Genomic DNA, 57671 nt, shown 5'->3' on the forward strand with positions numbered 1-57671 from the left:
ACCCCGGCTGGTGGACGGCCGCCCGCCGCCAGCCCCGACCTGCCCGCGACCCCGGGCGCGGGTCGGGACGTACCCGTCAACGGCCCTGCCCGGGACGTGTCACCGATCGCCCCCGAACCGGTCCGGCACGGCACTCCGCCGCCGGGCCAGGGCCTGACGGTCGATCCGCCCGTGGCACGGCCCGGTGGCGTCGGCGCGGTGACGGACGTTCCCCCGCCGACTGGCAGACCTGCCGGTACCACTCCCGATGCCACGGTGTCGGTGCCACCGCCCGGCCGCCCGGTCCAGCCGGGTGTCGAGGGGAACCCGGTGAACACGCCCGGGGGCGGCACCATCGGCGGGGCCCCGCGTCCAGGGCGTCCCGTCGAGGGAATCCCGGCCAACCAGGTGGTCGACGTCCCCACGCCCACTCCGAGACCGGCCACCCCCGAGCCGTCCACACCGGTGCCACCTGCCGGGCAGCCCGGCCCACGGGGCAACCTCGCCGCCACCGACCTGCCGGCCGACGTCAGGACCCCGGTCACCACGCGACCACCGCTGGACCGGGCACCCGTCTCCGGCGAGCCGCCGGCCGTCCGGCCGGACACCCCGGTCACGTCACCCCGACCCACCTCGACCGCGACGACCCGGCCGGACACACCCGAACAGGTTCCGGCCGACGTCGCGCCCGGCTCCCGTCCGGGCGGCACCACCGGCGACCAGCCGCCGGTCGTCGGGCAGGGCAAGCCGTCCTCGGACACCGCCCCGGTGGGCGCCTCCTCGAAGGGCGCGCCGGAACCGGGCAAGACCAACCCGGCACAGGCCAACCTCGACGCGCGGATCCGCGACCTCATCGCCGAGGGCGGCGGCGGCAAGGGGCAACCCGGGGTGTCGCAGTCCAGCCGGCCGGGCACGCTGACCGAGATGCGCGCGCTGCGCGAACGGATCCTCGCCGACAGCCCCGGCGGGCAGCCCACCGGCGGCAACGCCCTCGTCGTGCAGCGCCTGGACGACCACATCGCCGACCTGACACCGCGACGGCCCGTCGGCGGCGACGCGCAGGGCGGCGCGGGGCGGCAGTTCAGTGGTCAGCCGGGGGTCGAGACTCCGCTCAAGCAGGTCCCGGTGCCGACGAAGCCCATGTCCGGTGGTCCGCGACACACCGGGCCCGACGGCATCGACGCTCGCGCGGCCTATCCGGACCAGACGTCCGTACCCGTGGTGGGGCCGAAGGGGCCCGGCGGTCCGCGACCCGACCCGGAGGTGAAAGGTCCGGTCCCGCCACCTGCCGAGGCGCCACCCCCCAAGACCTCGGGCCGCGACCAGTACACCGGCGAGTGGGACTGGCACATCCGTCGGGACAAGTTCGGCACCGAGTTCCTGTTGTTGCAACGTGGACCGGAGCAACCGCCGGGTGTGCGTCTCGGTGGATCCAGCGGCGAGCCGCACGGCCCGGGAGGGATCGGCCGACCGCCCCGGACCGATCCGGTGGATCCACCCGACCCCGGCGCCGGGCGTCGCCTGGGCGACGGCAAGGCGGTCCGGGACGACCAGTTCGGTGTCTCGTCCAGGCCGGCCGGGAACAACCAGGTCAGCGAGTATCCCGCACAGGTCCGGGAGATCAACGGTGAGAAGTGGGTCCGTCTGCCGGACGAGGCGGTGCAGGGCCGGCCCGGTGCCGGCAACCAGCAGTCGTCGGACCGCTGGATGCGGATGCCCGACCGGGACGACCGCGTCCTGCCGGACTCCGGCGGGCGCGCCCCGGAGGGCAGTTACTACTCCTGGCAGGAGCACACCCCCGGCAAGTCCGCCGTCTCCGGACTGGACCGGGGCCGGGGGCAGATGGTCGACATCAAGAGCCGCCCCGGCTGGCAGCTCAATCCACCGGAGCCCGCACCACTCGGTGTCACCTCCCGGCCGACTCCGGGGGCGGACATGCCCGGCCCCGGAAACCGGCTCGGCGGCGGGACGACCGACCGTCTGATCAACTCGCTGAAGGACTTCGGGGGCATGTTCCGCCGGGGCGGTGACGCGCCGGCCCCACAACCGCCCTCCGTCGTCATCAAGTCGGCGGGACCGGGCGGCAACACCGGCGGCGGGGTCGCACCGGGGGGCAGGGGTACCACCCCGGACGCGCCGGCCTCCGGCGGAAGCTGGAAGGGGTACGGCGAGGGCCAGCAGCTCGGCGGTCGACCGGCCCGGCCGGACGTCGACGGCAGCCCGGTCCGGCCGGGACAACGGGGCCCGGACGGCGGCGGGACGGGACCGGGCCGAACCGGAGACGTCACCGCGCCGCCCCGGTCGACCGACACGCCGACGCCGAGGACCGACACCGGCAGCCCGCAACCGGGTCGCTCGGCCGGGGCGGAGGGCGGCGGCTCGTCGCGTACCGGTGGGTCGCAGGGCACGATGGGGATGCGGGATCCGCGCTCCGGCAGCCGTACCGAGACGGTGACCCCGGACCGGTACATCGAGCCGACGGTGGACAACCCGGCCTGGGCCACCCGTGGCGCCCGGGATGTCGGTGACACGCCCCGGGGCGTCGGGGGCGAGACCCGGGCACCAGCCGGCCAGGGTGGTCAACGTTCGCCCTCCGGTACCGAGGGCGCGCCGCCGAGCGGTGCCAAGCGTGTCCCGGACCGCATCACGACCACCGACACCCGGACGCCGGCCGGGTCGCAGCCGGGCGAGGTCTTCGGGGCGCGGTCCGGCCCGACCGCCGCGCCGGGCCCGAGGCCGGCCGGACAGCCCGTTGCGGCCCGCGACAGTCTGCACGGGCAGATGGCGGACCTCCTGGAGGGTGCGGCCAAGCGCGCAGAGGTCAAGCCCGGTGGCGGACCCAAGCCGGGTGATGACGTCAACCTGGGCACGGGGACGCGGGCGGGCGAGAGTTCCCGTACGCCGGGCGACGTCACCACGCCGCCGGGGCAGTCGCGACCGGGTGAGGCGTTCGGGCAGCGTCCGGAGTCGGGGACCCGACGGTTGGAGTCGTCGCCGGAGTCGGAGCAGGTCACGCCCGGTAAGTTGCAGAAAAACCGGCCCGTCGGTGACACGGGACGGCCGGGCGAGACCTTCGGGCAGCGTCCCGAGTCGGGCACCCGGCGGTTGGAGTCGTCGCCGGAGTCGGGATCGGCCGGGCTCGGGAAGTTGCGCAAGGACCGGCCGACGGGCGATGCGGGGCGGCCGGGCGAGGCGTTCGGGCAGCGTCCGGAGTCGGCGAACCGGCGGTTGGAGTCTCCGTCCGCTCCGGTCAAGCCCGGCACGTTGCGCAAGGACCCGCCGCCCGGTGACCCGGCACCGCGACCTGGTGAGCCGTTCGGGCAGCGCCCGGAGTCGGGCACGAAGCGTCTGGAGTCCGCTCCGGGGCCCGGAACGGGACGGACGGACGCGTCGGCAGGGTCGTCGACGCCGCGTACCGGAACGCACGAGCCGTTAACGCCGATCCGTGATGGGCAGTCTGCGCCGACGACCGGACGACCGGCCGGGCCGACACCATCCCAGGTCGCGCCGACCGAGGGCACGCCTGCCGCGACGGTGAAGCCGGAGTCGAGTCCCAGGCCCGAGCCGGGCACCAGACCTGAGTCGACGACCAGCCAGGAACCCGCAACGGCCAGTGGCAAGGCGCCCGCGCCCGGATCGGCAGCTGACCGGCGGGCGCAGGCGTGGGCGAACGCGTCGCCTGCGGAGATCGAGGTGCTGCGGGGCGGGGGCGCGGGCGCCGGGCTGCGCCCCGACCAGCGGGTGAACGTGGTGCTCAATGATCGGATCTCGGCCGAGTACGCAAAAGCGGCGCAGGACGCGTTGCGGGCCGAGCTGGCGGATCTGCGGGGCCGGGTGCGGACTCCGGGTGAGCCGATCTCGGAGTGGGTGTGGCGGGAACAGCGGATCGCGGAGATCGAGTCGAGGCTGGGCGGACGCGCTCCGGAGCCGGTGGACGTGCCGGTGCCGAAGGCGCCTGCGGGTGAGTCGCCTGCTGACCGGCGGACGCGGGCGTGGGCGAACGCGTCCCCTGCGGAGTTGACGGTGTTGCAGGGCGGGGGCGCCGGTGCCGGGCTGCGCCCCGACCAGCGGATCAACCAGGTGCTCAACGAGCGGAACTGGGCGCGGCAGGCGGCTGAGGTCGAGGCGGGTCTGCGGGCGGAGTTGGCGGACCTGCGGGCACGGGAGCAGTGGGGGCAGAACCCGTCCGAGGCGGAGCAGCGGATCCTCGATGGTGCGGGGCTGGGCGCAGGCGTGCGGCCGGATCAGCGGGTGCTGGTGGTGGAGGCGCTGCGGTCGTTCGCGCAGGGCGCCGAGACCTGGCTGGAGGGGCCGAGGGCGGCTGCGGCGGGGGCGGCGCGGACCGCCGAGTTGCGGCGGCAGGTGGAGTTGGCGCGGCAGGGCCTCAACCCGTACGGGGACGGTGGGGTCCAGGTCGTGCTGCACCGGCGTGGCAGACCGGAACTGCGGGCGCTGGAGGTCGACACGCCCGGTGCCCCCGCCACCACGCGGGTGAAGCCGGACGGGCTGGAGTGGTTGTGGCGGGATCAGCGGATCGCCGAGCTCACGTCGGCGTTGGGTGTGCGTTCCGAGGTGTCGTTGCCGAGGCCGCCTGCGGGTGAGTCCGCTGCGCAGCGCAGTACGCGGGCCTGGAAGGAGGCGTCGCCCGCCGAGTTGGAGATCCTGCGGGGTGGTGGTGCGGGGTTCGGGTTGCGGCCGGATCAGCGCGTCAACCTGGTGCTCAACGAGCGGAACTGGGCGCGGCGGGCGGCTGAGGTCGAGGCGGGTCTGCGGGCGGAGTTGGCGGATCTGCGCGGTCGGGTGCGGACGCCGGGCGAGCCGATCTCGGAGTGGGTGTGGCGGTCCCAGCGGATCGCGGAGATCAGGTCGGCGCTCGGCGAGCAACCGGTCGAGGTGTCGGTGCCCAGGTCGCCTGCGGGTGAGTCGGCTGCGGAGCGGACCGCCCGGGCGTGGGAGAACGCGACTCCCGCCGAGACCGAGATCTTGCAGGGTGGTGGTGCGGGGTTCGGGTTGCGTCCCGACCAGCGGGTGAACCTGGTGCTCAACGAGCGGGCCTGGACGCGGCCGTCCGAGCAACGGTTGCGGGCGGAGTTGGCGGACCTGCGGCGGCAGGTGCGCACGCCGGGCGAGCCGATCTCGGAGTGGGTCTGGCGCTCCCAGCGGATGTACGACATCCAGGTCGCGCTGGGTGAGCGTGCGCCGGAGCCGGCACCGGTATCCGGTGCCGGCCCCCGTCGAGTGGAGAACCCGACGCCCGCCGAGCAGGAGGTGTTGGCCGGTCGGGGTGCTGGCTTCGGGTTGCGGCCGGACCAGCGGGTGAACCTGGTGCTCAACGAGCGGGCCTGGGCGCGGCAGTCCGAGCAGCGGTTGCGGGCGGAGTTGGCGGACCTGCGGCGGCAGGTGCGCACGCCCGGTGAGCCGATCTCGGAGTGGGTGTGGCGGTCGCAGCGGATCGCCGAGATCCAGTCGACGCTGGCCGGGCGTACGCCGGAGCCGATCGTCGTACCGGTGCCGAGGCCGCCGGCGGGAACGTCGACCGCCGACCGGAGTGCGCGGGCGTGGGAGAACGCGACGCCTGCGGAGCGGGAGGTCCTGCAGGGCGGGGGTGCCGGCTTCGGGCTGCGTCCCGACCAGCGGGTCGACCTGGTGCTCAACGAGCGGGCCTGGGCACGGCAGAGCAAGGCGACCGGGGTCGAGACGCCGACGACGCTGCCGCCGGAGCTGGCCCACCTACAGGCGCGTACGCGGCGGATCACCGATCCGTCCGAAGGGGAACAGCGGATCCTCGACGGTGCGGGTCTGGGCGCGGGGTTGTCGCCGGGACATCGGGTGCTCACGGTCGAGGCGCTGCGGTCGTTCGCGCGGGGCGCCGAGACATGGATGGAGGGCCCGACGGCTGCTGCGGCCGGTGCGGCCCGCATCGCCGAGCTACGGCGGCAGGTCGAGCTGGCGAGGCAGGGCCTCAGCCCGTACGGCGACGACGGGTTCCGGGTCGTCCTGGACCAGCAGGGCCGCCCGAGCCTGCGGTCGCGCGAGACCTCTGGTACTCCCACCGGGCAGGTGGAGTGGACCGTGCCGGGGCAGGTCCGTGAGCCGGCGCCCCAGCGCCCGGAGACCGTGGTGGTCGGCGAGCACGACGCGTTGCCGCCGGTGACCGAGGAAGCGGTTCCGCCGGTGCGACCGGCCGAGAGTCCGTCGGTGATCCGCGAGCGCCCAGGCAGCGGGGAGTCGGCACCCCCGGTGCAGACGATGGAGCGTCCGCCGCTTCCGACGGTGGAGCGCCCGTCGGTGCCGGAGCGGCGGATCCTGGCGGGTCAGCGTCTCGGCGAGGGACTGTCACCGGCGCGGCGGGTGCAGACCGTCGAGGCGCTGCGATCGTTCGTGCAGCAGACGCGGACCCGCATCGACGACCTCACGGCGGCAGGCGGTCCAGCAGACCTGCGGCAGGCCACCCGGCTACGGCAGCAGGTGGAGGCGGCCGAGCAGGGCCTCAGCCCGTACGGGGATCGGGGCGTGCGGGTGGTGTCCGGCCGGGACGGCCGACCGGAACTGCTGCCCCCGCGTGAGGTACGCGGCCTGCCGCTGACCGGGGCGGAACGGAGGGTGCTTGCCGGACAGGGCGCGGGCGAGGGACTCTCGTACGACCAGCGGATCGACCTGGTGGTCGCCGAGCGCAACGCGGCCTGGCAGACCGAGCAGTTGCGGGTCGAGTTGGCGGAGCTGCGGGACCGGCAGCCGCTGCCGGACGAGCCGACGTCGGATCAGGCATGGCGGGCGCAGCACATCGCCGACCTGGAAGCCATGGTGGGCGCCTCGGCCGGTGACCGGACGGCCCCGCCGGTGCGGACGGTCGCCCCGGTACGACAGCCACCGCAGGCCGGGGTGTTGACCGAGGCCGAACAGGAGGTGCTGGCCGGGCGGGGCGAGGGCCGGGGGCTGCCGTTCGACCAGCGCATCGACCTGGTCGTCGGCGAGCGCAACTGGGCCTGGCAGACCGCGCAGGTGCAGGCGGAGTTGGCGGAGCTGCGCGCCTGGGACGCCCTGCCGGGCGGCTCGGTCTCGCAACGGATGTGGCGCGCGGACCGGATCGCCCATCTCGAAGCCGTGGTGACCGGCGAGGTCACGCACTCCCGCGACGAGCAGCCCGCGCCACCGGTGCCGGTGTCGGACGGACCCCCGTCGGTGCCGCCGGTGGTCGCCCCGTCCGCAGGAGAGCAGCGGATCCTCGACGGCGAAGGGCTCGGTGCGGGTCTGTCGCCGCTGCGGCGGCGGGACGTGGTGGAGGCACTGCGGTCGTTCGCGCAGCGCGGTCGGGCGGAGCTGGACGACCTGGTCGCCGCAGGCGCGGACGAGGCCCGGGCCGGACGGCTCCGGCAGCAGGTGGAGGCAGCCGAGCAGGGGCGCAGCCCGTACGGCGACCGTGGGGTCCGGATCGTGCTGGACCGGGACCGGCAACCGGTGCTGCTGCCCCCGCGTGAGCTGCCCGGCCCGCTGACCGAGGCCGAGTGGACGGTGCTGCGCGGCCGGGGCGAGGGCCGTGGGCTGACGTACGAGCAGCGCGTCACGCTCGTCATCCAGGAGCGGGCGGCGGCGCGGCAGGCCGAGGAGGTCCGGCAGGCCGAGGAGGTCCGGCAGCGGCGCGAGCTCGACCAGGCGTTGCGGACGTGGCAGGCCGAGCAGGAGCGGAAAGCCCGCGAGGAACAGACCGCAGTGCGCGCGGCTGCCGTCCCCGAGGGATACCAGATCCGGCACGAGCAGGCCGACACCTACCGGCTCTATCGGGGCGCGGCCCCGACGTCGGCGGAGGACGCGGGCGCACCGCTGGTGGCGGGTCGGGAGGCGTTGCGGGTCGACCGGTCGGTGACCGACATGAGGGTGGTGGGCCGGTACCTCCGTGCCCTGGACCCGGCGGTCACCCGTCGGCAGCAGGTGGAGATGCCGCGCACCGGGCGGCGGGTGACGCCGGAGAAACTGCGGTCGCTCGTGGACCGGCACCTGCCGGCGGGGGCGGTCATGGCCGTACCGGTCGGTCAGGTGACCGCCGGAACGCCGGTGCCGTTCCCCCGGCTGCCCGGCGGCGCGTCGGCGGACGACGGCTGGTATCTGGTCGACGCGGACACCACCCTGAGCGACAGGGTCCGGACCCGGCCGATGGCCGCCGGGCACACCCTGGTGGAGTACCCGAACCTGATCTGGATTCGGCCGCCCGGCGCCCCGGAGTCGGTGATCACCGGGTTCCTGGCCCGCCCCGACAACGCGAAGACGCTGGTGCTGGTCGGTGCGCCCGGGGGCAACCCACCCGGCGAGGTGTGGGACGAGCTGAGCACGTATCTGCGCGGCCTGCCGGAGCAGCGGTTGAGCCGGCTGGAGATGAAGGATCTGGTCGCCGAGCGACCCGACCGCCACCTGCCGGAGGACCGCCGGTTGGTCGAGTACCACGAGGCGGCGCGCCGGATCGGGCACAATTTCACCGGTAGGCCCACCTTGGAGGCCAAGGAGGAGCTCTGGGCGTACCTGTCGGACACGCTTAACCCGGCCGGGCCGGGACACGTGCCGGTGCCGGAATTCGATCCGACACTCAACGCCCCCGGCCGTCCTGGCACTGACAAAGGCCATGATCTGCACGGTGGCTTCGAACATCGTCGTTGGCGTCTGCTGCTCTCCGACAAGCTGGACACGTGGCAGGCCGTGGTCACCACGATGCGCCACGAGTGGGAGCACGTCGAGCAGTACTTCCTGATGGCCCGCTACCTGGCGGCCACCCACCGCACGGTGGCGGACCTGCGGCGGCACCTCGCCGTCGAGGACGACCGGGTGCTCCAGGCCGCGCTGGACGACCCGGCCGTGCCGGGCACCGACGACCACGAGTACGGCGAGCAGTTGTACCGGGGGAGGCTCGGTGCCGATCGGGGGGCGACCGAGGCGGTGGAGGCGCGTCGGCGCGAGCTGTACCGGGTGTACAAGGACACCGTGCAGCGCAAGCGGGCCAACGACGCAGACCCGGCCCGGACCCTGCGCGGTGGGGCCGAACTGGCGCTCCAGACGATCCGTGCCAACGCCGCGTACGCCGCCTCACTCGTCGAGTACGCCGCGCTGCCTCTGGAGGGCCCGGCGATCGAGCGGGAACGGCAACTGGACCGGCTGTTCGCCTGGGACACCATGCCGGACGCGGTGCCGGTCGGCGTCGCCACCGGACCTCGGCCCGGCCGTACGGCAGATCGTGCCGGCGCGGCTGGGGTCGGACCGGCACCGGACGAGTCCGCCGAGGTCACCGCCAGCCCACCCGTGCCGGCCGAAGCCGCCGTGGCGCTCGCGCCGACGGATCCGCTGCTGGACCACCGGCTTCTCGTGACCGCCGACCGCGAGCTGCACGAGGCGGTACGCGAGCTGGTCCGTGCCGACTACGGGCGGCTCTCCGGCAGGTCGGGAGAAGCCGCGCAGCAGGACGGCTGGCGGAACCTGGCGAACCTCGTCCTGCGGCACGCCGGGTTGCCCGAGCTGGGACCTGACGGCCTCCACATCGGTCAACCGGCCGAGGGACACCTGGGCGGATTCGACCGGCGGTCGTGGACGATCGGGCTCGCCGACGGCTCCGTCGAACACCTGCTCCGTACGCTGATGCACGAGCTGGTCCATGTCGAGCAGGTCACGCTCGTCGGCCGGCTGCCGGCGGGCCGCCCCGACGGCGTCGCGCTGGATTCGCTCGTCCACGACGCCCGGGTCCGTGACGAACTCTCCTCGACAGCGGTGGATGTCGGTAGCCCTGGGCACAGCATCGCCGGGCGGATGCGGCCGGAACTGGAACCGCAGGGCGAAGCTCGGGCGGCAGAGATCATCGCCGCGGTGGGTGCCGCGCAGTCCCGCATCGACGTGACGCCGACACTCCTGCACGAAGTCGACCGCCTCGGCGGGTTCAACGCCGGAGTCCGTGGCCGATTGGCGCGGGGCCACGACGGCGTGCTCCGACACTTCGCCGAGGCGATGACCCGATACCTGAACCTGCCGCTGGAGGCTCAGGCACACCTCGTGCAATTCGACTTCGACTCCGACGGTGTGGCGCGGGACTGGCGACGGGAACCGCAGGCACAGGTGCTTCCACTCCCGGGGTACGTCGTCGAGGCGATCGTGGCGGGCAGCGTCGTCCGTCCGCAGGGCGTCGTGGTGACACCGCCACCTCGGCTCGCCCATCCCGACCGTCCACAGGTGCTGATCCACCTGACCGACCTCGGCGACGCCGAGCAGGTGCTGCCCGAGCTGGCGTCGTCGCTGCCCGCCCACGCGTTGGTGGAACTGCACGGCGCGCCGGGAGGCCGGCTGTTCACCGTCGAGGAGTTGGCGGTGCTCTCCTCGGCGCTCGACGACGGCCAGCGGCTGATCGTCGCCCCGGACCTGGTGGCACCCGCCGGTGAGTTCGCCCGTCACCTGCTGCCGTTCTCCCGGACGCACGCGCCGACCCTGGCCCCGTTCGCCGCCTACTACCTGCTCCACCCGAGTTCGCGGCCACCGTTCCTGCCGATGCCCTTCCCGTACCTCATGCGGAATGTGGGCGTCGGGACCTTCGAGCTGTATCCGGGTTGGCATGTGGTCGCGGTGGGCGACCGGGCCTGGATCGGCCCGGCCGACGGGCAGCCCGACCTGACCGGCGTGCCACACGCGCGCGTGGTGATCGGCAGCCCCGGCCAGGAGACGCCGTGGGCGGTGGTCAGCGCAGGACTCTGGCTGGCCCGGATCCTGGCCGGTCAGGTCGGGGCCACCGTCGACGAGGGCTTCGTCCACGTGTTCCGACCGGCGATCGCACCCGCCGACACTCCGGCGGCCGTCACCGACGACGTGCTCCACGCGGTCGAGGACCGCGACCGTGAGCTGGTACGCCTCGCCTTCGGCGCGGAGTACGTCCCGGCATCCGGGAGAGCCGTCGGGGTCCCGCACCTCGACAGGAACCCGTTCAGGCTGGTGGAGTCCGCCGACTACGAGCTGTACTACGTGGTGGACGCCCTGCTCCACCTGGCCGGCGTCGGACCGGTCGCTCCGCTCGTGGCACCGTCGCGCGCGGTCGACGCGCTGACCGGGTTGGCGGACCGGCTGGGCCTGAGCGATCCGGCCGAACCCGATTCCGGCGCGCTCGCCGCCCGGCGTGCCCTGCTGGCAGCGGGACGACTGGCGGCCGTCGCGTACGGTCCGGGTGGCCTGACCATGCCGAGACTGCGTGCGGCGTGGCACGTGCACACGACGGCGGGAGATCCGACGCATCCTGCCGTCACCCGGGCGAGGACGCTGGTCGAGCGGGTCGTTCCCGCACGCCACGTCCAGGACCTGGACCGGGAGCTTCCGCTGCTCGTGATGCGGGTGCTGGAGCCGGTGGCGATGTCGGACGGTTCCCGGTCGGCGCTCGGCCCGTCCTACGATCGGTCGGGCGAGTGGCTGATCCGGATACTCCAAGGTACGAGGGCGACCGATGACGGGGCGGCGACCCTCTGGTGGCCCGGTGCGGACCTGAGCCACGTACCCCTCAAGGTCTGGGCGGCACTGCCCATGCTTGCCGAGATCGACGACGTCCTGGTGGTGGGTTACCAGGCAGGCCCGGACGGGCTGCCGCTGCTCGACGGCCGACCCGCCGCCGACCACCAGGTCCTCGGTGGTGCCGCCCTGCTGGCCCAGCTCGGTGACACGTTGCGTACCGAGCTGAACGGCGGTGACCCGAGCCGGCAGCGGGTCTTCCTGACGCCGCTCGTCGACGATCCGGCGGTCGAGGAGTCGCTCGACGGGCTGCGGACCGACCTCGCCGCGCTGGACAAGCGGCTGGGCTGGGGAGTGCGGCTGGCGGCGTCGGTGTCGACCGGGATGGACGAGACGGATTCGGCCGGCGGCGATCCGGACGACATGGAGATCACCGCGAGCCCGCCCGATCCGGCGGAGGAGCCGGTGCGGGTCGGGTCGTGGCCGCCCGTCCTCCTGTCGTCCCAGGCGTTCCCGCTGCTGCACGAGCAGGTGGCCATCGTGTCGCCCGAGTCGTCACCGTCCGGTTCGCGCGTGACCTCGCGGGCGGTGTCTCGGGCCGTGTCGCCGTCCGGCTCGCGGGCCGTGTCGCCGTCCGGCTCGCGGACCGTCCCCGCGTCCGTGAGCGCGACGGAGGCACCGGATGAGCCGGTCGCGCGGGCGATGGTGGCCCTGGTCGACGCGTATGCGCCGGGGCGTGCGGAGCACGACTGGGAGGTGACCGCGCCACAACCCGGCGGACCGGTGCCACGTGGCCCGCTGGCCGACCTCTTCACCGTCGAGGCGCTGTCCGGTTGGCCGGCTGGTGTGCTGCGCGCCGGGGTCGTCCTGCGTCCGGTCGGCAGCACCGGGGACCGGCGGTTCCGGTTGGTGGTCCGGGCCGAGACGGCGGGTTCCTACCGGCACCTGGAATCGGATGGGGACGTTCACCGGTACGGAGTGCCACTGCTGGTGACGGTGCGGCTGGAACACACCGGCCCGGTGCCGGTCGGGCCGCTGCTCGAGTCCGCGTCCGAGTTGCCGCAGTCGCGGGCGGTGCTGCTCGATCAACGGGTCGCGGTGACGGACGAGGTGCTGCGGCAGCCGGGAGTGCGGATCCGGCGCGGCGGCGTGGAGCAGGTGGCGGCGCTGCCCGGCGGTCCGGACGAGACACTGGAAGCGCTCAGGCTCGCAGCGCTGCGGGTGCCCGAAGGAGCCGCGCTGCCCGGGCAGGTCGTGGTGGCCGGGATCGCGGCATCGGTGCGGGTGTTGCAGGACGCGGTGGTGGCCGAGCTGACCTCGGGCCGGTGGGCGGAGAGCTGGTCGGCGCGGACCCGCGCCGGTGTGCGGTCCCGTTCGGTGCTCGCCGATCCGGTCACGTTGGACGGGCTGTCCCACGCCCTGTCCGAGCCGGGGTTGGTCGACGCGCTGCGCGGGCAGCCGGTGGCGGTGGGCCCGCTGTCGGTCGGGCTGGCGGCGTTCGACGGGGTCCGGCTGGGTCAGGTGACCCGAGCGGGTGCTCCGGAGGTACGCGTCCGGGCGGGCCTGCTGGTGCAGGTGGCGCTGCGGGAGACGGTTCGACCTCCGGCGGGTCCGGCCGGGTCGCCACCGCCTTTGGCGTTCCGCCTGGACGGGGCGGTGGAGCTGTCGATGCCGCCGGAGTTGGCGGATCAGATCCTCGATGTGCGTACGCCGCCGTACGAGGCCGAGGCGCCCCCGGCGTATCAGCGGGCCGCGGCGTCGGCGTGGGGTGTGAGCGACGAACAACAGCGGCTGCTGACCGACGTGTTGGGCGGGCCGGGAGCCTGGGACCGGCTCCTGGAGAGTCAGCCGTTCGGGTTCGACGGCCCGGCGTTCTGGCGTCTGGCGGGGCTGCTGGAGGTGATCGACGAGAGCGGTCGGGTCCGGGATCGGTCGCGGTTGGCCGGGCTGGCGCGATGGGTGCAGGTCATCGAACGGGTGCCGGACCCGTCCGAGGTCGAGGCGTTGGCCGTGGGGGCGGTGCTGACGCAGACGCGTGCGGAGTTGTCGGCGGCGGAGAACGCCCTCCAACGGGCCGGAGAGGTGCTCCGCTCGTCGGCGTACCAGCATCGGTCCCTGGAGACCGAACTGCGCGGCCTCGACCGTCGGATCGCACGGTTGTCCGCGACGGTGACCGACGGCGCGGCGGCGTCCGAGCTCGCCACCCTCCGCCGGGAGCGCGACAGGGTCACGAACGCGTTGCCGGCTGCCGTCGCGCATGAAGCCCATGCGTTGGACGAGTTGAGCTTGCGACGCGACGTCGACGCCCGGCTACGGGACGGTCTTGAACGTCTTGTCGCCGATCCGTCGGGGTCGGCACGGCTGGCGACCGTCCGGCGGGCCTGGTTCGCGATCGCCATCGAGCTCGGTGTCGAGCCGGGTGCCCTCGAAGTGATGAGCGGTGAGGTCGCTGCGGTGGCGGTCGGGCGCGGTGACGCCTCGCCGACGGAGTTCCTGGCCGACCTGCGGCAGCGGCTACGGCCGCTCGGGGTGTTCACCGACAACGACCTGGCGCTGCTGGCCGGCCTCGGTCGGCGGATGGCGCTGGGTCCGTCCGACGTACCCGCCCTCGCGTGGCTCAACGACCGGGGTGTGCCGCTCGAGTTGGTGGACGGCCTTCCGGACGAGTTGGCGAACACGACGGTCACCTGGGCCTCGAAACAGCACCTCCGGGGCGACGACCCGGCATCGGTGGCCCGGGAACTCGGTCTGGCGGGCGCACCGGCGCTGAACGGGCTCGTCGACGTGCTCCGGGACGCCGCCGTGGCGGCCCGGCCGGTGGGTCGCGCCACGCAGCCGTCCGGGGACGACGATCGTGGCCAGTGGTCGGAGTCGATGCAGGACTGGTGGTCCGCCCTGCTGATGATCCGTGACCTGGTGGACGTCGTGGTACGGCGTTCGCCGGTGCCGATCATGAACGCTGAGCAGGGTGCGGCGGTCGCAGCCGGGGTGCTCCGGCTTGCCCAGGAACTGGGCTTCCGGACGCCTCGGCACCTCCTGCGGTATGCCGTGTTGAGTGCGCGGCTAGGCTTCCCGGTCACGACGCTCTCCGCGTACCTGCCGTCGCGGCACATGCGCCTGCAGGTGTACCGGTTGCTCGGCAACCTGCCGATGGCCGAGATCGAGGAGTTCCTGACCGATCTGGTACGGCATCGGCCGGTGGACCTCCAGCAGGGCGGGAACGTCTCGGTACCGCGCCCGGTGGGAGAGCGGGAGGCAGCCGCGTGGGCCTCCCGGTTCGGTGTGTCGGCCGACGCCATCCGGACGGCGGCAGCGAGTCCCCTGGTGGACCTGCCTCGCCTGGTCGGGTTGGCCGACCAGATGGGGTTGGCGGGCGAGCAGGCGCAGTGGCTGTGGACGGTGACGTCGCAGATCGGCCGGTTGGCGGCCGACCTGCCGAGGCTCGCGTACCGGGCGGGTACGCTGCCGCAGGTCCTGCTCGAATGGAGTTGGCGGATGGACGCCGACCCACGGGACCTGATGCCGTTCCGGTCGGCGCTACGCCTGGTGGCGGCCCCGGACGCGTCGGTGACGTACGCCGACCGGCTCACCGTTCAGGAACTGGTGGCGCACCTACAGAGCACCGTCGCTCACGGGATCGAGGCGTGGTGGTGGGTCCTGTGGGTCGGCGCGCACACGCCGTCCAGCGAGGGGCCTGACGGGCTCACTCCCGGCGAACTGCTGGACCGGATCCGGGCGTACCCGACGGGGATCTTCGAGAGCCCGGGGACAGAGAACGCGTCCGACCTCACCCAGATGGTCGCGGACCTTCCCGAGGACTACACCGCCGGTATCGAGCCGCTCTCGTCCCTGCCGACCGAGCGGAACGCGGACCACTGGTTCGGCGACTGGTTCGAGGAGCGTTTCGCCGTACCCGAAGGCTCCATCACCCGCGACATGGCGAGCCGGCCGTGGCTGAACCATCTCGCGGTGCTCGACGACGCACGCAGGCTCGGGACGGAACCGAGCGAGGCCCTCGATCATGCACGGCGGACCGGTGGCGGTGATCTGACCGTGATGCGGTCGGACGAGCTACCGGACGCTTTCTCCACCCCTGCCCTGACGGACCTGACCCGCCGGTGGGACCTGCGCCTCTACCAACTCGAACCGGTGATGCACCTGCTGGACCACGGCACAGCGGCCATTCCTGCCGACGAGTTGCCGGGACGTCTGCTGGCCCAGGTCTGGGGATCGGTGGAGCGAGTCCCGGCCAGCCAGTCCGCAGCCGTCCTGCCGATTCGGGCCCTGGCGGACATGGCCCTGTCCGCCGACACCTGGCCTCCGATGACCGCCGGTGACGATCCTCGGCTGCTCCGGTGGATGACCGGTGTGACGGGCCTGGACTGGACGACGGACACCGACCCTTCGCGGGCGACCACTCTGCGGCACCTGATCGAGGCCGGATATCTGACCGCACTGGGCAACCTGGCTCGCAGGGTGGGCCTGCCGCAGCACGAACGGGCGGCGCTCGCGAGCCGGCTGCGGATCAGCCAGGAGTGGGTGACGGCGCTCAGCCTCCGGATCGGCTCGGTGCCGACGCGCATCGTCGAGCAGGCCGCCCTGCTGGGCGTGGCGGACCCCGCGCGCCTGTTCGCGCTCGCCTCCCTGCTCGGCGTCGACCCCCGCATCCTCGGCCCCGACGACGATCTCGGACGACTCAACGGCACACCCGGATCGGACCGCCTCGGTGCGGCGGGCGAGGTCGCCGCCTCGATCCGGGCCCGGCCCGACTGGCCGACCCGACGGATGCACGGCACCCTGACCGACGATCTGTTCCGGGTCGTGCAGTCGTCCGAGGTCGCACCGGCCCAGGTGGTGACGCTGCTGCGCAGGCTGCCGCAGCTCCTGAACGACGACGGTTCGTGGCTCGGTCTGCCTCGGCTGCTGAGGATCGCGGTGCGGCTGGGCGGGCGGCCTGAGCCGGTGGCGCTGTACGCCAACACGAACCGGCCGCCGTTCGTTCCCGGCCGCCCACAACCCACCGACGAGCAGGTGATCGCCGCCTACCAGGAGTGGACGGAGCGCCTGCGCGACAGGTACGGGCTCGACCCGATCGACGTGTGGCGGGTGTGGAACGGCGACGGTTCCGCGATTCTCGCGCGGGGCGACGTCGCCGAGATCCGCCTCGCGGCGATCCAGCACGCGGGCAACGACCTGGCGGGAATGACGAGCCGCCTGGCCGCGAACACCGGTCAGGACGTGTTGGATGCCATCGAGACGGTGACACGCGGATCAATCCGTGGTGCCCGGGTGCCGTTCCTGCCGGACGTCGCGGTGCCCGACGGGGTGCACATCAGGTTCAGGGTGCGCCAACTGGCGGATGGACCGCGCGCGCGGCTGGCGAGGATTCTCGACGGTGTTCCCGGTGCCGCCTTCCAGCAAGGCGGATTGAGTTGGGACCACGTCAGCTTCACGTTCGCCTCAGACGGCGGTGGCTGGGCAGACCTGACGAAGGTGCTGAGAGCCTTCGGACCGAATCCCGGCAATCGGCCGCGCCAGGTGCACGTGGACGTGCGTCACGGGTACGGAACGGACCGCGCCGCCTACCTCCGACTCGCGCACCTCTACTACTCGCACAGCGACGTCCTGACCACCGCCGGAGTGGCACCCTTCGACGACCTCGACGTCTATCGCGCGCAGTTGAGCCTTCCGCAGTTCCCGACGTACGAGCACTTCCTCGCCTACCACGGCGCTGAGCGCGGAGCGTTGTGGATCGGCGCCGCACCGCGATCCGGCGACGTCATCCGGTTCAGGACCGGGATGGACGCGCCAACCGATCCCGGCACCGTCCAGGCGCGCGTGTTGATGATCGCGGAACTCGTCCGGTCGGCCCGACGCCCGATCGAGGACGCCGCCCTCTGGGCCCGGCAGTTCGAGCTTCCCGGGGCCCGCCGTCGTGCTCGCGATGGCGGCGCCGCGCGGGAGTTGGGAGCCGATGGGCGCTGGCTGGCCTCGCTGCACGCCGATCCGGCACTACGGGCCCAGGCTGCCCTGCTGATCCTGGCCGGTAGGGACGAGCCGTACCAGTACGGGTCTTCCCGGCCGGCCGTGCCGGGGCTGGGTCCGGTGTGGTCCGATCCCGTCGTCACGTCCGCGTCCGCCGCGACGTCGGTGGCGTCGAGCCCGGCCTCGGTGGACGACGACGGCGACGTGGAGATGGACGGCAGTCCGCCCGACCCGACCGAGGCGCCGGTGGCGGTCGGATCCTCGCCGCCCGCGCTCGTACCGTCCGCAGCGTTTCCCCTGGCGTACGACCAGGAGAGCCTGACCGCACCGGATCCGGCGGTGCCGAATCCGGCGGCGGAGGCGGCGACCCGCCTGGTCCGCACGTACGTGCGGAGACTCTCGCGGAGCCGCTGGGAGGTGGTCGGTACGCCGGGCCGATCGGCCGAGCGGTTGACCGAGTTGCTCTCCACCGAGCGCCTCAAGGACCTGTCTCCCGCGCAGCTTCGAGCCGGTGTGACCATGCGGCCGAGTCGTTCCGGAGAAGGCGGGGACGAGCGGTTCCGGTTGGTCGTGCAGACCGAGCCGGCCGGTGCCTACCGGCATGTCGAGTCGGCCGACGGTGCGCACCGATACGCGTCCTCGCTGCTGGTGACGGTGCGACTGGAGCACACCGGGCCGGTGCCGGCGGGGAGCACGGGCTCCGAACCGGTCACGGATCTGCCGCAGACCCGCGCGGTGCTGCTCGACCAGCGGGTCACGGTGGCGGACGAGGTGCTGGCGCAGCCGATGCCCCGGACGGCTCCCACCGGCGTCGAGCGGGTGCCGGCGCTGCCCGATGGCCCGCAGGAGACGCTCCGCGCGCTCGGCCTACGGCCGCAGTCGGTGACCGAGCACGACGTGCGGAACGGACAGGTCCGGGTCAGCGCGATCGCCCCGACGGCGGCGCGGACGCTGCACGACGCGGTGGTCGCGGAACTGCGCTCGGGTCGTTGGGCGGTGCACCGGCCGGCGGGTGCCTCGGGTGGCGTGCGGGACCACCCGGTGCTGGCCGACCCGGCCGGGGTGGACGGGATCCATCACGCGCTCTCCGCGCCGGGACTGACCGCGCTGCTGCCCGGTGCGCTCGGCGGACCGGGCGCGGCGGCCGGTCCGCTCCGGGTCGAGCTGGCGATGTTCGGCGGGGTGCGGCTGGGCCGGTCCGGCCGAGGCGAGACCGCGCGCGAGCGGATCCGGGTCGGCCTGCTGGCGCAGGTGACTCCGGCGGGTTCGCCGGACGCGTCACCACTGGCGATCCGCCTGGACGACGCGGTGGAGCTGTCGGTGTCGCCCGACACCGCCGACCGGATCCAGCGTGACGCCCGTCCCCTGCACGAGGAGTCGCCCACCTACGAGCGGAAGTCACCGTCGGTGTCGGGGCTGAACGCCGAGCAGCAGGCCATGCTCACCGACGCGCTCGGCGGCTCCGACGCCTGGGACCACCTGCTGAGGAGTCAACCGAACGGGTTCGACGGCGCCGCGTTCCTGCGGTTGGCCGGGGCGCTGGCGGTGCTCGACGAGAACGGTCAGGTCGCCGACGCTGACCGGCTGAACCGGATGGTGCGCTGGGTGCAGCTCATCGAGCGGGTGCCGGAGCCGTCCCAGATCGAGCCGCTGGCGTTGGCGGCGGTGCTGACCCAGGCGCGCGCCGCGTTGGCGCACGCGGAGGCCGAACTGGTCCAGGCCGAGAAGACGCACTGGTCGGCGGAGTACCAGCACCGATACTGGCAGTCCAAGGCGACCGGCCTCGACCAGAAGGCGGAAGGTCTCCGGGGTCACGCGGAGGAACTGCGACGTCGGGTGCACCCACACCAGGAGTCGCTTCCCGACGCTGCGGCACCGGTCACGCGACTCGCCGACGTGCAGGCGGAACTGGCGACGGTGTCGGCGGACGTCGACAAGGTGCGCGCCGCGTTGGCCGGCGCCGCCGATGAGAGACGTCGTGCGGCGCGGGAAGTAGCCGCACTTCGCATCGAGGTCGCCGGACTCCGCCGGGAACTGGCGTCGCTGCGCGCGAACCCGTCGAGTGCGGTGCAGGTGCCCGTGGTCCGGCAGGCATGGTTCGCGCTCGCCGTCGAACTCGGCGTGGACCCGTACGCGCTCGAGGTGTTCGGTGGCGTGCTGGCCGCGACGATGGTCGGGCGGAGTGAGATCGCGGCCGGGGAACTGTCGGCCGAGCTGCGACGGCGGCTACGTCAGTACGGGGTGTACACCGACAACGACCTGATCATGTTGGCGGATGTCGGCAGGCGGCTGATCCTGGATCCGGCTGACCTACCCGTCCTGCGGTGGCTCAACGACCGGGGCGTGTCGTTGGAGTTGTTGGAGGCGTTGCCGGCCGACCTGTTGGTCACGGCCTTCAACTGGGCGTGGGAGCAGCATCATCGTGGTGATCCGGCTGCGGTGCCGGAACTCGGCCATCGCGAATCCGGTGAGCCGGACGGTTGGCCCGCTCTGCTGAGCGGTCGCCTCGGCTTCCCGATCACGTCGCTGCTGGCGGACTCGTCGTCCCGGCACCTGAAGCTGCTGCTCTACCGGATGCTCAGCGACCGACCGATGGACGACGTCAGCAGGTTCCTCGACTCGCTGACGCCGCCTCCGTCGTACCGCAGCGTGCCCCCGGTCAGCGAGGAACAGGCGGCCCGGTGGGCGGCCCGGTTCGGGGTGACCGCCGACGAGGTGCGGGTCCTGGCCGCGAACGCCTGGGCCGACCTGCCCCGCATGGTCGGTCTGGCCGAGCGGATGGCACTGGACGACGGCGAGGCGCACTGGCTGTTCGACCTGACCCGCACGATCGGCCGGGTGGCCACCGACTTGCCGAGACTGGCGTATCGGATGGGCGTGCGGCCGCAGGTCGTGCTCGAATGGAGTTGGCGGATGGCGGCCGACTCGCGGGACCTGATGCCGTTCCGGTCGGCGGTGCGTCTGCTGCCGACCACTCCGCCGCCGGTACCGGCGGAGAACCGGCTCTCCGTCGCGGAACTGGTGTCGAACCTTCGGGACAGCCTCGACACCGTGACCGACGCGCCGTGGTGGGCGTTGTGGATCGCCACGCACACCCCGTCGACCCTGGGTCCCGACGGACTGACGCCGGGAGAGCTGTACGACCTGCTGGGTGAGGAGACGCAACACGTCTTCGTGTATCCGGGGACGCTGAGCGCGGTGAACCTCCTCGACCGCATCAGGGATCCGTACCGGCCCCTTCGGGACTACGCGGAGATCAGCCCGTTGCCCGCCGAGCGGGCCGCCGACCAGTGGTTCGCCACGTGGTTCGGTGAGCAGTTCGGCGTTGGTGAGATGGTCATCCACCACGACCTGATGAGGCGGCCAGGTCTGGACCACCTCGCGGTACTCGACGAGGCCGCCAGGATGGAGGTGGAGCCGTCCAGGCCCCTCGAGTACGCCCGGTGGTCAGGCGGCGGGGACCTGGCAGCGACGCGTGCGTTCGGGTTGCCCGCCGGCGAGCCCCAGGCCGGGCTGATCGAGTTGGCCACTCAGTGGGGCGTGCACCTGCACCAACTCACACCGATCGTCCCCGTGCTGCCTCGGGAAGCCGATTTCTGGGCGCAGGGTGTCGAGCCGGTCATGACGAGCGTGCTGACCCGGATCTGGGGCGGTGCGGAGTCGATCCCGGCGGACAGCTATGAGGCGACGAACCTGCTGCTGACGTTCCTGACCGACCAGGGGATCAGGGCGGATCGCGATTGGGTGTCCAGCGCCCATTCTCTGCGGGGGCTGTGGCTCACCTGGCAGTGGGGACTGGACTCCACTGCGGAGACGGAGAGCTTGAGACTCTTCGACGAGTTGTCCTCGCAGAGTAATGGCAGTTACCTGGAACTGCTGCGAGAACTCGCGAATCGGATGAACCTGTCTAAGCTGGCGCGGACGGCATTGGCCGACCGGCTGGGGATCAGCACGGGCTGGGTGGACGCCTTCAGCCTCCGGATCGGGACGGTGCCCGACGGGGTCGTCGACCAGGCCCGCCGCCTGGGGGTGACCGATCCGGCCCGGCTGTTCGCCCTCGCCGCCATGCTCGGCGTCGACCCGAGGGTGCTCGGACCCGAAGACGGTCTCGACCGGCTGAACGAGGACTCCGGCGACGCTCGCTTCGATGTCGCGTACGACGTCGCCACGTCGATCCGGGCCCGCTCCGACTGGCCGGGGCGGTCGTCGGGCGACACGATCACCGATCGGCTGTTCCGGTTGGTGAAGCGGTCGTGGACCATCCCGTCGAACCTTCCGACCCTGCTCAACGACGACGGCAGTTGGCTCGGTGTCGACCGGTTGCTGGAGGTCGCAGAGCGGCTGCACACTGCACCGGAGTCGGTGGCTCTGTACGCGAACACCCAGCGGCCACCGGCCGTGTCGGGCGATGGGCAGCCCACGACCGAGCAGGTGGTCACGGACTACCAGGCGTGGGCGGAGTCCGTATACCAGAAGTACGCCCTCGGTCCGAAGCAGCTCTGGCGGGTCTGGAACCGGGAGGGCACGGCGTCTCTCCACCGTTACCACGTCCGCGCGATCCAGGCCGCCGCGCTGGCGTCCGCAGAGCCCACCGAGGCCACCGAACTGTTCGACCGGTTCACCGCCGGTGCCAACCCGCTCCGGGCGGTAGAGGAGCTGGCGCGGGCGCGCGTACCCGGCGCCTGGCTGGTGCCGTTCCAGCCGGAGGCACCCGAGCCGGCCGGGGTGACGATCTGGCTGTCGCTGCGGTTGTCCACCGGCGGACAGTCCCGTGAGCTGCAAGAACAGGTGGCAGAGTATCCCGGCGCCATTCTGCTGGGGAACGATCTGCTCTACGAGTTCGGCGCCGGTCGCGGCGACTGGGCTGGACTGGCCCGCCTGGTGGAGATCGTCCCTCGGCAGGTCGCCGGGGAGTCCGTGATGATCTCCGTGCGGTCCGGGTACGGCATGGACGCGGCCGCCTACCTCCGGCTGGCTCACCTCTATCACACGCAGGCCGACGTGTTGACGATTGCCGGACTGACCCCCTTCACCGACGAGAGCGCCTACGCGGCCAGAGAGTTCGACTCCTTCGAGGAGTTCCTCGGGCACCACCGCGATGGCTCACTCCTCATTCGCGCGAACTGGCGCTCCGGCGACCATGTCGCGTTCGTCCTGGCTCCCGGTCAGGTCTCGCCCGGTGTCCTGCAGGCCCGCGTGCGGATCGCGGTGGAACTCGTCCGGACCGCCCGGCAGCCGTTGTCGCCCCAGTGGTGGAGCCAGCGTTTCACCGGCCCCGGCTTCCAGGACCCGTCGCGGGCGGGCGGCCCACGCCGACTCGGGGACCGGGCACACCGACTGATCGAGCTGCTCCCCGATCCAGCGCTGCGGGTCCGAGCGGCCGGGCTCGTTCTCGGCGGCCCACAGGTCCGCCACCACGCCGAACCACAGGCATCGGGGCTGGGGCGGGTACTCGCCGATCCCACCCTCGCCCACACGTCGTTCGCGGCGCCACCGATGCCGAGCCCGGATCGCGTACGCGAGATCCTCGCCTCCGACCCGTCGACGTCCGGCCTCGACGTCGAAGCTCTGACCGCCCGGCTGAGCAACGCCACCGACGAGCGGGACGAGCGGGTCAGCTGGCAGGAGGCGGTGCTCCGCGCGGCGATCCACGGGAGGGTGGATCTCGCCGGCCTGCTGACCGGGCAGCTCTGGCCGGTTCTGGCCCGCCAGCTGATCACCGGCCGGATGGCGCTACCCGACGAGGTCGTCCGGACGGCGTACCGCTTCGTCGCCCAGACCTCGGACGCGGACTGGACGAGCCTGCTCTCCGAGCGGATGCCGCGGCCACTGTGGAACCTCACGGCGCCGAACCGGGTGGACGAGGAGGCCGCGGACGGGCGGGGCGACTGGCCCGACCTTGGTGTGCCCGGAGCGCGACCGCCCGCGCAGAGTCTGGTGCCATGGTTGCGGGGCCGTGTCTCGGTCGGCGAGGACCCGCTGCCGTACCTCGTCGAGAACGCGTTGGATGGTCTGGCGGGACCCGACACGGGCACCACGTTCGGCCTGCAGCTCGTCATCGAACAGCAGGATTCCGCAGACGCCGCGTCGCACGGTGCGTACGGTGAGATCAGCTACTACATGACCCCGGTGTGGCAGGGCCTCCGGGAAGCCGTACCCGGTGTGGGGCTGATCAGCGAGGTGGTGCACCCAGGGGGGTACCGACTCACGGCACAGGGACTGGTGGACAGCCCTGCGGTGTGGCGGGCCCTCGGTCTGTTGATCGACACGGTGCGGAATCTGACCGCCCGGGCAGAGCTGCCGCTCACCATCGACGTCGAGACCGCCGCCACGCGAAGCGGACTCTTCTCGCCCGAGGCCCTCGACCGGGCCGCCGAGACGTACTCGGAACTCCTGCAGCGGATGTCGTCCGGCCCGGACGGCGCCGCCGTCAGCACGCGGACCGACTCGGAGCGCATGTTCGAGAGCACCGGCGACGGTGTGCGCACCACATCGATGCCGCTGCACCTCGCGTTCGGGCTGGCCGGACTACAGGCCCGGCTGCGGGTCGTGCTCGCACTGGTCCGGGCGGCGGAACGCGGCGGTGCGGGGACCGACGGGGGCGTCCCGTCGCTCGGTGACGGGACCGGGCGGTTCGATCCCGACCTGGTCTGGCTCGACGACTGGCTGCTCGACCTGTCCGGCTGGACGGATCTGCACGCCCTGCTGGACACGCTGGACCTGGACCCGCCGGGAGCCGTGCAGGTCGCGACGCTGTTCCAGCTGACGTCGTGGTATCCGCCCGGCGAGGAACGAGTAGGACTACCGCGTGGGATCCGGTGGATGCCGGATGTGCCGCTGCTCACGCTCGACGAGGAACACCCGGCCGCGTTCCTCGCTGCGGTCGTGGAGAGCAACCCGGAGACCCCTGTCCGGGACATCGTGCGGGAGCGGGCTTCGCACCGACTGCCGCTGCGGTTCCGGCACGGGCTCTACGCTCGGTTCCACGCGTTCGCCGCCGCGCTCTCACCCGACGCGGACCTCGGATCCGCACGCGCCGTGCGGCGCAGGGCAGCCGCGAGAGTGTGGAACGAGCTGGACCGCAGCAACGAGCCGGTGAGCGTGTGGCACGAACGGTTCCAGGCGCAGAACCGGCTATCGGCGTGGACCTCACCCACCTCAGTCCCGGCCGTCCCCGACGCGTACGAGTCGGCCCGCTCGGTCTGGCTGGCCACTCCGGCCCGTCCGGAGGCCGCCACCGCGGAGGACGTCGCGGCGCTCCGGACCGCAGCCGGCTGGTTGGACACCGTGCCGTCCGATTCCGCCGCGCGCCTGCAGCACCACATCGGCACATGGCTGGCACGACAGGACCCGGATCGGTTCTCCGTGTCAATGCCCGAGATGCAGGTGCGGCCGGGCCGGTGGGCGCAGCACGGTCTCCTCGGTGCCGTCATCGACGCCGCCCGGTGGCAGGGTGTCCGCCTGCCGTCCGGTGTCCGCGCACCGGGGCGACTCCGCCGCCACGTGCTGGCGCAGATCGCGCAGCACGACGACCTCGTCCGCGACCTGCTCGGCGCGGGACCGACACAGCTCGCCGAGGAGGTGCCGCCCGGAGCGTTCGTCGATCTGGTGTCGAGCCTCCCGGCGGCGGCCCCGGCGCCCGAACCGACCGCGCATCGACGGAGCATCGTCGAGGAGAACGTCCGGCGCGAGCATCCGGGGATCAGCGATCAGGAGTTCGCGCACCGGGTCCAGGCCGCGCTGGACGGATGGCTACCCGAGAACCGGCGGCAACACCTGCGCGGCCGGTTGCTCCAGACGCAGGAAACGGCAGCTCAGGTGCGCCAGGCCGTGATGGCCAGCGTCGGACCGCGTCCGACGCTGGCCGCCGCGTTGCGGCGTGCCATCGACGGCCGGGCGGGCGATCTGGCGGGTTACCTGGGTTCCTGGGAATCCCGCAGTCCGACGGCGAGCCGGCACCTGGTCGTCCTCCTGGCTCGTGCACTCGACATCGACGTCGTGATCCGCAGCGGTGCGATCGCCGAGAGCACCAATCCGGGCGCGCGTCCGGTCCTGCACCTGGACCGGTCGGCCGGCACGGCGTACCGGCCGTTGTCGCCGGTCGGGACCGAAGCATCGACTCCCTCCGGGACGCCGAACCTGCCGCGGCTCGACGCCGCCGACCCCGAGCTGACCACCGAGGTGCGTGCCCGGGCCCGTGACCAGTACGCGGCGCTCGCCGGTGGCGACCCCGCGCGGTCGCAGGCGTGGACGGCGCTGACGGACCTGCTGACCGACTGGGTCGGCCTTCCTGAACTCGCCGTCGAGGTGGTGCCGGGGTTCGGCTCAGGTGTGAACTACTCACAGTGGGCGGTGCAACTCGGTCCCAGTTCGGTCGACCACGACCTCGGCGCGCTGTTCGCCGAGATTCTGCGCGCCGAGCAGCGGATGCTCGTGGAGCAGGCGTCGTACGCGGGGAGCGCGAACAGCGAGTCGTTCGTCAGCCCCTTCACCGAAGATCGTGTCCGGCGTCTCATGCGACAGACGCTCATTCCCGGCGATCGCCGCTTCGGTCCGGCGGTGCAGATGTGGTCCCCGGAGGACGAAGGGCAGCGAGCTGAGCTGCACGCCGCATTGTCGGCCGCCGATCGCTGGTTGATCGCCGAGAATGCGCTCACCGCCGGGGGCGGTCAGGTCTCGGCACGACTGCGGGGACGCCTGGTGCGTGACCGCAGCCGGGTCGAACGGTTCCACGCCGACGCCCTCGCCATGCTGCACAACCAGCCGATCGAGACGCATGTCCGGGCCCTGCAGGCCCGGCTGAGTGCCGGCGGTTCCGTCCGGGACTGGCGGGTGGGGCCCGACATCCAGGTCGACCCGGACTCGGGCGTCGAGGTGACGTGGTTCGGTGCGGCGGGCGTCCAGCTCCGACCGGCGGGCGGTGCCGTCGCGCCACAGCACCGTCTGGTGCATCCCGAGCGGCCGATCGTGCTGGTGCACGCGACCTCGATAGCCGAGGCCGCACAGATCCTCGGGCGGGTGGCCGCCGGACTACCGGCGAACGCCCTCATCGAGCTGGTCATGCCCCGTCCGGTGGACGTGACCCGGGCGATCACCCTGGCCGGTCTGCTGCACGCCGACCAGGAGCTGGCACTGCGGCCGGACCTGATCACCCGTGGGGCACGGGAAGACCACCTCGTCGGGTACTCGCGGGCACACACTCGGGCGGTCGAGCCGTTCGTCTCCTACTACACCGTGCACACCGAGCCGCAGGCCGAACCGCTGTCGGTGTCGTACCTGAGGCAGCTGCCCCACCTGGGCGGCGGTCGGTTCGCCCTCGTGCCGGGCTGGACGGTGGTTGCCGAACCGCATCGGATCTGGATCCGGCCCGACGACGTCGGCGACACCGTGCCCACCTTCGGCCACGAGTCGGTCGCCATCGGCAGTCCCGGAGCCTCCGTGCCGTGGACGGTCGTCCGGCTCGGAATCTGGTTCACCACGTGGTGGGCCGCGCAGAACGGCATGAACATCGGTGATGGTCTGTGGAAGGTGTACGGGAACGTCGCCTCGCCACCGGCGATCCGCAGGCTCCGTGACGTGATCGCCGCCGACCCGGTGGACGCGATGGTGTGGACTTCCGCCTTCACTGTCGTCGACCTCGACGGGATCGATCATCGCCTCGGCGGCGAGGACGGCTTCCTGCCGTTCCTGCTGCTCGACCAACTGATCGGCGTCGCGGGCGGCGACGGCGACACCGACCCGGACCGGGCCGTCGAACTGCTGACCGAGCTGACGCGTCGGCTCGGCCTGCACGACGGCGGTGAGGGCGACGAACCCGACCGGGTTGCCCGGATCTCTCTGCTGGGCATCGCACTCGGCGTGCACGAGGCGCACGGCATGGCGGGGCTCACGGAGGACCGTCTCAGGGCCGTGGTGGACGAGGAGCGGCTCAGTAACACCGAGACGGACCCGGACGACTCGGACGACGGCTCGATGGACGCCAGCGCGCCCGCGCCGGCCGAGGAACCGGTGTCGGTCGCCGCCCCCGGGGAGGCCCCCGGGGAGGCCCCCGGGGACGACATCGGGTGGCAGCTTGACGCCGACGGCACGTACAAGCATCCCGACAACGAAGCCGACGACCTTCCCGAAGCACTGCGCGAGAACCGGTCGTCGCCGCTCAACGAGGTGGGCTTCCTGGCGGCGCTGCGTCGCCTGGTGATCGCCCGGACTGCGCCGGAGCAGGTGCCGACGGAGAACGAGTGGGTCGACCACCTGCTGCGTCGAGCCACCCGGGACATGGAACTGGCCGATGGTCGGTTCACCCCCAGCCTGACCGAGGTATCGCAGCGTCTGATGTCCCGCGAGCCGGATTTCCGGCTGCAGTTCTTCGTGCGGGAGGCGAACGACGCCCCCGTCAGGGCGCAACCGGTGCAGGGCGACAGCGGTGACGTCTTCTACCTCTACCACGACGTAGACGGAGACTCTTTCGACATCTACTTCCTCGGTGAGGCCGCCCGCCTGATCGAGGACATCGCACGACCCGAGCCGGTGCCCGGCCTCGCGCGTCGGATCCGGCAGGCACGACTCGGCATCCCCGCCACGGTGACGCCGGGCGGACGGTACGCGTCCGACTCCGCCAGCGGCTACGACCCGACTGCGGCGACCGCGACGGCCCGGCAGTGGCGTCGCACCGTCCTCTGGCTGCGGTCGCTCGCCGTGGACGGGACACCACTGGTCGAGCAGGAGGTGATCGAGCAGATCGACCTGCTGCACGGCGAATCGCGGACCGTGATGGAGGCCGGCTGGTCCGTGCTCCGGCGGCGGATCGGCCAGGCATGGCAGTGGGCGACGCGACCCGGTGTCGAGATGCAGACCCCCGGCAACGGCCCGCGAGAGCACGCGGGCCGGCTGGCCGGTGGGCTCCACGCGGACCTGGCCACCTTCCGGGGTGAGCTGGCCGAGGCGGTCGACGCGGCCACGCAGGAGAGCCCGGAGAGCCAATCGGGGGGCCGTCGGGGGTCCGCGTTCAGCGCGGTGGGGTCGGAGCCGTTGTCGGCTGACGTGTCATCGGTCCTGGTGGCGCCGATGCGGGACACCGGCGGTTGGGACCTGCGCCCGGACGGCGGCTACCAGGCGGGGGAGGCCGCCGGACTGCCCACGGGTCTGTGGTTCGACGACTCGGACGCACGCTCCGAGCAGAGCGAGGACGACCTGCTCCGGGTGGGGCGCGAGTTGCTGGCCGCCGGGGCCCGGCCGGCACGGATGCCCACGTTGCGGGAGCTCCGGGATGCCGGGCCACCGGCCGGGTCGACGGCCCCCGAACCGGAGCGGTGGGACGAGCAGCTCTACGCGTGGCTCGGGGCGGCGGCGGCCAGCGGGGGTGGCGTGCCGTTCCGGCTGCAGGCATTCGAGCGGGATGCTTCGGGTCGCATCCTGGCGTACCCGGTGCAGGGCGAGACCGGCGACGTGGTGTTCGCATACCTGCAGGGGGAGAGGCTGTATCGGCTGCGCGGGTGGGCAGTCACCTCGACGGGCGGATATCAGGAGAACACCGCTTCGGAACTCCCGCCCGGACTGTCGGTCGTCAACGTCGGAGCGTCCGAATGGGGCAGCCAGATCCTGTACACGGTGCAGATCCTGTTGACGCAGGCGATGGGTGCGAGCCGCTCACCGGAGCCCGGCGAGATGCTGGTGAAGTTGGCGTCCTACGCGGACCAGATCTGGCCCAGGCAGGTCTTCCGGCTGCTGCGTTGGGCGGTCAAACAGTTCGCGGGTGAGACGCCGTTCCGGTTGCAGGCGTTCGAGGACGCCGAGCGAGGTGTGTACCGGGCGTACCCGATCGAGGGTGACTCCGGGCCGCTCATGTTCGTCTACCGGTCGGCGTTCGGCGAGATCCTCCCGCTGCGCATGCGGGAATGGGCGAGGTCCGGCAACGGTGGCTACGAACCGGTCCCCGGCGTTCGGGCTGTCCGTCTGCCGGACGGCCTGAACGCCGGTGCCAGCACCGGCGCTGACGCTTTTGGGCTGGCTGACGCGGTGGCCCGACTGATGACCGTGCACGGACACCCGGCGACCGGCGAGGGGCTGTGGCGGCACCTCATCGACGGGGATGCCGTACCCGCAGGCACGGGGCCGGCCCCACCCGCCGACGCCGCCCTGCTCGGGGTGATGGGGCAGGAGTTCGGCTTCCGGACGCAGGTCTTCGTGACCGACGGCGAGACCGTCACCACCGAACCGGTCCAGGGCGAACTCGGTCCGCTCTTCCACCTGGTGCGTGACTCCCACGACGGCACGTACGCCCCGCTCTGGTCCGGGCCGTCGACCCATCTGCTGCCGGCACCGACGGCGCCGCCGCACGACGACCTCTGGCCGGTGACCGACGACGGTGAGTACCAGCGGGAGGGGACTGCTCCCCGACTGCCGCAGGCGCTGTCGCCGGGCATGGGCGGGTCGTCGTCGCGGGCCGTGCTGCAGGCGATGCGGGAGTTGGTGGTGGCCACCGGTGTCCAGCGGGTGCCGACCTCGGCACGCCTGTTGCAGTTCGCCGGAGCGGTACCCGCCGGACTGGACTGGGACCAGGAGATCTTCGAGTGGCTCCAGCTCACCGTCCGTGGCCTCGGCGGCAGCGAGGCGTTCCGGTTGCAGGCCTTCGACGAGATTCAGCCGGGCCGGATCAGGTCGTACCCGGCGTGGGGCGAGTCCGGCCCGATGCTGTACCTGCTTCGCACCCACGGCGATCGGTACCACGCGCTGTGGGGCGACCGTCCGGAGCAACTCGTCGTCTCGCTCGACGCCCTCGTACGCCAGGGGCGTCCGGTGGCGGCGGCCGAGGTACGGGACCGACTGACCCGCCTGGGCCGCGCAGACCGTGGCCGGTTCACTCGTCGCTGGTCGCAGCTCAGCGACCGGATCGAGCGGGCACGGCGCAGCCTGAGCGCACGCCAGGAACTGGCCTTCGGCGGTGAGAACGAATGGGCCCGTACCGTCGGGCAGGCACTGGCACTGCTCCGGGCGGACCTGAGTCGGTTCGATGGCGAGCTGGAACGGGCGGTGGCCGACGCGGAGCTGACCTCCTGGTTCGGGTTCGGGGCAGACCTGTCCGACTGGCACCGGCAGGTGTGGGAGCTGTTGAGCAGGTTGGCCGGTGTCGACGGCGGCTTCGGGGGCTGGCTGTCGGAGACCGCGCGGGCGATCGGCCTCTACCACCAGCCGAGCACCGCGCAGTGGGGACAGGAGATGTCCCGGCTACGTCCGTGGGGTCGGCGGCCGGACGTTCCGATCTGGGCCCGGCGGCGCCTGTTCCACATCGTCGGTCTCACCGAGGAGCTGTACCCGGGACGGCTCGCCGAGGGCAGCCCGACGCAGCGTGCCGCCCTGTTGCAGCGGGTGCGGCGGCTGGTGGACGCGCTCCGCCGGGACCCGCTGTGGCGGCGGACGCCGGGTGTGCAGGATCGGGTGCGTCCGGAGTTCCTGATCGCCCTGCTGCGCGGCTGGCAGAGGTCCTCCGCCGAACGGCCGATCACGAACGACGACCTCCGTGCGCTCGTGGACGTGGTCGACGAACTCAAGCAGCCGGGGCGGTCGGTTCGGCTGCACCAGGTCCTCAACGCCTGGCAGCAACGGCACCGGGCGGCCACGGCGCAGCACGTGCCCCCCACCGCCGACGAGGCACTCGCCCTGCCCGTCCACCGGATCGCCGACCGGTGGGAGTTGCCGCACCACATGGTCGAGGGTCAGCTCCTCGGTCCGGCCGACGCGACCCTGCTTCCGGCCGAGGCCGCTCAGGTGTTGGAGCTGATCCGGACGGCGGTCGGGGGCGGCGTACCCGACCACGACCCCGGCATGGTGCGGCTGCGCTACGACCTCGAACACCGGTACCGCGACTTCCTCGTCAACGGCAACCGCTACTTCATGCGTCGCGATGGCATCCCGATCGAGCTGCACGTCGGTGCGAAGCTGGTCAACACCCTGGTCGAGGATACGACGACGGGGCCAAGCTCCCGGCGGCTGGACAGCGCCACCATGTCCGCCCGCAAACAGAAGTACCTCAAGAAGTTCCTTCGTCCGCGTACCGTCCACCTTCCGTTCTCGGCGCTGTTCGGTGCCCTGACGGCTGGTTTCGTCGCCGTGCACGTCGCGATCACCCGTAACGAGCCGGCGAGCACCATGAGCAGGTCGAAGGGGATTCTGCACACCCGGATGCTGCGCAGCGGCACCACCGCCACCGCCTTCCGCGCGGACAGCAGATGGACGGTTACCAGCAGCGCCCCCGGTGCGGAACCCGGCCAGGCGGTACGCGGTGAACCGCACAGCCGACTGATGCCGCAGTCGGTCCTGCTCGACGTGCCGGTCTACCTGACGCGTCCGACGGCGTACGCGAAGGGCAAGGCACGAGCGGTCGAACCGTCGGTGTCCGTGTCCGACTCGAGGAGGTCTACCTCCGACATCGCCGAATCGGTGATCTCCGAGTCGAGCCACCAGCAGCCGTCCCCACGGTTGCGTCAGGGGTCGTGGGGTACGGAGGCAGCAGGCGAGCAGTCGCCGACAGCTCTTTCCCGCCGCAGCTCGACCGACCTGTCCTCGTCGTCGATCGTTCGGCCGTTCAGCGGCTTGAGCCGGAGCGACCGGCCGGGATGGCGCCTCTTCCAGCGGGTGACGTTCCAGACGAGCAAACGTGAGCCGCAGGCCGTCGACCTGAAACAGCTCCGGCGTACCCCCTCCGGGCGGCTGCTCCCGCCATCGAGCGACAAGCAGCCCGTCGGGAAACCGGTGACCGTCGGTGATGTCCCGCCGACGCTCGACTTCCAGGGCGAACTCCCACGGGCGTTCGTCGTCGACGACGTCGGCGACACGACGGCGTTGACCGAGGCGATGACCTCGACGGTGGCGCAGCCCCTTGTGGTGGGCGGCTCCGCCCGTGCCTCGTTGTTCGAGTTCTCCCAGCGGAGCGACGTCGGCAACAGGATCCACGAGATGGTGGACACCTACCAGTACACCCCGGTCCTGGCCGACGACGAGACCCGCAAAGCCATCGGGGCCGAGCGGGTACGAGCGCACTTCGGCCGCGCCCGACTGCTCTCGGTCACCGAGAAGGCAGACGACGTGGCGATGCGTCACATCTTCGCCAGAGTGATCGAGGTGGCTGCCGAGACCGGGGTCATCGACGGACTGAGCGGCACGGTGGGTGCCGGCCCCGGATCGCGTTACCGGGGGCCCGGCCTGACCGTGTCCGGCGGTCTGCGCTGGTTGTTCGCCAAGTCGTTCCGACAGACCCGCGGCGGTGCCACCGGCAGCGGTGCCGTTGGCCAGAAGTTCGCCGAGACCGTCGGCCCGACGGCCCTGTACGCGGTCGAGGTCACGTTCGACGTCGAACCGATGGGTGACGAGCCGGCCGGTCAAGCGGACGTGATCCTCCTCATCCGCATGCAGGTCGAAGAGGCCCAGCGGCTGGCTGACCCGGGCCGGGTGGTCAGCCCGCAGCGAGTGACCGACCTGACGTACCGCTACCAGGGCGAGTCGACCGCACCGCAGGGCGTGGGACGCCTGCCCAGCAACGGCGACGTGGTCCAACCGCCGAAGTACCTGATGAGGGAGCACCCGACCACGATCGGCAGTTCGGTGGTGGCCGACCTGACCGGTATGCGCGAACTGCACGACCGGCTGCTCGGCGAACTCGAGTCGAGCAAGCCGGATCTGTTCCCCGGCTGGCGGACGGTGAAGCCGTCCGGCCGATCCCTGCGGGACATCGATGCGATCGTGCAGAACTACGTCACCCTAGCCGCCGGCCTGGCGCGGACCTCGTCGATCGGCGGTGGCCTGTCACCGCTGATCGGCAACGGCACGCGGATGAGCTTCCGGCAGTTCGGCGTGGTGCACTCCGACTACTACGAGCTCGTGGTCAAGGGGACGCTGAGCAACCGGCGGCACGTCGGAAGCACGAGCCTGATCAAGCCGGTGGACGTCGCGTTCCTGACCGATCTCGTGAATTTCACCCACTCCCGTGAGCAGGCGTACTCGACCGGCCCCGAGATCGCGGTGGCGGTGAAGTCGTTGCTCACCGATATCGGTGGTCGGTTCGGTGTGGTCGGAAAGGTGAGTTGGCCGCGGGTCCGATCCGGCGGGTTCGGCGCGCCGGTGTTGGCGTACCGGTGGTCGAACCGGGCGACCGGAGTGGAGGTGTTCGACTTCGACCTCGACTTCGACGCGCTCTGGTTGCATCACCAGCGCCCCGCGCGGTGGCGGCGATCGGCGCTCGTGGCGTGGGCCAACGGTGGCTGGCGGATACAGGCCAGTCCGCCGGAGCGGCTGTTGGCCGAGGATGAGCCGGCGCGGGGGACGGTGAGTCTGTGGACGCCGTCGGACATGTCCTGGCGCGTCGAGTCCGGCGTCACGCCGGCCACCGTCCCGACCGCGACACACACCGAACCGCTCGAGATCGCCGCCGCCGACGCCCGACTGGCCGTGGGCGGGGCGCGGCCGGAACTGCTGACCCGCGCCTTCCACGTCGACGCGATGGACGTGCCACCGGGGCTGTTGAGCGAACTCGCCCAACGGGCGCTGAGTGACGTCAGCCATGGTTCGCCGATCATGACCATCTCGGGAACTCCGGTGAACGTGGCGCTGACGGAGTCGTTCGAGGAGTCGGCACAGAAGGGACACTCCAGCACACTCACCGCGCCTGGCGGGTTGCAACTGGGCGGTCTGTTCGGAGACGGCAGCTACGCCGACTGGCACGCCGGAGTGGCGGCGCGGATCACGCCGGTGAACTGGCGACTGGAGCACTACATCGAGTCGCTGGTCGTCGAGGACTACTACCGGGGCACCAGCGGCGCGCACGCGTCCCGAGGCGGTGGCATCAAGTGGACGGGTGGCGTGGTGGTCGGGCCCGGCTGGACCCCCGACCACCCCGGTGGGCGGTTCGCCGGCCGTCTCTTCGGCAACTACTACTACGACCGGGAGCGGATCCGGGCCGAGCGTCGGGAGGTCACCGGCGCGCAGGAGCGCAACCGGTCGCACACCGGCCGATACCTGGTGCTGAAGGCGGACCTGGAGTACATCGCCCTCGCCACCGCCAGATGGGGCAACCTGCTCACCGAACTACCCCTCGTCGAGGACCTGCTGACGATGCTCCCCGACGGACGAGGTCCGCTGCTGCGGTCGTCGGCCTGGCAGGCGACGGTCCCCGACGGGCTGTACGTGTACGTCGCCGAGTCAGACCTTCAGGACCTGGCTCTGTTGATCGGCCCCGCGGATCCGACGACGGCGGGATTCCTGGCGGGACTGCTGCCGCCGCCGCTGGGACGGGAGCGGGCCTGGCGGGCGCCCGAGCCGATGCGGCTCGGGCAGGGCCTGACGGTCAACGTCCTGGAAGACAAGATCGACCTCGATGAGCTGAAGGCGTTGCTCCACGACCGTCTCGCCGGGCAGATCCGGGGAGTGCTGCCCGCCGATCTCGCCGACGACGTGCTCGGTGGTCTGCGGCACCTGCTGGCCGGGCTCCGCGCCGACGGCGTCAACGCCTTCCTCGACGACCTGCTCGAAGACGGGATCCCGCTGGTGCTGCGCCGGCGGGCGTACCTCGGACGGCGAGTCGTGCAGGTCTCGGTGCGGGTGCGGCAGGAGGGCGAACCCGTCTTCCGGGACCTGCGACACGACGTCAGCATCGAACACCATCACATCGCGCACATCCGGCAGGAGGAGAACGACACGACCTCCCGGCGACACCTGGGGACGCTGCAACTACTGGCCGGCGACGGCACGTCGCACGGTCCGGTCTTCGCCCTGATGCCGGGTGCGGCAGCGGGCACCGCTCGGGGCCGTTCCACACACCGCCACGAGGCGCGCCTGCTGCGCGTGCACACCACGGTGACCTCCACGGGACCGACGGTGCGATTCGCGATGAACCTCGTCCCGGAGGTCGTCATCGAGCACGCCGACGGGACCACCGAGGTCGTCTCCGGTCACCCGGTCCAGCCGCTGGTCCGAGTTCCGGAGACGATGAGCCGTCCGGCGGTCCGGGATGCCATCGAACGGGTGGACCCGTCACCGGGGATCGTGACGATCCGGTTGCTGGCATCGTGGGAGGTGGAGCCGGCTCGACTGGTCCGGTGGAAGAACGACCCGTTCGCGGTTCGCCTGCCCACCTTCTTCGGACCCGGCCAGGCATGGGGATCGAAGGTGCTGCGGCTCGCGGCGCAGCGTCTGCTCACCATGATGGTCAGTGGCCGGACCGGCCTGCCGGGCAGCGACCTGGCGGGCATGGACCGAATCGGTTCGTCCTATCAGGTGGCTGGATCCGATGCGAGCGCCACCCTGGGATCCCTCTTCACCCGAACCGTCCTGAGCAGCACCTTCTTCCAGATCAACGACGCGAGCGACCGTGACTCCGCCGGTCGCCTGCCGGATGTGGACGGAGAACAGGCCGGGCTCGCCCTGCCGACGGTCTCGGTGCTCTCGACCCTGAGCGCGGTGGAGGGCACCTGGCTGGACGTGGACGCTCGCCTCCTCGCCAACCTGCGTAACGTCCGCCTGCACTCGGTGTCCGGGGCACAGGGCGAGGCCGTCCGGATCGAGCGTCGCAAGGTGCTGCTGACCCCGGCGGGCACCGATCACCAGAGCGCGGACAGCGGGATCCAGGACGTCCTCTTCCAGACCTCGTTCGACCACCGGAACCAGCGCGACGGTGAGATCAACGAGACCGACCTGTTCGCCCTCACCGGTGTGACCGAGACGTCCAACACCGAGGACGACGCTGCCGGCGGGGAGGGTGAACCGGGCAGCTACCGCAGCGTCCGCGACATCGGGCGCACGTACGAGTACCGGGCCGACGTCGTGTACCGGATCGTCGCGACGCTCGACGGTCGGTCCGAGGGCATCGAGGTCGTCATCCCTGACGGCTTCTGGTTCCGGCTGCGGGAACGGGAGGCGTTCCCCACCGGCCTGATGACGGTGCCACTGGCCCAGGCACTGTCGCCGTATGTCGACGTGGTCGACCACGCCGCCGCCGCGTATCGCAAGGCCGCTCAGGAGTCGGAGGACGCCTGGCACCGCGTCGTCGTGGCCGGGCAGGAACTCGCGCAACGGATCGAGGCCGAGCAGCAGGCATGGCGACATCTCGTCGAGTCGTTCGCGACAACCGGTCAGAGCGGTGACTCCCCGCTGCCCGACGGTGTCGAGCAGTGGCTCCAGGAACGGACCGACGACCGCGACCGCGGGTATCTGCCGGCGGTCCGAGCGGTCCAAGGGGCCCGCGAGAGTTATCTCGACGCCCACCGGCAAGCCCTCCGGGCCAACCAGGATCTGCGCGAGGAGCAGGCACACAGCCAACGCGGCATCATCTTCTACCCGAGCGCCGCAGCCGACCTGTCGGCCGGACAGGAGGCGGTGGAGCGGGCGGACGACCGGGAGACGTTCCAGCGGGAGCAACTCCAGAAGGCCCTGGCACAGATGGCCGGGCCGGCCACCATACCGGCGCTCGCCACGGATCTGACGCACGATCATCCGGAGCTGACGCGGCTCGGTGCTGCCTGGCGCGAGGCGGCGGGCCGAGCGCGTGCGGCGGCGGGTGAGGCGAGAAAGCACCTGGCCGACTTCCCCCAGTCGCGGACGAAGACCGAGGAGGCCGCCACCTCGCTGCGGAATCTGCGTCAGTCGCTCAAGCAGCAGGTCGCCCGCCTGGTTCCGGGCAACGTGTGGGCTGCCGAGTCGGGCAGCCGGTCGGTGGACGACGGTGGCCTGCCTGCCTCGCAGACCGTCGGTGATCTGGACGGACCGGCCGCAGGGGAGTTCGCGAACGCGGGGATCGGGTTCCCCGGTGGACAGTACTGGCCGCCCGAGGTGGACGGCCCGGACATCGCCGGGGTGACGCCACTGCCGGTCATCCCAGGTGCCTTCGTGGTCGCGACGCACGGCGACGCCCGTGGCGTACGGATCCGGGGCCGGCACGTCTCGGTGGCCCATTTCGCCGAGGTCATCCGTCAGACGCCGGGGTGGCGGGGGCAGCCGCTGGCGCTGGCGGTCTGCAACTGCGCCACGAACAGCTGGTCGAGCCGATTCGCCGACAGGCTGCGGCGGATCCTGCAGGTGGACGTGTACGCCAGCGACGGTTGGGCGGAGACCGGGCATGGGTGGTTGCGGGCCCTGCACGTGGGCTTCGAACCGGACCACGAGCGAGGGCTCGACCAGCCGGCCCCGAACGGTTCCGCAAGGATCACGCTGCGGCCAGCGGCGTTCTGGCACTACCCGGCCGACGGTGGTGACCCGGTCGAGGTCGGGGCGGACCTGACCGCCGTACCGGCCACCGGAGCTCTCCCGGCACCGCCGCAGCCGTTCGACCCGGACCCCACGAGCGGGTTCCCCCTGTCCGACCCTGAGGTGCAGCGGGCCTCACACGCCCTGGCCCGGACCCATTTCGAGGCGCTGACCCGCGCCTGGCAGAGCACGGCCGTCGCGGAGGCGGCCGTCGCACCTGCCGAGCCGGCGTCGACGTCCGACACTGATGCGGTCGTGTCCTCCGCCGAGTCGGCGTTGCAGGAACTGGCCGACCACCTGGCCGTTGCCGAGCAGATGCCGTCACCCTCGGTCGAACTTCTGCCACCGACCGGCCCTACCGCCGGCTTCGACCCGGCTGCCTGGACGGTGCGGGTGATGGTGGACGAGCCGGACCGCATGCTGGTTGACCTACGGCGCGGGGCGCTGGCGGCGGCGCAGCACTTCCTGGTGTCCCGCCTGATGGCGGGAACCGGTGACTGGCAGGCCGGTCGGGAGGCCGCCGACCGGGTCGCCCTGCACGCCCGTCGGTTCCCGCTGTTCGTCGGGGACGCCCAGTCGGGACTGGCCGCGGAACTCTGGCACGATCTGCACCACCCCGAGCAGGGTGACGTGGCCCACCGCCCGGTGCGGGAGCGGCTGCACCAGGCGGCCCGCGATGCCGACGGTCGGCTGGCCGACGCGGGGAGCGTCCCCGGGTTCAGCCCGCGAGTACGCCGACGGCTGGCGGAGGCACGGGACGAGGCGTGGCGGCGGCTCGCGCACGCCGTGGAGTCGTACCGCAGCTCGCTGGCGCAGACCCAGGCGGACGCGCTCGAACTGGCCGCGTCGCAGCTCGGCTCGGCCCGGGACTGGCGCACCGACCTGCTCGGTGCCGACATCGACGCACCGACCGGCCAGTGGCTGCTGCCCCGGCCCGGCGGCCTGTACGTCGGCCCCGACATGCAGCGGCTGGGTGAGCTACCGAACCGCCCGGCACATCCGTCGCGGCTGCGCCTGGTGGTGGACGCCCGGGACGCCGGGTCGCTCCGCCGGGCACGGCGGCAGGTGCGGGCGGCGGTGCAGGCACTGCCCGGTCACCTCGCGGACCGGGTGATGGTGGAACTGCTACCGCCCGCACCGCTGGACACCGCCACCGCGATCAAGCTGGCGGACCGGCTCGGCGGCTCCGGCCGGTCCCTGCTGCTCGGCCGGGACGCGGTGACCGGTGTACCGGCCCGGTCGGAGCGGGTCCGGCCGCTTCGCGCCGGAGGTTGGGACAGCCTCGTGGCGACGGCCACCGAGTTCGAGTTCCGCCCGAGGGACGCCGCACCGCCGTCGACGCTGCGCCTCAGCCCGTCCCTGCACCTGCCGCGTCGGTCGGACGGGACCTACCGGCTCGCCGGTGAGCGCGACCACTGGCTGATCCTGGACGAGGAACTGTCGCTGGACGGCACCGTGCCCGGCCCGGCCCCGTGGGCTGCGCTGGCGCAGGCACGCCGCGTGGCGCGGGCACTGGCCGGGGGCGACGACCTCCACCCGGCGCCGCTCCGGACGCCGGACGACGTGTCCGCACCGCCGCCGATGCCCACGTCGTCCGCCGCGCCGGACACCGCCGGTCCGGACCTGCTCGGCCCGGTCGACCCGACACGCTACGTCTGGTCCGGCGGTGCCGGCGATCTCGGGTTCGCGCTGCCGGACCTGGTGTACGCGCTCGGTGACCTGGCCGGTGTCGCGTCGGACACGCCGCCGGACACGGCCCGCGAGGCATGGGGGTGGCTGGCCGAATCCGTCGGCGTCGACTCCGGCGACGCGCTGGCGCTGCTCGACGTCGGGTTCGTGGCCGCGCTCGCGTACGGCATCGGCGGCCTGACCGCGGCCCGGGTGACCGCTGTCCGGCAGCTCGTCGCCCTCGACCGCACGCTCTCCGCCGGTCCGGCGGACGCCTGGTATCGCAGCCCGGCCCAGCTCAACGCCCTGTTGCACGAGCTGTGGGGACTGTCCGACCCGGACCCGGACACACCGCTGGCCCGGGACTGGTTGGTGGTCGCCGTCGAACTGGCGCCGGGCGCCGCCGACCTCGCCGAGTTGGCTCACCGCAGGCGGCAGCTCTACGCGACGGTCGACGCCTGGATCGACTCGGCCCGTCCGCTGTTCGGCGGCCGGGTGTGGTCGGTCGGCGTGACCGGTCGCGAGGACCCGTGGCCGGACGCGGTGGTGATCGCCTACCCGGCCCACGACGACGGCCGGCCGCGCCCCCTGGATCCGGCGATCGGTGTGCCCGGTGGGGCGGGCTGGCTGACGGTCCTGCTCGACCGGGCCCGCGCCGCCGATCCCGACCTGTTCGGCGGCCCGGTGGTGGTCCGACCGGTCGGCATCGACGCCCGGTGGCTTCCGGAACTGCGTCGGCAGGCCGCCGCACTCGACCACCGGCTGTCGCAGAGCTTCCAGGTGCAGCCTCCCCGCGCCCATGCCGAGCCGATCCTGCGGTTGCGCGGCGGGCGGGGAGCCCGGGAGCTGGAGCTGCCGGTCCTCCTCAAACGCACCGACCCGGGCCGAGGGCGAGGCCGCCGGGACATCGCCCGCTCGTCGCAGGGGCTCCGGCTGGACGCCGACGGTGACGCCGGCGGCATCCTGGAGGTGGTGGAGCCGCCGCTGCTCGTGCTCGACGACGAGGTGGTCGGGGCCGACCCGGCGGCCGTACACGCCGCCACGGCCGAGGCGGTCCGACGCGCCACCCGGTCAGGCACGCTCGGCTCCCTCTTCCCGGACTACACGGTGGCACCCGAGATGCGGGACATGCCGCTCACCCCGCTGGCTGGGCAGCCGTACGTGCAACACAACTACGGCTTCCCGGTCGAGGACATGCACGAGTTCCTCGGGGACCTGGTCGACTACCACGACCAGACCAGGAACCACGCGTTCGGGAAGGCCGCCGCGCTGACCACGCAGGGCCTCGTCTTCGGTGAGTACGTCGCCACCGCGTTCAACGGCGGCGTGAAGCCGGACCTGAGCCGGCCGTCGCCCGCCACCACCCTGGCCGGTTACCTGGCGCAGGAGTACACCCGGGTGGGCGCGGTCGCGTCGGCCTACCACACCAGGGAACACCGGCCGAAGAACCTGCTGCTCTGGGCCACCCGGGAGACCTGGCGGGCCGCGCTCGCCGCGCTTCCGGCCGAGCTGCGGCGCTACCTGCACACCCACGCCGAGTGGGTGCAGGAGCAGTTCCTCACGCGATACCGGACCCACCACGCCGAACAGCTCTCGCAGGCCGGACGCGGCGCGGACCTGCTGGACGTCGAGGTGCCGGGTAAGTCGTTCACCCTGCGCCAGGTGCTTGACAACGTGGTCCGCACCAACCCCGACCGAGCGATCACGCCGGCCGAGGCGCTGAACATCCGGACCTACACCGACGAGATCGACACCAACGAGGGTCACCTGCGCCATGTCGGGCTGCGCATCGGCGAGGGACGCAATTTCGGGCTGGCGCACTCGATGTTCTCCTCGGTCCTCGAACGTGACGGCCAATGGCTGTGGCGGCGGGTTCGCCGGGGATACCAGAAGGTCGCCTTCGCGCGTACGGCGTCGGCCGCCCCGCCCACCGTCGAGCTGGCCGACCTGGTGGCGGACCTGCGACGCCAGGTGGCGTCCGGTGAACCGGCCCCGGGCGGCGCGGCCGGGCCCGGACCGGTCTGGCAGGGCGCACTCCGGCTGCTGACCGGGCTGCTGGAGCACCCGGACCGGCTCGACCTCTCGGCGGCCGGCGACGTGTTGGACCGGGTGCCGCCACAGCGGCGCATCGACCTGGCGACGGCAGTGTTGGAGAGCGTGCACCTGCGGCTCGACCCCGCGTTGCGCCGCCGGATCCAGATCGTCGACCTGCGCGCGGTCGACCTGCCCGAGCGGTCCTGGCCCAAGATCCACCAGTGGTTCCCGAAGGCGGAACTGCGTGTCGTCGACGAGCCGGTCCAGTTCCCACCGGGCTGGGCGCAGCTCAGCGACCGGTTCGCGGGGGCCAACAGCGCGCCGGTCCGGGTGCCGGTGCGCGAGGTGACCCGGCGCCTGGACGAGCTGGCCGGGGACCGACACCGGCTGACCGGGTTCGCGCGCGGTCTGGGGCTGACCGACGACCCGGCCACCGGCGCCGACGCCCGGGAGGCGCTGCACGATCTGGCGTACCTGACCGCGGCGGTCTCCGGGCCCACGTTCGACCGGGCCGACCTGGAGCGCCTCGCCGGGCTGCTGACGGCGCTGCGCCCGGAGCACCGCGTGGTGACCTGGGGTGACCTCGAAGCGGCGGTCGGCCGGCTCTCCGCCGACCAGCCGTGGACCGTGACGTTGTCCGTGCCGGACGTTCGCTGGCTGCTGAAGGTGCTGGCCGACGGCGACCGGCGGGCGGCGGACGCACTTCTGCGTGCGGCGGCGGCGCTGGCTCGCTGGGTGTACGGCCCCGAGCCGCGCGAGGGCAGCCTGGCCCGGTTGGGTCGAGCCATCGAGGTCTTCACCGGGCGGACCTTCGTCGGGGAGACCGACCTGCGGCAGGCCTTCAGCGCCGTCACCGGCGGCGACCCGGCACAGCTTCGCGGAACCAATGTCGCCCTGACGGCCACGCTCATCACCGATCTGGACAAGCGCGAACCGGTGACGGTCGACCTGCTGCGCGAGGTGCGGGCACTTGCCGCGCGGCTCTTCGACGACGAGGCCAAAGCGGCGGAGCTCGTCGGTACGGCACGGCTGGTTTCCGTGCTGCCGGACCGGCCGAGACTCGACGATCCGGCCGCGTTGATCCCACCGTTCCGACGACTGATCTTCGAGCATCTGCGGATCTCCGAGGTGGAGCCGCGACACCTGCGCTGGCTGGCCCGGACCCTCTATCACTTCCGTGACGAGGCGGTGGAGATGCTCCACATGCTGGCTCGGGACACCAGCGTCCTGTTCGGCCCGACGGCCACCGCCGACGACATGGTCGGGCTGGGACGCCTGATCGGCCTCCTGTCCGGCCCTCGCCGATGGAACCTCAGGCTGGACGACGTCTTCGATCTGGTGAGTCGCCTGGAGGCGCCGGCCGGCCGCAGGCCGCTCCAACTGGCCTACGTCGACGTTCAGGCGCTGACCCAGGTGATCCGGCAGGCTGCCGACGACGGCGCCGTGGCCGCCGTACGCGACACCCTCCGAGCCGTCTGGTCCGTCTTCGGCCCGTCGGACGATACGCAGCCGACGGCGGGGGACCTGGCGGGCCTGGTGCACCTGGTCCGGGCACTGGAGATCGGCCGACCGTCGGTGGACCGGGATGAACTTGTCACCGCCGTACGTCGGGAGATCTTCGCCGACGACCCACTCTGGACGGGCAGCGTCGCCGAGGTCAGGGCGGTGGCGCGGGCCATCCTCGCGCACGGCGGGACCGGCGCGGACGCGCGGCGGCTCCGGCGTCAGGTGTGGGCGTTCGAGCCGCCCGGCAACCCGGCCACCCAGGAACTGGTGCAGAACTGGCGGCGGACACTGCGTGACTGGCTGACGGGTCTCGCTCCGTTGGACGCCGCACCGGGCTGGTTGGCGGAACAGACCGGTCTGCGACACGGGACCAGCCTGCGTAAACGGTTCGGCCGGCTGCTCAACGACGGCCTGCCGGCGGACGGCGACGAGCAGGAGTCGTTGCTCACCCTGGGCGTGTGGGCGCGGGCGCTGTTCGGCACGCGGACCACCGTCACGCAGGTCGCCTCGGTGCGCCGACTCTCGGCCGCGCTGGCGGCGGAGGACAGGCGCCCGGTCCAGTGGGGCAACCGCTTCGACCTGGCGGTGTGGGCGCTGCGCGGTGGCGACTCCGCAACGGTCACCGACAGCGAGCTGAGGCGGCTGCTGGCGGCCGTGGAGCACGCCAAGAACACCCGAGGCGACCTGCCGGTCCGGGTGGCGGACCTGCCGGCGGCCTGGGCGGCGGTGGGCAGCGCGCCGGAGACGGCCGGGGATTCCACTGCGACATCGCGCGGCAGCCGCAAGGACCGGGTCGGTGGCCAGGTGTCCGGCGACGTGTGGGCGGTCGACGACGCGTCGCGCGCCTCGGACGACGGCGACCTGCCGGCCCCGTCCACGCCCGCACTGTACGGCGGCGTCGGCGGAGAGTTCGCTGACGCGGGAGTCGGCTTCCCCGGTGGGCGGTACTGGTCACCCGAGGCGAGCGGCCCGGGAACCGCCGTGCCGCAGTCGCTGTCGGCCATCCCCGGCGCCTTCGTGGCCGCCCTGCACGGCGACGCCCGAGGCGTACGCATCAACGGCCGGCACGTCTCGGTGGCCCGGTTCGCCGAGATCATCCGGATGACGCCGGGGTGGCGGGGACAGCCGCTGGCGCTGGCGATCTGCGACTGCGCGACGGACTCCTGGTCCACCCGCCTCGCCGACACGCTCCGCCGCATCCTGGGCGTGGACGTGTACGCCAGCGACGGCTGGGTGCAGAGCGAGCCGGGGCGGCTGCGGGCGCTGCACGTCGGGTTCGACCCGACCGGCGAGTACGCGCTGCGGCGCGACCTGGCGGCGTTCTGGCGGTACCCGGCCGACGGCGGCGATCCGGCGCGGATCGGACCCGAGCTGACCGGAGTGCCGGCCGTCGGGCAGCCGTCGGCACCGCCCCCGTCGGTCGACCCGCACCCGGCCAGCGGGTTCGCCATGGCCGCTCCCGAGGTGCAGCGGGCCTCCCACGACCTGGCCCGGACCCACTTCGACACGCTGCTGCGAGCCTGGCAGAGCACGGCCATCACGGGGGCGGGCGATGCCGCTGTCACCGCCGCCGAGGACGCGCTGCGGGAACTGGTCGTTCACCTGGCCACCGTCGAGCAGATGCCGTCGCCCTCGGTCGACCTGCTGCCGCCGGACACCGACGGCATCCTCGGCGTGGCCTTCGACCGTTCCGCCTGGACCGTGCGGGTGGTGCTGGACGAGCCGGACCGGATGCTCGTCGGACTGCGGCGGGAGGTGCTGGTCGCCGCGCAGCACTTCCTCGTGTACCGCCTGGTCGCAGGCACCGGAGACGACCGCTCCTGGCAGCAGGTCACGCAGGGGGTGACCGACGAGACCGCGCTGGACGCGGCCCGCACGAACCCGCTGCCCGTCGACGACGACCGGCACGGCCTGGCCACGGCGCTGCGGCAGGACCTGTACGACCCCGAGCACGGCGACTCGGTCCGTCGACCGGCCCGGGAGCGGTTGCACCAGGACGCCCGTGACGCCGACCGGCGACTGGCCGACGCGACGGAGACGCCCGGCTTCAGCCCCCGGACGCTGGCCTGGCTCGGTGTCGCCCGCGAGCAGACCTGGGAGCGTGCGACGACCGCCTCCGCCCTGCACCTCGCGTCGCTGGCCCAGACGCAGGTGGACGAGCTGGAGCTGACCTCGTCGGCCTTCGGCTCGGTCCGGGACTGGCGGGTGGATCTGGCCGACGTGGACCTCACCGCACCGCCCGGACGACACCTGCTGGCCCGCCCCGACGGCCTCTACGTCGGCCCCGACCGCCAGGCCCTCGGTGACCTGCCGGAACGCCCGGCGCACCCGAGCCGCCTGCGGGTGGTGGTGGACGCCCGGGCGGCTGCCGCCGCATCGGCGGTGCAGGCGGCGCTGGACGTGCTGCCCGATCACCTCAGGGCACACGCGATGGTGGAGGTGCTGCCGGCGGCACCGCTGACGACCGATCAGGCCGTGGAACTTGCCGACCAACTCGGCGGGAATCGGACGCTGCTGCTGGGGCGCGATGCGCTGGCCGAGGTGCCGGTGCGATCGGGGTGGATCCGTCCGCTGCGTGCCGGCGGGTGGGACAGCCTCGGTGCGACGGCCACCGAGTTCGAGTTCCGGCCGTTCCGCGCGGCGGCGTACTCGGTGCTGCGGCCCGGTCCGGGCCTGACGCTGCCGTCCACCCGGGGTGACGGCTACGCGCTCGTCGACCACGACGACTGGTGGCTGAGCCTCGACGACGAGCTGACCCTGCGCGCGGGACCGACGCACGAGCCCGCACCCTGGGCTGCGGTGGTGCTGGCTCGCCGGGTCAGCCGGGCCCTGACCGGGGGCGACAGCGTCCACCCGCACCCGCTGCGGGTTCCGGACGTGGTGGCCGGTCGACCGGCCTTCCCCGACCGGCTCGCACCGACAGCGGGCACCTCCGACCTGATCGATGCCCTGTTCGGGCAGGTCGACCCGGGCCGTTACCAGTGGCCCGGCGACGACGGTGGCATCGCCTTCGGCCTGCCGGACCTGGTACGCGCCATCGGTGACCAGGCGAGCACCAGGTCGACTGATCCACCTGCGGTCCGCCTGTCCTGGTCACACCTGGCCGAGGCGGTCGGTGTCGACCCGCGCCGCCCCTCGGCCCTGCTCGACGCCGGTTTCGTCGCCGCGCTCGCGTACGGCATCGGTGGGTTGAGCTGGCCCCGGCTGACCGCAGCCGGACGCCTCCTCGCCCTGGACGGACCGACCGGCGGCGTGGATCCGGCCCGTCTCACCGCCCTCGTACACCGGCTGTGGGGCCTGCCCGCACCGGCGCCGGACGAGCCGCTGGCGTTCGACTGGCTGGTGACGGCGCTGGAACTGGTCTCCGGTGCGGTCGACGCCGACGAGGTGGCGCAGCGGGTACGGCAGACGTACGCGACAATCGACGACTGGATCGGCTCGGCGCGGTCCTGGTCCGAGGGTCGAGTGTGGACGCTCGGCGGTGTCCGTGCCGAGGAGCCGTCGCCGGACGGGGTGGTGGTCGGCTACCCGGCCCGCGAGGACGGCAGGCCCCGGCAGCAGGACCCAGCGGTGGGGGTACCCGGTGGTGCGGCCTGGCTGACGGTGCTGCTCGACCGGCTGCGGGCCGCCGACCCGGACGCGTTCGACGGGCCGGTGGTGTTCCGGCCGGTCGGCCTTGGTGCCCGGTGGTTCCCGAAGCTGTGGTCCCAGGCCGGCGAGTTGGATCATCGGCTCGGGCTGCGCTTCCAGGTGCAGCCGCCGCGATCGCTGACGGCGGCTGATGACGAGGTGGAGATCGGGCCGGCGACCGGTACGGGATCGGCGTCCGCGCTCGTCCGGCACCGTGCCCTGGTCGAGCTGACGCGGCTGGCGTCGGGCACGAACGCGCTGGCCGACACGGCCCGACGGGAGACGGTCCGGCTGGGGCGCCGGACGGCGGCACAGCTCGAGACCTCCGCCGTCATCTTCGTCGCCGAGCAGAGGCCGATCGGCACGACCTTCCGGCCGGTGCCGGTGGAGGTCGACGGTAGCGTCCTGCACGGCCTCGAACCGGAGACCGGCCTGCCGGACCGGGACTACCGGTGGTCGGGCAACGGCCGCTGGAGCGTCGTCAATCGTCTGCGCGGTGGGCGAGGTGGAATGGAGTGGGAGCTCCCGACGAGGCTGAGAATCCCGGGCTACACCTCTCCTCGGTATTCCCGGGAGATCGCCACGTCCGCGGCCGGGCTGCGACTCGACACCGACGGACCACATGGCGAGCATCTGGAGGTCGTCGAGCCGGCCGGACTCGTCCTCGACGACGAGGAGGTGGGCGCAGACCCGCAGGTCGTGGATGCGGCGGTGACCGAGGCGATCCGACGTACCTGGCAACCGTCCACGCTCGGCGAGGCATTCCCCGACTACTGGGTGGATCCCGTCTTCCGACGCACAGCCCTCGTCCCGACCTATCAGGACGCCATCGAGGCCCAGCACACGTACGGTGTGCCGGTTGAAGACATGTACGCCTTCCTGGCAGACCTGATCGACTACCACCGTGCGAACGCCCGACTGCGCTTTCCCTTGGCGATCGCTCTGGCCGAGGAGGGGATCTCCTTCGGCCGGCTGGTGGCAACGGAGTTCAACGGGGGGCAACTCCCTGCTCTCGGCACGCCGTCCCTGGTGACGACATTGGCCGGCTACCTGGCTCAGGAGTACATGAGAGCGAGTGCGCTCGCCACGACGATCTTCCAGCCGCACAAGCGGATGAAGGACATGCTGCTGTGGGCAACCCGGGAGACGTGGCACAGCGCGTTCATGGCGCTGCCGTACGAGCTGCGACTGTTCCTGGAATCGAATGCGGCGTCGATCGAGCAGATGTTCGCCGATCACTTCACCGCGCACCACGGCCTTCTGCTGCAGCTGAATCGGGTGCCCGGTCGAGTGGGGGAACTGCTGGACTGGCACCTTCTCAGGATCAAGGTGACGCTGCGGCAGGTGCTGGACAACATCCTTCGGCCGGATCCGGAGCGCCTGATCGGGCTCGACGAGACGCTCGGCATTCGCACTGAGTTCTCCGAGGTCGACACCGGCGAAGGACATCTCGTGCATGTCGCGCTGCGCGTTGGGGAAGCACGCTCCATCAGCCCACAGAAGGTCTGGTTCCGCTCGCAGTTGGCCGAGGACACCGAGTGGATCCGGCGACGGGCGCGGCGCGGGTACCGGAAGGTCGTCCTCGAACGCACCACCCTGAACCTGATCAACAGAGTCGATCTCGACGCGGTGGAGGCCGACGTCAGCCTGCAGATGGGACGGCTCGACCTGCTCGCCCCGAGGGCGACTGACCTGCACAGACTGTGGACCGGTGTGCGGCGCATGGTGGGTGGTCTGCAGGATCACCCCGGCAGGCTCGATGTGTCTGCGATCGCCGACGTGCTGGAGGAGATTCCGCACGGTTACCGGCCGGTCCTGGCCTTGGGCGTGCTGGAGAGCGTGAACCTGCGACTCGACCCGGGACTACGCCGTCGGATTCATCTGGTCGACGTCAGCGGCGTCGGCCTCGACGAACCGGCCTTGCTCAAGGTCCAGCGGTGGTTCCCGAAGGCGTGGCTGCGGATCGCCGACGACCAGGTGCGGTCACCGTTGGGCTTTGCGCAGATCAGTGACCGCTTCTTCGGTGTCAACAGCGCCCCGGTGCGGGTGCCCGTACGTCGAGTCGCCGACCGGTTGAAGGAACTGGCCAGAGGTGAGTACCGCCTCCCGGCGTTGGCCGCCGAGACGAGGTTGAACAACGAACCGGGCGGTGACGCGGAGCAGGTGCTGCACGACGTCGCGTACACCACCGCGGCCTTGTTCGGCCCGGAGTTCACCAAGGACGACCTCGAAACGACGGGTGTGCTGCTCCAGGTGTTGGGGCACGACCGGCGGCCAGCCTCCTGGCCACTCATCGAGGACCAGGTCGGCCGGTTGCTCGGCCCCGAGGCACCGTCGATCCCTCTGTCCGAAGCAGATCTGATGGTGCTGCACTCACTGGTCAGGCGAGCTGACACCCGGACACGGAACAGGGCGGCGCTGCGCTACTTCGTGATGTGGGCCGACAAGGTCTTCCGACACGCCCTGAAAGCGGGCGACCTCGCCCGGCTGGACCAAGCGGTGCCGACCCTGCGCTCTCAGGGCCTGAGTGGTGAGCTGGATGCCGATCAGGGTCGGGCCCGTATCGTTGTCGATGCCGTCGCCGCGTTCGGTCGAGGGGTCGACCGGTGGGCGGCCCGGGCCCGATTCGAGCGGGTGCGCTCGCTGGCGCAGCGCATCTTCGGCACGCACTTTCGAGAGTCAGACGTGGTTGGGATGTCCCGGTTGCTGACGGTTCTGCCAGCAGATCTGTCATTAACACGCATGTCTGATGTGCAGCGAGCTGTCGAGTTTCTGCTGAGGGGTGACCTCCCGTCGCTCGGCAGGATCGAGCAGGTACACCTCCGTTCGATGATCCGCCTCCTCGTCGTTTTCCCAGGCGAGATCCTGGAAAGGATCAGGTACCTGGCCCGGGACACGGTGGAGGTGTTCGGCATCGGCGCTTCAGCGGCCGCCCTGCACTCCGTGACTCGTCTCAGTCAGGTTCTCGTCACGATCACCGGAGACCGCTGGCTGGCCGGACCCAGGCTGGCGGCCGAAGTCGCAAGGTTGGGCCCGACTGCCGGTACGGCCCTGCCGGTGGCTCGAGTCGACATGCGCGCACTGGTTAACGTAGTGCTGAGCGCCGACCGGCGCGGCGTCGATCCGGCTGCCGAGGTCGTCGATCTCGTCGCCCTGGCCCGGTCAGCGTTCGGCGGGTTGGCGCGGGCCGGCGATGTCGCTCGGCTCGCCGACCTTCGACAGGCATCTTCACCGTCCGTGCGGGAGGCGGGGCGAGTCCGGGTTCTGACGAGACCCGCCGCTGATCCTGCGCTCGTGGTGGGCGGATCGGGTCCGCCTGCCGGGATGGGCGTGGCCGCAGCTCGCACCAACATGCTGCTCCGCTCCGTCGGCGGGGGAAGCTCGAAGGTGATGCGAACGCTTTCCGATCTGGTCTACGGCACGACCCTCTCCGACGCCGAACGTGCGGCGGTAGCCCTGGTGGACCGGGTCCGTGCCATTCTCGACGGCGTGCCTGGCGAGCACGCCATGCCGGTCGAACTCGTCGTCGCTCTCGAAGCGCACAAGCTGGACGCGGGCCGGTACATCCGCACGCTGGCGTTGAGCAGGCCGGAGCACCACGAACAGCTGGCCGCGCTCGCTCGATCGCTCTTCGTCTGCCCGCCGGGGACGTTCCGGCGGCCATAACGGGGACTGTCGCGCGTCCCGTCCGGGATGCCACGGTCACGGGGAGACGATGAGGAGCCGTGGCGTGGTCACCCACCTTCCCTTGATCACCCGTCCGATGGCGGAGCTCTGCGCCGACGGACGTACGGTGTTCCTGCCCGGCGGGGCGATGGCGGTCGTAACCGACGAGATCCCCACGGCGGACGACCCGTTCCTCCAGTGGGCCGCTGCCGCTGCCCGGGTCTCCGGCCCACTGGCCACTCCGTTGTTCCCGCAGGAGGACTCGGAGCTGCTGCGTCGCATGCTGGCCCGGCAGTCGGCCGAAGACCTCGACCTGACTCCGGTGCACTGGCCGGAGTCGGCCGGGCCGGTGACCCTGCCGGCTCTGGCGGAGTGGGCCGACGACCTGCGACTTCCCGCGCAGGTGCTGCGTGCCCAGCTCGACGGCGACGGCACGACGGACGAGCCGGTGCCGTACGGGCCGCATCGCGTCGTCGACCTGGACGCCGAGGGCCGGATCACCGCCCCCGGCACCGGCGTCACGGTGCGGCTGGCGCCGATGGCACACCGCGAGCCGTCGCCCTGGGCGGACGTACCCGCCGGGGCGTTGGAGATGCTGTCCGGGAAGCCGTACCTCTCCGGGCGGATCGTCTTCTCCGCCGACGGTGTCGAGGTCGGCCTGCCGGCGGCGCTGACCAACCACCGGCACCGCGCGGCACTGCGTACCCACGGCCTGCGCTTCACCTCCGGCGACGACGCCCTCGCGGCGACCGGAGCCGAGCGGGTGGACGAGCCGACCGGGTACGTCGACCTGGCGTACCGGATGGACCAGGCCGGTGCCGGCGCACACGCCGTGGTCGTCGTGGACGGCCCGGACGGCGAGTCGATCCATCTGGCGGTGAACGACGGGGCCCGCAACCTCTCGCTGCTCGGCCCGGACGGGTCGGTGCTGCTGCCCGCCACCGAATCCGGCCGGATCCGACTCGCCCTGTACCCCGGGGAGCCGGTGAGCGTCGAGGAGCGACTGATCCAGATCGCTGCGGCTTCGACTGGTAGCTCGGCCGCGGTGTCCACCGGACCTTCCTGGGCGGAGACCACCCGCAACGAGGTCGCGCTCCACACCTGGCAGGCGGCCGACGGCACGGGCCGGGTCATGGAGATCATCGGCCCGGCGGCGGCGGTGTCCACACACGACCTGGGCGTACTGGCGGAGGCGGCCGAGTACCTCGACCAGCCGATCATCGTGCTGGCCACCGAACGGCCCGGTCGGCGTCCCGCCCCGGAGCAGGTGTCGCTGCTGAACCGGCGTCTCTTCGTGCACCTGGGTGAGTCGGTCCTGGCCGGCGGTCACGACCCGGTGCCGGTCGTCTACACCCGCGCGTCCGCGTCGCCGGAACTCACCCGGGTGCTCGACGAGTACGGCGCGCCACTGGTGTACGAGGCACCCGGGCTCTCCGCGCCGGGTGCGGGCGGAATGCCGCTGCTCAACCTGGGCAGCGCGTGGACGGCGCGGCGACCGGGTGGCTCCCCGGGCGGGGGTGGCCAGACGGCACCGCCCGTCGTGGACGCGCTCAGCGTGGACCTGATCGAGGCGGCCACCGGTCTGCGCCGGGCTCCCGCGTTCACACCGCCGACCGTCCCGGTGGTGTCGTTCCTGTCCGCCTCGCTGACCGATCCGCAGGCCATCGTGTCCGGGCTGGACCGCGCCGGCCCGGCCCTGCCCGACCAGCACTCCCAGTTGCGCGATGCGGTGCACCGGGTTCCGTCCCTCGCCGGCTACCACGCGGTGCTCAGCCTGGCCAAGCCCCTGCTCCTCGACGGCCCGGCCCGGCCCGGCGGCGCGGCGGGCACCCGTGGTGCGGTTGGTGCCGGTGGCGCGGCCGGCTCCGCAGCGCAACTCGGCGCGATGGCGCCGATGCTCGCCGACCTGGCCGGGGTGTCGTTCGACGACCGGGCCAGCCACGCGATCCTGGCCGCGATCGGCGATCTGATCGAGGGCAACCGGTCGGCCGACGAGGTGACGACCGCCATCTGGGCGTTCAAGGACGACCTGCCGCGCGGCGGTGCGGTCCGGGCGAACTGGATCCGCAAGATCAATGCGCTGGTGCCGTTGGTGGCCGAGGGCCACCGGGAACCCCTCACACAGATCCAGGAGGCGATCATGACCTGTCCCGACCCGGACAGATGAGCCCGTCCCGGCGACTGAACGGGAGGTCACCCCGGCCCGTCGTGGAGGACATGAACGAGCGGAGCGTGGCCGGATGAGCCGGGTCGCCTTCCACCGTCCGGCCCGTCACATCCTTCCGGCGCTGCCGACGGACCGGATCGTGCTGCCCGTACCCCCCGAGGTGCCGGACGCCTCGACCGGTTCGCACGCCTGGAACCTGGTCCTGCCGCTGATCAGCAGCGTCGGCATGGCCGCGTACATGGTCAGCTTCGGGCAGCCGGCGACCATCATCCTCGGCTCGGTCTTCTTCTTCTCCTCGATCGCCGCCGTCGTCTTCCTCTTCCTCGGACAGCGGCGTACCCGAGGGGTCACGGCCCGCAAACAGCGCCGCCGGTACCGCAGCCACCTGCGGCTCGTGCGGGACCAGGCGCGGCAGAGCGCCAACGCGCAACGCGCCGCCTCCGCGCTCGCCAACCCCGAACCGGCCCGGCTCTGGTCGATCGGCGTCGGCGGCCACCGCGTCTGGGAACGCCGTCGCGACGACGCCGACTTCCTCCAGGTCCGGCTCGGCCGGGGTACGGTCCGACTGACCACCCCGATCGAACTCGACGCGAAGATCGACCCGCTGACCGACTACGACTGGGAGTCGCAGGAGGCCGCCGAACGACTGGTGGAACGACTCGGCGTGGTACCCGAGCAGCCGATGGTGGTCGACATCGGCCGGGCCGGGGTGATCAGCCTGCTCGGCCCACCGCCGGCCACCGCCGAGGTCGCCCGCGCTCTGCTCTGCCAGGTCAGCGTCTTCCACGCGCCGGACGACGTGCTCGTCGCGGTGGAGGCCGGCGGGGACGACCAGTGGCAGTGGGCGAAGTGGCTGCCGCACACCATCGACCCGGAACTGCGCGGCGAGGCGGGGGAGCTGTCGCTGGTCGGGGAGAGCCCCGCCGCGCTCACCGACTACCTGGAGGCCGAACTCCGACGCCGCCTCGACCAGCAGGGCAACCGGCGCCCGACCACCGGCGGACCGACCCTGCCCCGGCTGATCCTGGTGTTCACCAGCTTCGACCCGTTCTCCGAGTGGGGGCGTGGCGAGCTGATGGCCGCCCTGCTGGCCGGGGCCGGTCCGCATCTCGGCATCACGCTCGTCTTCCTGGTCCAGCGCGAGTCCGACGAACCGAGCCGGGTCAACCTGCGGCTGCGGTGTGGAGCGGACGGCCAGCTCACCACGGAGGGCAGGGCGGACCTGGTCGTCACACCCGCCACCGACTGCCACGTCGACCGGGTGAGTCTGGGCATGGCCGAGCTGGTCGCCCGGACCCTGGCACCGCTGCGGCTCAGCGACGAACGGGAGCAGGTCCTCGCCCGCACCGTTTCGCTGACCGAGATGGTGCTCGGCGGCGACCCGATGAACTCCGAGATCACCAGCCGCTGGATCGGTGCAGGTGACCCACGGCTGCTGCGCGCCCCGATCGGCACCGACGGGGACGGCCACCCGCTGGTGCTGGACATCAAGGAGTCGGCGCAGGGCGGCTCCGGCCCGCACGGCCTGATCGTCGGCGCCACCGGCTCGGGCAAGAGCGAGTTGCTGCGGACGCTCGTCACCGGCCTGGCCCTGACCCACCCGCCGGAGCTGCTCAGCTTCGTGCTGATCGACTTCAAGGGCGGTGCCGCCTTCGCCCCGTTGACCGGGCTGCCGCACGTCGCCGGTCTGATCACCAACCTGGCCGACGACGCCGCGATGATCGACCGGGTGCTCGCCGCGTTGATGGGCGAGCAGCAGCGCCGGCAACGCATGCTGCGCGACGCCGGCAACATCGACTCGGTACGCGAGTACCAGAGCCGCCGCGCGGAGGGTGCCGTCGGCACCGACGGTCGTCCGCTCGACCCGCTGCCGTACCTGCTGATCGTGGTGGACGAGTTCGGCGAACTGCTCTCCGGCCGGCCGGACTTCGCCGAGTTGTTCGTGCAGATCGGCCGGGTCGGTCGAAGCCTCGGCATGCACCTGCTGATGGCCACCCAGCGGCTGGAGGAGGGGCGACTGCGGGGCCTGGACTCCCACCTGTCCTACCGCATCTGCCTGCGTACGTTCAGCGCCAGCGAGAGCCGTACGGTGATCGGCACCACCGACGCGTACAACCTGCCGCCGATCCCCGGATCCGCGTACCTCAAGGTGGACGAGTCGATCTACCAGCGGTTCCGGGTAGCGCACGTGTCGGCCGGGTACGTCTCGGCCGAGGAACGCGAACGGGCCAGCGGTGCGAAGCCCCGCAACACGGTCGCGCAGTTCCCGCTGCGGGGATTGACCCGGATGACCGAGGAAGAGCTGGACGAGCCGCCACCGGCAGCGGAGCGGGGCGGCCAGACCGAGCTGGGCATCGTGGTGGACCGGCTCACCTCGATCATCAGCCCGGTGCACCAGGTCTGGCTGCCGCCGTTGCCGAAGGCGCTCGCCCTGGACCACCTGCTCGGCCCGGTCGCCCACCACCCCGGCCGGGGCTACAGCGCGAAGCACTGGCCGATGACCGGCTCGCTGTCCGTGCCCATCGGCCTGCTCGACCTGCCGTTGAAGCAGGAGCAGGAAACGCTGATGATGGACTTCGGCGGGGCACACGGCAACATCGCGATCGTCGGCGCACCGCAGACCGGGCGCAGCACGCTGCTGCGGACCCTGATGCTCGCCGGGATGCTCACCCACAGCCCCGACGAGATGCAGTTCTACTGCGTGGACTTCGGCGGCGGCACGCTGCACACGATGGCCGAGGCGCCGCACGTCGGCTCGGTGGCCGGTCGTAGCGATCGTGACCTGGTCAGCCGGATGATCGTCGAGGTCCGGTCGCTGATCAGCGAACGGGAGCAACTGCTCCGCTCCCTCGGTCTGGACTCCATCGCCGACCTGCGGGACCTTCGCCGCGCCGGCAAACTGCCCGAGGGCGTACGCGCCGCCGACGTCTTCCTCTTCGTCGACAACTGGGGCGCGCTACGGACCGAGTTCGACTGGGCCGACCCGGTCATCAACGAGATCGCGGCCCGTGGACTCGGCGTGGGCGTACACCTGATCATCACCACCGGCCGGTGGAACGACATCCGCCCCGCCCTGCGGGACAGCATCGGCACCCGGATCGAGTTGCGCCTCAACGACCCCGCCGAGTCCGAGGTGAACCGTCGGCTCGCCGCCCGGGTGCCGGCGAAGGTGCCCGGCCGGGGTCTGAGCCTGCCGGGCGTCTACTTCCAGCTCGTCCTGCCCCGGATGGACGGCCAGGACAGCATCGACGGTCTACGCGCGGCCCAGCAGGACGTACTCGGAAAGATCGCCGCCGGGTGGTCCGGCCCCCCGGCCCCACCGGTACGCCTGCTTCCGGCACGGATCGACGCCGCCGAGGTACCCGCGCCGCCGGACGCCGCCCCGACCGCCGTACCCATCGGTATCGGCGAGTCCGACCTGAAGCCGGTGACCGTCGACCTGATCCGCGACGACCCGCACTTCCTCGTCTTCGGTGATGCCGGCTCCGGCAAGTCGACGGCCCTGCGTACCTGGCTGGCGGCGCTCTGCGCGCGCCAGTCCGCCTGGGACGCGCGGGTGGTGCTGCTCGACGCCCGGCTCTCCCTGCTCGACGCCGTGCCGCAGGACCACCTGGCCGCCTACGCCGGCGACCCGGACACCGCCAGCGCCTACGTCCAGCAGGTGGTCGCGAAGCTCACCGAGCGGCTGCCACCGGCCGGGATCAGCCCGCAGCGGCTGCGCCAGCGGGACTGGTGGGAGGGGCCGGACATCTACGTGGTGGCCGACGACTACGACCTGCTGCCCACCGGCTCCGCGGCCCCGCTAGCCCCGCTGTCCCGCTTCCTGCCGCAGGCCCGCGACATCGGCCTGCACCTGGTGCTCGCCCGCCGGGTCAGCGGCATGGCCCGCGCCATGGCCGACCCACTGCTCAACCGGGTCAAGGAGATGGGTTGCAGTGGCCTGATCCTCTCCGGCGACAGCCGAGAGGGCGTCGTGCTGGGCAACGAGCGTGCCGCCGCCCGCCCACCCGGCCGAGGAAGCCTCGTCGAGCGGTCCCAACCGGGCCGACTGATCCAGGTCGCGCTCCCGCCGCCCGTCCCGGAGACACCCGAGCAGGACGGTCCCGACACCGCCCCGGCGTGACCGCCCCGGTGTGACGTGGACGGCGTGGGAGGGCCGGCGTGACGTGGACGCGTGGATTTGCCGGGTATCGGCAGCCACGACCGTCGGCCGGCGACGACGAGCACGGGCTCACGGTCCGTCTCGGGGCCTGTCGAGCTGATAGCGGCAACGAATCACCCCGCCCGACGGCGTGAACGGTTCAGCTCGACAGGGCGACACCCGAAGTAGACGTGGCGCGCGAAGTAGACGTGGCGCGGCGGTAGCCGAATATCTGCTTCAACGGCGGGCAATTCGCCGGATGTGTTGCGTGGAGTGAAGCAGAGCAGAGGCGGCACACCGGTGGGTACGGACGAGAGCCGGGGAAGGGGAGGGGTGGCGTCCCCATTACGGGACGTCGGCATAGCCCCCGTATGAGCGTGCGGTGCCACGCCCTGCCGGGGTGGGTGCCGGATGAGGGACTACCGGCTGCTCCGTGTGTCCTGCGAGGCTGGGGCCATCGTCGCCGACGGCCGTGCACGGTCGTCCGGAGGCGGATCGGCGAGGGAGGGGTTGCTGTGGTCAGCGGGCAGGCGGATTTCAGCGAGATGTTGGCTCGGACCCAGGCGCTTGAGCACGAGGTCGCCGAGCTGGCGCAGTCGATGAGCAACTCCGAGGTGGTCGGGTCGGCGGCCGGCGGGGGCGTGACGGTCACGTTGGCCGACAGCGAGTTCCAGGCGGTGTACATCGACCCGCGCGTGATGGAGACCTGCGACGCGGACGAACTGGCCGACCTGGTGCTGGCGGCGCTGCGGGACGGGACCGAGCAGTTGCGCGTGCAGGCTGCCGAGCGGATGACGCTACTGACCGAGTCGATCAGCAGGCTGGCCGGGTAACAACCGATCGTGGACCCCACCGAGGCGACGCAGACGCCGGCCCGGCGGGCGGTGCGGTGGCGGTCGGACTTCGTCACCGCGTTCGTCGAGTACGCCGGGTCGAAGCCGGCCAGCGACCGGTTGTCGGTCAGGCTACCGACGCTGATCACGGTAACTGCGGTGTGCATGCTGATCTCCCTGGTGGTGGGGATCTTCTGGCAGCTCATCAGCCCACGATCCAAGGCCGGTGCGGCGGACCCGGGCTACGTCGCGACGGCGGGCTGGGGCTGCGACACCACCAACGACCACGGGTTCGACGTGCAGGGACGGACCGACCAGTGGCGTACGGTGGCCGACGGCGGATGGTCCGAGGGCGGCTGTCGGGGTACCTTCCAGA

5 protein-coding genes (1 of these 5 running past the window's edge) are annotated in these 57671 nt (G+C 72.2%); all 5 read left to right on the plus strand.

What is annotated here, in order from left to right; genetic code table 11:
* The first annotated feature begins 309 nt into the window (after positions 1–309).
* On the plus strand, positions 310–50154 hold the full coding sequence (locus EYA84_RS00580) for a hypothetical protein (protein WP_131051001.1): 49845 nt from the start codon (positions 310–312) through the stop codon (positions 50152–50154).
* 97 nt (positions 50155–50251) lie between these two features.
* Positions 50252–52321, plus strand: a complete 2070-nt coding sequence (locus tag EYA84_RS00585; RefSeq protein WP_131051002.1) for a hypothetical protein — start codon at positions 50252–50254, stop codon at positions 52319–52321.
* Positions 52322–52394: 73 nt separating this feature from the next.
* On the plus strand, positions 52395–56444 hold the full coding sequence (eccCb, locus tag EYA84_RS00590; RefSeq protein ID WP_131051003.1) for a type VII secretion protein EccCb: 4050 nt from the start codon (positions 52395–52397) through the stop codon (positions 56442–56444).
* A gap of 563 nt (positions 56445–57007) precedes the next feature.
* Positions 57008–57295 carry a YbaB/EbfC family nucleoid-associated protein gene (locus tag EYA84_RS32315; protein ID WP_161594869.1) on the plus strand — a complete coding sequence of 96 codons (288 nt, stop codon included), beginning with the start codon at positions 57008–57010 and terminating at the stop codon, positions 57293–57295.
* 9 nt (positions 57296–57304) lie between these two features.
* Positions 57305–57671, plus strand: the 5' portion of a protein-coding gene (locus EYA84_RS00600; protein ID WP_131051005.1) for a hypothetical protein. 335 nt of this gene lie beyond the right edge of the window; 367 of the gene's 702 nt are visible here — the first part of the coding sequence; its start codon is at positions 57305–57307; its stop codon lies beyond the right edge, outside the window.

The sequence above is a fragment of the Verrucosispora sp. SN26_14.1 genome, from assembly GCF_004307965.1.
Classification (GTDB): Bacteria; Actinomycetota; Actinomycetes; order Mycobacteriales; family Micromonosporaceae; genus Micromonospora.

Bases quoted from the DNA above. Each gene is read 5' to 3' on its own strand.
- EYA84_RS00585 (WP_131051002.1), top strand. From the start codon at position 50,252: ATGGCGGAGCTCTGCGCCGACGGACGTACGGTGTTCCTGCCCGGCGGG.
- eccCb (WP_131051003.1), top strand. From the start codon at position 52,395: ATGAGCCGGGTCGCCTTCCACCGTCCGGCCCGTCACATCCTTCCGGCG.
- EYA84_RS32315 (WP_161594869.1), top strand. From the start codon at position 57,008: ATGTTGGCTCGGACCCAGGCGCTTGAGCACGAGGTCGCCGAGCTGGCG.